Here is a 57,671-nt window from a genome sequence, read left to right on the forward strand (position 1 = left end):
GTAGATGATGCTGTTTCCAAGTTGATTTCTCTGCTCTTTTTATTTATCTTATTTTATATTGCCAAGAAGCTTCTTCATGTCTTTGTTAGAAGAATTATCTCCCCATCCTTAAAGTTTTCTAGTACTGACATCGCCAGACAGAAAACCATTAGTCGCTTGATAGAGAATGTTCTCAATTATGCCCTTTATTTTCTTTTGATCTATTGGATTTTATCCATTTTAGGTTTGCCAGTTTCTAGTCTGTTAGCTGGTGCAGGGATTGCCGGAGTAGCTATCGGAATGGGGGCGCAAGGCTTTCTATCGGATCTGGTCAATGGCTTCTTTATTCTTTTGGAGCGTCAGCTAGATGTAGGCGACAGTGTTCGCTTGACCAATGGTCCTATTAATATAGCGGGAACAGTCGTTAGTGTCGGGATTCGAACAACTCAAATTCGGGATGCAGATGGCTCGCTTCACTATATTCCTAATCGCAATATTATGGTCGTCAGCAATCTTTCGCGCGGAGATATGCGGGTTTTGATTGATATTCCGATTAATGCACAAACAGATTTAGATAATATTGCTCGTGTGATTGAGAAAGTCAACCAAGCATCCCTTAAAGATTATCCTGAAATTTTACAAGAGCCAGATATTTTGGGACCTCAGTTAGAGGAAAATAGCCAGTTTGTTTTTCGTGTTAGCATGATGGTTCAAAGTGGGACTCAAACTAAAATTTACCATTCCTTTTACAGACTTTATCATGAAGCTTTACTAAAGGAAGGCATTGATTTGCCAAATTAATATTCTAAAGCTAGTCCTTTAGTATAGAGGAGAAAATATGAAACATGATCCCCCACACGAAATGATTGATGCTGATGGGAATCTCTATCAAATTAAGAAGCCTTTACATAAACAGCCATTATTTTGGACCAGTGTCATCAGTACTGGCTTGGTCATTATTCTATCTTTGGTAACAGTTGCTTTACTGCTCATTAATTTCAGCCTTTCAGAGGATAGTTTGAAGATAAATGGCAGGATAGATAGTTCATATCGGGCTTACGATTATAAAAATGAGCATCCTAATCATTATTTTGGCGATGCTGTCTTTTTTCAAAATGGAACTAAAATCACTGTTCAGTCAGCAAAGATGGATACTAATAAAAAGATGAGTGACGATGCTGCTGGAGTTGCTGTTGTTGTGTCTATAAAGGTTAAGAATACTTCCAATCGGAGGATATTATTAAATCCCTATAATTTCGACTTATATGATGAAAAAGGAAATCTTTATATTTTAGATGGTTCTACCTTTGACCATGCTCAGGTAGGGATGGATTTAATTCCTGGGAAGACGATTAGCTTCGACTTGGTGTTTGATGGTGAGAAGGGGGATGAGCATTCCTATACCGTAACTTATGGTGAAGATAAGTGGATGAAGCCCAAATCAAAAAAATAGCGATCATTTTAATGAATGAACTAAAGATAAATAAAAAAAACCAAACTTTCCTATTGATAGGATGAGCTTGGGGATTTTTTATTAGAGTTTTTCTTTTGGCCAGCTGCTCATTTCTGCAACAGCAGTAAAAAGGACGTCTGTAGAGGAGTTCAAGGCTGTTTCGCAAGAATCTTGAATGACCCCAATCACGAAGCCAACACTAACGACTTGCATAGCTAAATCATTAGAAATGCCAAAGAGGCTACAAGCAACAGGAATTAGTAGAAGAGAGCCACCTGCAACTCCAGATGCACCGCAGGCAGAGACAGCCGCAACGATGCTCAAGACAAAAGCAGTCGCAAAGTCTACTTGAATTCCCAAAGTGTGAACAGCAGCAAGGGTCAAAGTATTGATAGTGATCGCAGCACCAGCCATATTGATGGTGGCTCCCAGAGGGATCGAGACAGAATAAGTTTCAGGGTTTAGATTTAAGTCTCGACAAAGTTTCATGTTAACAGGAATATTAGCTGCAGAACTACGTGTAAAGAATGCTGTGACCCCGCTGACTCTGAGGCAACGCCAAACAAGAGGATAGGGGTTTTTTCGAAGCATGGCAAAGACGATCAGAGGATTGATGATCAGGGCGACCATCAGCATAGTGGCAATTAGGACTAAGAGCAATAAACCATAACTTTGTAGAGCCTGAAATCCCTTGCCAGAAATGGTAGTGTAAACCAGCCCTAAAATCCCGAAAGGAGCGAGGTTGATGATCCATTCGACGATTTTAGAAGTAACTTCAGCTGAGGTTCGAAGCAGATCCTTGCTGTGATGACTCGCTTCGCGCATGGCAATCCCAAAAACTACAGCCCAAGAGAGAACGCCGATATAATTAGCTGAAATAAGAGCATTGAGAGGATTGTCAACCAGCTTTAGCAAGAGGTTGCTTAGAACTTGTCCGATGCCGTCAGGAGGTGAGAGGGACTGTTTAGCGTCTGCCAAATCAATTTCAAGCGGAAAGACAAAGCCAACAAGGACTGAAACAAGGGCAGCCGCAAATGTTCCCAACAGATAGAGCATAATCACTGTTTTCATATTGCTCTTCTCTCCCTTCTTCTGCTGAGAAAGAGCATTGGCTACAAGAGCAAAAACCAAGAGAGGGGCAATTGCTTTTAGACCGCCAACGAAAATTTCACCCAACAGACCAATTGCTGAAGCTTGGGGAAAGAGGACAGCTAATAAAGCCCCGCATAGGATACCCAGTGAAATTCGTTTAATAAGATTTGTTTTTTTCCAAGTAAGAATTATTCGATGAAGCATGGCTATTCCTTTCGTTACGATAGAAAGTCTGCTCCAACAGTTAAAGAAATTGCTGAAGCTTGGGTGTAAGAAAGCAGAGCTCTCTCGTTGATAGATATATTAGTTCAATGGCTTTTAAAGTGCTTAGAAAGCAGAAAAAATCATACTCATTAGATTCGTATTATCTGAATGTGCCACAGAGTATTTCTCCATTATACAATAGAAAGCTAGTGAAAGCAATGCTGGTCCTAGCTGGTCATTCCCTATATTCCCTAAAATCTGCAATTGGAAGTAGCTGATTTCATGAACGGTAAGAAGATTTTAGATAAGTTTTAAATCTTTTTCTTGACCCTGACCTTAGGGGAGGGAGTATACTAATAATAGATAAGAAAGGAGATTATTATGCAAATCAATATGATTCGTTCAGATAAAGTTTATCAAGAGATGCTCGAGCTTCCTTTAGAAAAGAGAGAAGGTTGCTTTCGAGCGAAAATATTAGCACCTTTTGCAAAGAAATACCAAACTCAACACATTCCTTTAAAAGCAAAGTATCCCGGAGGATTTGATGCTCTGTTTCTACTTGGCTTTATGAATCTGTTGCCCGGAACTCTATCAGAAAAGGATAGACCAGCTATCGACGCTCTGAGCTCTAATCAACTCTGGCAAAATTGTCAAGATACCATCAAGAGGAGTATTGGTCTTTTTGAGCAGGCTGGCTATGACTTAGAGGTTGAGGATTACCATTTTACTATTTTATTGGGCAATCCAGAAAAACCTATGCTACAGCTCAATAAGGGTTATAGCGGAGATGGCGGAATTCCAGGCTACCTCATGCTTAGTCTGCTACCAAATGACTATACTTTACCACGTGTGCAGGCTGCGTTGGCCCATGAGTGTAATCACAATGTCCGTTTCCAATTTGTCAAATGGAATCAGCAGACGACATTAGCAGACTGGGTAGTCAGTGAAGGATTGGCAGAGTCTTTTGCGGCTGAGCTCTATGGTAAGGATCTCATTGGGCCTTGGGTTACTTCAACCAGTCCAGAGCAGTTAGAAGAGATTAAGCCCATCATCTCCAGTCAGCTTCAGCTAACTGGGATGGCAGAAATGGCTCCTTATCTCTACGGTGATGAAATTGCTGAGATTCAAGGTCAAATACCGGTTGGAATGCCCTATGCTGCAGGCTATGCTTATGGTTATCATCTGATACAATCCTATCTGAAAAAGACAGGCAAGACTATTATTGAAGCAACAGTGACGCCTACAGAAGAGATTATAGAGGCGACTAAGGACTTTTGGAAATGACACTTTTGCTTGCAAATCTGCCAGAGTTTGATATAATGTAGGTAATTTTTGGAGGTGACTATATGCACTATAAAAGAGTTGAATTAAAAGTCAAAAATCAGGGTATCCATGAGCGCAAGATTTTTCAAGGTGTTAAGATTTTCAGTCGTAGCAAGCTGTCCAAAGATCAGAAAAGCATTCTAACACAGAAGCTTTACCTGACTCCGAAGCAAAACATTGTTTACTATCAACGTACAGATGTCAACTATGACCAGAACTGGCATCATCATAAGGACTATTACGAATTAGCTTATGGTCAGATGGGTAGAGAGACGGTTTTTGAGGTTTGCCAAGATTTTGACGAACTAAGTTCTTTCCTGGAGAACGAACTGCTGGAGAAGCTAAAAGAAAAGCAGTCTGCAGGCAAATTTTTTGAAAAATTAGATATATAAAAGTCCGACTGCTTTTATAAGCAGTCGGATTTCTTTGAATTTTAGTTTGATAATCTTTCATGAGGGAATATAGAACTATTGAACCAGCAGTATTTTTTTATTTTACCAATATACTGAAATTAGATCCATTTTTATCATGAGCAGCTTTTGTTAGAAGCTGTGGAAACAGTATAGTTGAAATCTATGAAGAATAAGTGTATAATCGAGAAAAATGATTGAGCACTCACTCAATTTTGTAGATGAGTAAAGGAGTTCATACAATGGTTGTTCAAGCAATACAATATAGTCGTTTCGGTGATGAAGAAGTGTTAGATTTAGTGAACATTAAATCTGATTCTTTGAAAGAGAATCAAGTTAGGGTAGAAGTTTATGCAGTTGGGTTAAATCCTATTGATTATAAGACTTATGAGGGGGCAAAGCCACTCCGATTTCTATCTTTTATGACAAAACTAAAGCAGCCAAGTCGTTGGTTTGAGTCAAAATCATCTCTTTTTCCAAGAGGTGTTGGTCGGGATTTTGCTGGAGTTATCACAGAAGTTGGTGAAGGAGTAAGTCGGTTTGCGGTAGGTGATAAGGTTTTTGGAACAATGATCAGTGACCCTGGATTAGGCACCAAGAGGGGAGCTTTGGCCACAGAAATTTGTGTCAATGAATCGGAAATTGTATTGAAACCAGATATGATTGATATGAATCATGCTGCTACTATGGGGGTAGCCTCTTTAACAGTGGGAGGTGCTTTTAGAAAAATTGAGTTAAGCTCTAAAGATGTTGTAGTTATTTCAGCTGCAGCAGGTGGTATTGGAAGTATTGCAGTACAGTACGCAGTTGCTAAGGGTGCAACAGTTATCGGAATTGCAAGTAAGAAAAATTCAGAATATCTGAAGTCCTTAGGTGCTATACCAGTAGCTTACGAAGAGAACATCCAGAATGCTCTTCTATCAGAAAGTCCAAGGCCGGTTACTAAATTCTTAGATTGCTATGGAAGTGATTACGTTAAGTTGGCTTTTAGTCTAGGTTTGAAGGGGAGTGAGATCGGAACTCTAGTACCTTCACCATATGTTATGATAAAAGGAGCTCAGTTCACGGGCCCGAGACATTCCACATATGATGATTTGAACACTCTGGCGGAAATGGTCTCAGATGGGAAGGTTCGGCTGAATATTGATCAGGTTTATGATTTTTCTCTAAAGTCTGTTAGAGAGGCATATCGTAGTCTGAAGTCGGGACACACTCGAGGTAAGAAAGTTGTAAAAGTAAGAGAGTAGCAGAGAGGTGCTAGCAATGGAAAGTTTAGAACAAAAGTATGCTCAGACATTAGAAAATAGCAACTTGAGTTTAAAACAACGTCAAGTGTTATTATCAAGTCTAAAGTTATTTTCAGAAATTGGCTTTGAGAATACAACAGCCAGCCTTATTGCTAAGGAGGCTGGAGTTTCAGAAGGGACCGTTTTTAGTTATTTTAAAACTAAGGAAGGTATTTTAGAAGCAATTTTATCGATTTTTCTAGACCAAGTTATTCCAGATGTGATTGCTGATTTTTCTGAGAAGAAATTTACAGCAAACCAAGAGAGTTTTCCAGTGTTTTTGAGAAGCATTGTTCGAGATAGACTGGTTTTCATTCAGGAGAATCAGATGCAAGTTAAAATTCTCTTGAGTCGTTCTTTTATTGATAAAACTATTTCTAGCCAGTTAGGGAATGTTATTGTTCACTCTATCATTAAGCCAATTAGTCCAGTTCTGAATCAGTTTAAAAAAAATGGTGTTATCCGAGATTGGTCAAATGAAAGAATAGTTCGTTATATTTTAGCTTTGAGTCTTTCTTATGCTCTTCCAATGATGCTAAATGATAAGGAAGATGTGAACATAGATGAAGCAGTAAACGAAATTGTTGACTGCCTGTCTTCTGCCTTAGTAGAAGTAAAGTAAATCTAGATTTTTAAGCTTACTATTTTAAATAGTAAGCTTTTTTGAAGCCAACATAAAAATCCCCAATCGTTGTGATTGAGGATTGAGCAAAGAATCTTAAACAATACCTTGGGTAATCATAGCGTTGGCTACATTTTCTTCGAAGGCAGCGATATTTTCTCCTGCAAGGTAGTCTTTGCTAAGTCTGTAAGTTTTAGCTGCGTTGAGGATCTTGGTCATGATGTCCTTGAGACGGCCAGAGTATACTGACATTTATTCATCTGATAAGAGGGATTTTATCATCCAGATATTCATAGCTGGGTGGCCGACGGCGTTAGAAAGTGGTTGTTGTAGTGCTGTAAAACCATAGTGTTGATAGATGGCCACAGCCGTAGCCAGCTCAGTAGAGGTTTCTAGATAAAGCTGTTCATAACCTGCTAGGCAAGCTTCCTGGAATATCCGCTTTATCAGTCGACTGGAATAACCTTTGCCACGACTATTTTTAGTGACATACAGTTTTTGTAATTCAGCAATCTTATCGGACACAGGTGCAAAGCCACCACAGCCAACCAGCTGCCCTTCATTTTCTAGAACAAAGTAAGCTGCCCTCTCTTGATGTTGATAATAGTCGGCCAAATGATCTAGATGAGAATCAAAGTAGACAGTTCCAGGTTTGTCAAGCCCAAATTCCTCTAAGCTAGCTCGAATGAGCTGCGCTACAGCTGGATTGTCTCTCATTTCCATTGGCCGTAAGTTCATGATTTGACCTCCGATAGGATGTATCGACTAATTAAACAATACCTTGCGCAATCATAGCATTGGCTACGTTTTCGAAGGCAGCGATATTTGCTCCCGCAAGGTAGTCAGTACCAAGACCGTATGTTTCAGCAGTTGTTTTAGCTGTGTTGAAGATGTTTGTCATTATGTCTTTGAGACGTCCATCAACTTCTTCACGGGTCCATGAGAGACGAAGACTGTTTTGGCTCATTTCAAGCGCAGATACAGCTACACCACCAGCGTTGGCAGCTTTGGCAGGTCCGTAAAGGATTCCGTTTTCTTTGTAGACTTTAATCGCGTCAAGGTCACTAGGCATGTTAGCGCCTTCTGATACACAGATAACTCCTTGAGCAACCAAACGTTTAGCTGCTTCACCGTTGATTTCGTTTTGAGTCGCACATGGAAGAGCGATGTCGTAGTTGCCAGCGTAAGTCCATACAGAACCTTCATGGTATGTAGCAGTTGCTTTCTCAGCTGCATACTCAGTCAAACGAGCACGGCGTTTTTCTTTAACATCTGTAAGAAGGTCGAAGTCGATACCATTTTCATCGATGACATAGCCGTTTGAGTCAGATACAGAGATAACAGTAGCACCAAGTTCAGTAGCTTTTTGAAGAGCGTATTGAGCTACGTTACCAGAACCTGAAATAACCACTTTCTTACCAGCAAAGCTGTTACCGTTAGCTTTGAGCATTTCTTCAGTATAGTAAACCAAACCATAACCAGTTGCTTCTGGACGGATTAAGCTACCTCCAAATCCAAGAGGTTTACCAGTTAAAACACCAGCGTCGAATTGGTTAAGGCGTTTGTATTGGCCATAGAGGTAGCCGATTTCACGTCCGCCGACACCGATATCACCAGCTGGAACGTCAAGAGATGGACCGATGTGTTTTTGTAATTCTGTCATAAAGCTTTGGCAGAAGCGCATCACTTCAGCATCAGTCTTACCTTTTGGATCAAAGTCAGATCCGCCTTTACCACCGCCGATTGGCAGGCCAGTCAAGACGTTTTTAAAGATTTGTTCAAATCCGAGGAATTTCAAAATCCCTTGGTTTACAGTTGGGTGGAAACGAAGTCCGCCTTTATATGGTCCAACAGCTGAGTTAAATTGAACACGGTAACCACGGTTAACTTGTACTTTGCCTTCACGGTCAACCCAAGGAACACGGAAAGAAATGACGCGCTCAGGCTCAGTGATACGTGCCAAGATGTTTTCTTCGATATACTCAGGATGTTTTTCAAATACAGGCTCTAAAGTGCTGAAGAATTCTTCAACAGCCTGGAGAAATTCAGCCTCATGCCCGTTACGAGCTTTCACAGTTGCAAACACGCTTTGGATATATTCTTTAGCAGATGTCATATCGTTCTCCTTTTTGTTGTTATATTTTATTACATGAGTCATTATAGCAGAATTTTTTTGGGGTGTAAAGAAAAAAGTTGAATTTTCTGAAAATTTGCAAAACTATCTTTCGGATAGATTCCCGAACGTTTATTGGAAAATTCCAGTTTAAAAAGCGAAAAAGTGGAGTTTGGTGATATAATGAGGAAAAAGAGATAGAGGCATTAGCCTTCATAGGGAAAAGGAGTATTTTACTATGGTTTCGACATCGACACAGATTGCTGGTTTTGCATTTGATAATTGCCTGATGAATGCAGCTGGGGTTGCCTGTATGACAAAAGAGGAACTGGCAGAAGTCAAAGATTCTGCTGCAGGAACCTTTGTGACCAAGACGGCAACGTTAGAATTTCGTCAGGGAAACCCAGAACCGCGCTATCAGGATGTTCCGCTGGGGTCTATCAACTCCATGGGCCTGCCAAATAATGGTTTAGACTACTATCTTGACTACCTGCTGGAACTTCAGGAAAGTGAAGCAAATCGCACTTTCTTCCTCTCTTTGGTCGGTATGTCGCCAGAAGAAACCCATACCATTCTTAAGAAAGTTCAGGCAAGTGATTTTAAAGGGATTACTGAGCTCAATCTCTCCTGCCCCAATGTCCCTGGCAAGCCACAGATTGCTTATGACTTTGAAACGACGGAAAAGATTTTGTCAGAAGTTTTTGCTTATTTCAAAAAGCCACTGGGCATTAAGCTGCCTCCTTATTTTGATATCGTGCATTTTGATCAGGCTGCTGCGATTTTTAACAAATATCCGCTCAAGTTTGTCAATTGTGTAAACTCTATCGGAAACGGTCTTTATATAGAAGATGAGTCAGTGGTTATTCGTCCGAAAAATGGCTTTGGAGGTATCGGTGGTCAGTACATCAAGCCGACTGCTCTGGCCAATGTCCATGCCTTTTACCAACGCCTGAAACCAGAAATCCAAATCATCGGAACTGGTGGTGTCTTGACAGGGCGGGATGCTTTTGAGCATATCCTCTGTGGAGCCAGTATGGTGCAGGTCGGAACAACCCTTCATAAAGAAGGAGTGGCAGCCTTCGAGCGCATCACCGCAGAACTCAAGACTATTATGGAAGAAAAAGGCTATGAAAGTCTGGAAGATTTTCGAGGAAAATTGAAGTATATTGAGGGGTAATCTTCTATACAAGCGTTGTTGTGATTTGAAATGAAGAATAAGGCTGGGTTGATAGTCATTAAGACCCAGTTTTTTCATATTATTTTGAAGAAAGTTCTAATCAAATTGCTATAATTTCGACTCCTTTTATGAGAAAATAGACGCAAAGAAATGAGGTGTTTTTATGGCTGAAATTTATCTAGCAGGCGGGTGCTTCTGGGGCTTGGAAGAGTACTTCTCCCGCATTGAGGGTGTGGAGGAAACGACAGTGGGATACGCCAATGGACAGGTGGAATCAACCAACTACCAGCTGATTCATCAAACGGACCATGCAGAGACGGTTCATCTAATCTATGATGAAAAGAGGATTAGTCTGCGGGAAATCCTGCTCTATTATTTCCGAGTTATTGATCCTCTGTCGGTCAATAAGCAGGGAAATGATGTAGGACGCCAGTATCGGACAGGTGTTTACTATACCAATCAAGCTGATAAGGCGGTCATTGAACAGGTCTTTGCTGAGCAGGAAAAACAGCTGGGACAAAAGATAGCTGTTGAGCTGGAACCTTTGCGCCACTATGTATTAGCTGAAGACTACCATCAGGATTATCTCAAGAAAAATCCCGGTGGCTACTGCCATATCAATGTCAATGATGCCTATCAGCCCTTGGTCGATCCTGGCCAATATGAGAAACCTACAGATGCGGAACTGAAAGAACAGTTGACGCAAGAGCAATACCAGGTGACCCAGCTCAGTGCGACAGAGCGTCCTTTCCACAATGCCTACAATGCCACTTTTGAAGAAGGAATTTATGTAGATGTGACGACTGGTGAGCCCCTCTTTTTTGCTGGTGACAAGTTTGAGTCTGGTTGCGGCTGGCCTAGCTTTAGCCGGCCGATTGCCAGAGATGTTCTAAAATACTATGAAGACAAGAGTCATGGTATGGAGCGTATCGAAGTGCGCAGCCGTTCTGGAAACGCCCATCTGGGCCATGTCTTCACAGACGGTCCAGAAGCAGCAGGCGGTCTTCGCTACTGCATCAACTCCGCAGCTCTGCGATTTATTCCAAAAGAAAAAATGGAAGCAGAAGGTTATGCTTATCTGCTTCAACACATGAAATAAAAGGCCGTTAGGCCTTTTTTCTGAGCGTTGACAAAAGTTTTTAGATAAGGGATAATGATCATAATAAAAATGAGGAGTGAAAGATGAAATTAAAAAGATTTTCGGCGATTTTACTTACTATTTTAATGATTGTCACTCTAACTGCTTGTAAATCTAATGGTAAAGGGCAGGCTAATTCGAATAAACCAACTGAAGAAAGTTCAAGCTCAAAATCAGAAGAAAAGACTAAGTCAACTAGTAAAGAAGAGAAAACTAGTAAAGAGACCCAGTCGTCAAGTAAGGAAAGTGGAGAGAAGGATAATTCTGGATTCTCAGAAAAAAGGGAAGTTTCGGACGAAGGAGGCCAGTCAACTCCAAAAGATAAAATCTATGCAAAAGGACATGGAAGTGTATCTTATAACTCTTCTGACGGGCAAATTAAAGCTCAAGTGCCTAGTTATGAAGGCTATACTGAGGAAACAGTCAAAGAAGCACTGGGGGAACCTGAGGCAGTGATAAGGGATCCAAAATACCTCACTGGAAACTTTAGAAACCAAGAAATTAAAAACTTAAAATCATTATATTTAGATCAGCATCTTACAAAAGAGCAACTGAGCGCCTTTGGTGCTGCAGTAGCAGATGTTGCAGTCGGAGTTGGACTGGCTGGGGGAGATGAATCTGCTAACAGCTACGTCTTATATAGTTACAAGAAGAATGAGGTCTTCCTCGTATTTTATAAAGGTCAATTATTATATATTACACCGGACCCTGATTATCTTAATTTCGAATAAACTATCAGAATCTCTTGAACTATTTTATAAGGCTTGTTATAATAGCTAAAATCTCCTGAGTGCAAGTATTTAGAAAGTGAGGATATATCGGATGAAAGCCTATATAAATGTCAATCTGGTGACCTGTGATAGCGAATTTCATGTTTATCGGGAAGGCCTGCTTGTGGTGGAGGACGACCGCGTTGCCTACTGCGGCCCCTATGACCAAGCATGGTTAGAGAAATGTAGTGAAACGGTAGACTATGAAGGAGTTTGGATCATGCCAGGCTTGGTCAACTGCCATACTCACTCGGCCATGACTTTACTACGTGGGATTCGTGATGACAGCAATCTGCATGAATGGTTGGAGGATTACATCTGGCCAGCAGAGAGCCTGTTTACAGCAGAAGTGACTACTAAAGCAGTTCAATTTGCTCTGGCGGAGATGTTGCTATCAGGGACAACCACATTTAATGATATGTATAATCCTCATGGGGTAGATATTAAGCAAGTTTATCAAGCCGTCCGTCAGTCGGGGATGCGCTGTTACTTCTCTCCAACCCTCTTTACTTCGCCAGCGGAAACAGCAGAAGAGACCCTGATTCGTACGCGGGCTATTATCGAGGAGATTCTCTCCTATGATGACAAAAATTTTCAGGTCATGGTGGCCCCTCATTCCCCCTATGCTTGTGATAAAGATCTGCTAAAAGGCAGTGTAGATTTAGCGCGTGAGTTGGATTTGAAGCTTCATATCCATGTAGCAGAGACCCAAAATGAAAACAAAATTATCCTAGAACGCTACGGTAAACGGCCTCTGGCTTTCTTGAAAGGTTTGGGCTACTTGGAACAACCAGCAATTTTTGCCCATGGGGTTGAGCTGAATTCGTCAGAGATTGCAGATTTAGCGAATTCACCAGTCAGCATCGCCCACAATCCTATCAGTAATCTTAAGTTGGCTTCTGGTGTGGCTCCGGTGACCAACTTACTAGCTGCTGGTGTGACCGTTGGCTTGGCAACAGACTCTGTCGCTTCTAACAATAATCTGGATATGTTTGAAGAAGGTCGGACTGCTGCTCTACTTCAAAAGATGCGGGTAGGTGATGCAAGTCAGTTTACGATTGATCAAGCCTTGAAAGCACTGACGATTGAGGGTGCTAAAGCGCTGGGCTTGGAGGACAAAATTGGTAGTCTAGAAGTGGGGAAACAAGCCGATTTCATTGCTATTCAACCAAAGGGGCGGATTCACCTTTATCCTTTGGAAAATATGCTGTCACACCTCGTGTATGCGGTTAAAGGTAGCGATGTCCAGGATGTCTACATTGCTGGCAAGCAGGTCGTTCGAGATGGCCAGGTTTTGACAGTGAATGTCAATATAGAAGATTGATTTTGAGAAGAAAATAGAGGCTGCATTTGCTTTCAGTCTCTTTTCTTTTAAGATACTTTCTAAAAACATTAAAAAATTTTTAGAAAACGCTTGCAATTTTAAAATCATATGCTATACTAGATACAAGGATTGTTACTGATCACGCAGGCAAAACCTAGATGAATACAAATAATGAGTTAGAACTCTGTTCTATCTTCTCATTTGGTATTCGTCTAGGTTTCTTCTTTTTTTCAGGAGTTTGAACAGGTCTAGCGTGATCAAAATAGAACAGGAGGATCCCAAATGGCTAAAGACTACACAGAATTAGCTAAGGACATTGTTGCCCACGTTGGGGGCAAAGACAATATCACCAAACTAGTACACTGCGTGACACGCTTGCGTTTTTCCTTAAAGGATGAATCAAAGGCGGACACAGACTATCTGATGAAGAGAGATGGGGTTGTAACGGTTGTCAAGGCCGGTGGTCAATATCAAGTCGTTATTGGCAATCATGTGCCTGATGTCTACGAAACGGTGCTCAGAGTTGCTGGTATTTCTGGAGAGGGCAGTGTCGATGCAGATGACGATGCTGTAGAAGGAAATCTGTTTGACCGCTTCATTGCGCTTGTATCAGGCCTCTTCCAGCCGATGCTCGGTACCTTGTCAGCAGCAGGTATGATCAAAGGTGTGGTGGCCATTATGGCAGCCTTAGGCGTTGCCAAAACAGATGGCGCTTATATTGTTCTCAATGCAGCAGGAGATGGTCTTTTCCAATTCCTTCCTTTGATTTTGGCTATTACAGCTGCTAAACGGTTCAAGATGAATCAGTTCACTGCTTTGGCTATCGGGTTTGCTCTGGTTTATCCAAATATCGCAGCTAGCTTTACGACGGAAAAACCGCTTTATACACTTTTTGCTGGTACACCGATTGAGTCTCCGATTTTTTCGACTTTCTTCGGTCTTCCAATTATCTTTCCAGCATCGAGGATCTTTCCAGCATCGAGCTATTTGTCAACGGTCCTTCCAGTGATTGCAGCTGTTTGGGCTGGAGCCAAGATTGAAAAAGGCTTTAAAAAAATCATTCCAGATGTTGTCAAAGTCTTTATCGTACCATTCTTTACTCTTTTGATTACAGTGCCACTGGCCTTTCTGGTTATCGGTCCGGTCATGAGTTGGGCATCTGATTTAGTAGGTGCTCTCTTTACAGGTATCTATGATTTTAGTCCGGTGCTATATGGTATCGTTCTAGGGGCTGCTTGGCAGGTTCTAGTCATGTTTGGTCTTCACTGGGGCTTGGTGCCACTAGCAATCCTGGAACTGCAAAAAGGTCCAGGTGTCATTCTTGTTGCCTCTATTGCTATCTGTTTTGCACAAGCAGGTGCTCTTATTAACATCATGATGCGAACCAAGGAAGAGAAGGTTCGTCAGCTTTCGATTCCAGCTTTCATCTCAGCTCTCTTTGGTGTAACGGAGCCAGCTATTTATGGGATCACACTCCCAATGCGCTTGCCATTCATCATGACCTGTATTTCTGGAGCGTTGACTGGTGCATATCTAGCTTTCTTTGATGTCAAAATGCAGGTTATGGGAGGTATGGGACTTTTTGCAATTCCATCCTTTATTGAAGCTGGCAACAGCATGACCTTGATTCACTTCCTCATCGCTATTGTAGCGAACTTTGTACTAGGTTTTGGATTGACTCAGCTGGTCAAGATTCCAAACCTTTTCGGCGGTCCGTCTGAAAAAGATGCTACTCCGTCTTTAAATGTTGAAAACGAAAGAGTCTCTGACGGAGCTACTGAGCAAGTCGTGACAAGCCCATTAGCTGGCGAAATAATCGCTCTTGAGGATACTCCAGACGCAGTCTTTGCTAGCGGAGCTATAGGTAAAGGAGTTGCCATTGAGCCAAGTGTCGGTGAAGTAGTGGCCCCTGCCGATGGTGTCATTCGCCTGCTCTTCCCTACCAACCATGCTATTGGTTTAGCTACAGATGATGGAGCAGAACTCTTAATTCACGTCGGTATGGATACAGTAGCCCTTGATGGAAAAGGTTTCACAGCTCATGTTGTCCAAGGCTCTAAGGTCAAAAAAGGCCAGCTTTTGCTCAGCTTTGATATCGATACTATCAAGGAGGCTGGTTACCCTGTGACAACTCCAATCATTGTCACCAATATGAGTCGCTTCAGAGATCTGAAGGTTTTGGCAGAAGGGGAAGTTGACCTAGGGGATACTCTATTTGAATTAAACTAAAAACCATATGAAAAGAGCAGGATGTGGATGTCACCTGCTCTTTTTAAGTTTCAAAAGGTCTTAAGGTTCAGATATTTTAATAATGACGATGTTTTTCTAGAGGATGACTGGAACATCTATTTTATGGTAAAATAGATATGGTAGGAGGCGACAAGGATGAAACGTTCGGATAGAAGAAAAGCTGAAGCCCAAAAGAAGTGGTTTGTTTTTGCTTTGTTTAGTCTGATTATTCTTTCAGCTAGTCTCATTTTATTTTTCCAAAAGGAAATAGATGCAAGAAAGCAGACGAGGCAGGCAAGTATAGAAAATAAAAGTTCAGCTAGGCCGAAGACAGTAGCAAACAAGCAGGTTCAAACGGCTCGTATCATGGCAAATGGTGATTTGCTTTACCATGATGCCCTATATATGAGCGCCCTACGAGAAGATGGTAGCTAGGATTTCTCAGAGAATTTTAAGTATGCTAAAGAATGGCTCCATCAAGCAGATCTTACGATTGGAGATTTTGAAGGGACCATTAGTCCAGACCTACCTTTAGCAGGCTATCCGCTGTTTAATGCACCTGAGTCAGTAGTAGGAGCTATTAAAGATGCGGGTTATCATGTGCTTGACTTGGCTCATAATCATATTTTAGATTCTCAATTATCTGGTCTATTTTCAACTGCTAAGGCTTTTGAAGACCAAGGAATTACACCGGTTGGTGTTTATACCCATGAACCACGTGGCCAAGCGCCTCTGACTATTAAAGAGGTAAATGGGATTAAAATAGCTATTTTAGCCTATTCCTACGGATTTAATGGAATGGAAGGAAATCTCAGTCAAGATGAATATGACCAACATTTATCTAATCTTGATGAGGAGAAAATGAAATCGGAAATCGAACGTGCTGAGAAAGAAGCCGACATTACGGTTGTTATGCCCCAAATGGGAGTAGAGTATCAGCTACAACCGACAGAAGAGCAGGTAAGCCTCTATCACAAAATGGTGGATTGGGGTGCCGACATCATCTTTGGTGGACACCCACATGTGACACAACCATCTGAAACTCTGGAAAAGGATGGCCAGAAAAAACTAATCATCTACTCTATGGGAAATTTCATATCTAATCAACGGATTGAGACCATGGAAGGAGTTGAAAATGCTCAGTGGACCGAGCGGGGGGTTCTCATGGATCTGACTCTTGAAAAGACGCTCAAAGGTACCCGAATCAAGAGCGCTCAGGCTCATCCGACCTGGGTCAGCCGTGTAGAAAAAGGAGGATTTTCTGCTGAAGGCTATCCGCTTTATAGCTACCAAACTCTGATTCTGGAAGACTTTATAGAAGGTGGAAAATATCGGGATAGGCTGGATGAAGCTACCAAGGAGCGGATTGATAAAGCCTACCAAGAAATGAAAGACCATGTTGGCTTGAATTGGGACTAACTATTTTCTTGTCAATCAACATTACCAGAGGAGCTAGGCTTTTCTGGTTTTTATTTGGTGATGAATATGACATTTGCTATAATGAACAAGAAAGGAGCTTAGAGATGGAAGGTATAGGGAGTGGATTGTTGATAGTAGGTTTCTTTGTTCCTGTGTTTTATATACTATTGATCCTTAGTCTGCCGGCTCTTTTGATAATTTTCTTTGGTCAGCCAGGCAAGTCTCTCTATTTGAAGTTCTTGGGACGTCTATGGCTCTTGTTTGGCTTGGGGCTTGCTTTATACTTTGTTTTTGGAATTATCTATGCTCTCATTACTGGTCATGCTTACTAGAGAATTAGGAGGAGTCATGTTCTTATATCAATTCATTTTCTTTTGGTTGCTTTTGGTGATTTGGTTGATTCTGGCTTTAGCAGCCATCGTTCTGCTGATTTTTGGCCTTTTTCTTCGACGCAATTTCTTTAAAGAGAAGCTAGGACATTTGCTTTTGCGAAGTTTGCTAGTGTTGGGACTTGTTAATATCATTCTGGCCTTGCTGACTTAAATGATTTGGATAAAAAGACAAGCAAGATAAAAAAGATAATTTTCAATATTTTTGACAAATAAAACAGCCTCGGATATCGTCGAAGCTGTTTTTTATGTGTTTCAATAAATGTCATTTCTTTCGATACTGTCTGGGAGTCATTTGATAGTATTTTTTGAACTGACGATTGAAGTTAGACAAGTTGTTGAAGCCAGATTGACTCGCAATTTCAAGGACTGAAAGATTTGAATGTTGCAGAAGCTCGGTCGCCTTTCTCAATCGAAACTGAATGAGGAACTCCATGCAGGAGATGCCAATTTGTTTTTTGAAAAAGTTCATAAAATGAGTAGCGCTGTAGCCGCAAATATTAGCCAGATGATCAATCGTTAACTCCTCCTGATAATGAAGGTTGATGTAATCAATAATTGTCCTGATCTTCTCTTCTTTGCGGTAGCCTTCCAAAGATTGCGTTTTGGAGACAACATAACCATTTTCAAAAAGCAGATAAAAGAGCTGGTTAAGCTGGGCCTTTATCTGAAATTCAAAGTAGTCCTTGCGATGATAGCCAGTCTCCATGGTCTCAATCAGACAGGAACGGATGGCTTGATAGCCCTTGTGATGGGGTTCAATCACGTGAACAAAGTCCAGCTCCCCCTTGTAGAGAGGTTGAAGGTAATCAATACTAGCCTGGTCCATGGCAGAGTAGCCCATTAAGTCCAGCTGGAAGTTCAAGGCATCCATGTAGTGTTTTTGATTTTCGATAGGATGAATGGAGTGTAGAGCATTGGGGCGGATCAGGATGATATCTCCCGCCTTGCTGTTGAAATATTCCTGGTCAATATGAAACTTAGCAGTCCCCTCATGGACATAGATCATTTCAACGTCAGTATGCCAATGAAAGAGGATGTCCGGTTGCCCATCTTCAGTAATAGTGCGGGTCAGTGAATAGGGGGTCCCTTGATTTTTATATACGGTATTTTTATGAAGTTGTCCAAGATCTAGCATTCCCTGCTCCTTGTAGTAGAATAGTATCAATATATAAGAGAATTGTGCAAAAAAATATTTTCATCTAAGATTATAATATAATCAAAGAAAAAACGAAAGTGAGAAATGCAATGGCTAAATTTCCTAAAAATTTCCTCTGGGGTGGTGCAACGGCGGCAAATCAATATGAGGGCGCCTATAATCTGGATGGAAAAGGACTGTCTGTTCAGGATGTGACTCCAAAAGGCGGAGTGCCGGCCTCGCCAGGTGATCGCAATCCTTTGATTACCGAGGGTCCGACACCAGATAATCTCAAGCTGGAAGGAATTGATTTCTACCATCGTTACAAGGAGGACATTGCCCTCTTTGCGGAGATGGGTTTCAAGGTCTACCGGACCTCCATTGCCTGGTCTCGGATTTTTCCAAATGGAGACGAGCTGGAGCCCAATGAAGCTGGTCTACAATTCTATGACAATCTTTTTGACGAACTGGCTAAATATGGAATAGAGCCGCTGATTACCCTGTCTCACTATGAAACGCCTCTACACTTGGCGCGTCAGTACAATGGCTGGGCCAACCGTGATTTGATCGGCTTCTATGAGCGCTATGTTCGTACGGTTTTTACCCGTTATAAGGACAAGGTCAAGTATTGGCTAACCTTTAATGAAATCAACTCTGTCCTCCATGCGCCCTTTATGAGCGGTGGCATTGCCACGCCAGCTGAAGAACTATCCAAGCAGGACCTCTATCAAGCGGTCCATCATGAGCTGGTGGCTTCTGCCTTGGCAACAAAGATCGGTCATGAGATCAATCCTGATTTTAAGATTGGCTGTATGGTTCTGGCTATGCCGGCCTATCCTATGACACCTAAGCCTGAAGATGTGCTGGCAGCACGGGAATTTGAAAATCAAAACTACCTCTTCTCTGATATCCATGCGCGTGGAAAATATCCAGCCTATATCAATCGTTTCTTCAAGGAAAATGGGATTGAGATTCAGTTTGCGCCAGGTGACAAAGAGCTTTTGGCTGAAAATACTGTAGACTTTATTTCCTTCTCTTACTATATGAGTGTGGTTGCAGCTCATGATCCGGAAAATTATTCTTCTGGCCGAGGCAATCTTCTAGGTGGCATCCTAAATCCTCATCTGGCTAGCTCAGAATGGGGCTGGCAGATTGACCCAGTCGGCCTGCGCTTAGTGCTAAATAGCTTTTATGATCGCTATCAGTTGCCTCTCTTTATCGTGGAAAATGGTCTCGGTGCCAAGGATGTCTTGGTGGATGGTCCAAATGGCCCAACGGTTGAAGATGACTACCGTATTGATTATCTTAAACAGCATTTGCAGCAGGTGGGAGAAGCGCTGGAAGATGGCGTAGAACTGCTAGGTTACACGACTTGGGGCTGTATTGACCTGGTCTCAGCCAGTACGGCAGAACTCAGCAAACTTTATGGCTTTATCTACGTTGACCGCAACGATGATGGTAGTGGAACTCTAGCCCGTTACAAGAAAAAATCTTTTGATTGGTACAGAGAAGTCATTGCGACGAATGGAGATAGTCTCTATCATTAAAGAGTAAAAAGTGGGTTTTCGAACCTGCTTTTTAATTGTTGGCGGTTGAATGTCTCTTTGATTTTTACTATATCAAGTAGTATAATGAGGGGGATTATTTCAATTGCTATTAAGGAGTTCTTATGTTTGATTCTTCTTTTAAAATCCTGTTCTTTATTTTAGGGATTTGTGTTGTGATTTATATTATTGGAATGGTGAGTCGCCACCGTTTCAAACAAAAATTGGCAGGCTACTGGGGAAGTTCTAATCGTTTGGCTAAAGCCGATAGCGAAGCGAGTCTATGTGAGTCTCTTCTGCTGGAAATGGAACTTCAGTCATACGATAGCTTAGTAGACGATCAAACCTGGTCGGATTTGGATTTGTATGATATTTTCTCTAAGATAGATGCTGGGGCCCAGTCTAGTCTTGGTTCTGAGTACTTGTATAGTAAACTGAGGTTGCAACGCTTTGAAGCAGATCCGATTTTTGAACAATTGCAGAGCTATTTGAAAAACCATCCCAAGGAGCGCTTGGATCTGCAAGTTTTATTTGCTCAGTTAGGTAAGAAGAATTACAATCATGCCAAGAAATTAGTTTTACAGCCCATCAAGCCCAATTACTGGTGGCCTCTTTATATCCTCTTAGGTTTGTTGCCAATTATCTCCTTGGGTCTTATATTTGTAGCTGATTCACTAGGCCTAGTTTTATTTTTGACCAGCCTAGTGGTCAATATAATCTTTTCAGCCATGACACGCTGGTCTTTGTCCATGAAGCTGGAAAATATGAGTTACTTAGTCAGGATTTTCTATATAGCTGATAAAATGAAGGGCTTGAATTTCCCAGGCCACGAACATTTAAAGCCATCTATCAAACCTTTCCGTGCTGCTAGGGTATTTGGTTCAGTTTTTCAAAATCAATCAGGTGGGTCAGAGTTAGAAATCATCTTGCTCTATCTGAATATGATTTTCTTAATTCCTCAGATGGCTCAATCCTATATTTCCAGACAAATTTTTCACCATCAGCAGGAGGCAAAGTCTGTTTTAGATATTCTGGGTCGCTTGGAAGCAGCTATAAGCCTATTGAGCTACAAAGAATCTCTTCCCTTTTACTGTCAGCCGAGTTTTTGTGAAGAGGCGGGAATAGAGGGCAAAAAACTCTATCATCCTCTACTTAGTCAGCCAGTCAGCAATGATGTCAGCTTTACCAAAAACATCATGATCAGTGGAGACAATGCTTCTGGGAAGTCCACCTATCTGAGGACAGTTGCCATCAATGCTATTCTGGCTCAAAGCCTGAACTTTGCCTGTGCAGATAGTCTCAACCTAGCCTATGGTTCGGTCTTGACAGCAATGGATGTGAGCGATAGTATCGAGACAGGCGACAGTTATTTTATTGCTGAGAGTCGCACCATTAAGCGGATGCTAGAGAGTTTGGAACAAGAAGGAATCCATTATTTCTTCATCGATGAGCTTTTTAAGGGAACCAACACTCTTGAGCGGATTGGTGCAGGTCTAGGTATTATAAAATGGCTGGCTGAGCGTCACTGTCTATACATGATTTCCAGTCATGATGTGGAGTTGGTGGCTACTTCTGGAGATTTAAATGATCAATTTCACTTCGACAGCCAATACCGTGACGGAGAGATTGTGTTTGATTATCAGATTAAAGAGGGGAGTGCCCTGACCAAAAATGCAGTGAATACCCTTGAAAGCCTTCATTATCCCAAGGAAATAACAAATGGGGCTAGAAGAATTATAGAAGACTATGAAACGAGCGGTCAGTGGCATTTGCCAGAAGAAGGGGAAATTGTATGAGCATCAGAATGATTGCGACAGATATGGATGGGACCTTGCTGGATGGTCTGGGACAGCTAGATCTTCCTCGTCTGACTACTATTTTAGATGAGCTAGATAAGAGAGACATTCGCTTTGTAGTAGCTACTGGTAATGAAATCGGTCGGATGCGAAATCTTTTTGGTCCAGAACTGGCGAATCGTATTACCTTTGTCGTAGCTAATGGCGCCCGAATTTTCGAAGGGGAAGACAAGATTGTGGAGCAGCATTGGGATAGCCATCTGGTCCAGGATGTTTTAGAATATTTTGCTAGCAGAGAACGAAATTACCATTTGGTTGCTAATCTGCAAAATGGTCCTCACACCTTAGAAGGAATGGACTTTCCTATTGTAGATAGAATTATGACGGAAGAAAGAGCCAGGGAATTCTACCGGCAGATTCATTTTCTCAGTGATTTTCAGGAGCTGGATAAAGAAGCTGTTATAAAAATGAGTATCGTAGTAGATGAAGAGCAGACTAGTTCTGTGACACAGAGAATCAATCAAGATTTTGCAGGGCGACTCAATGCAGTTACCAGTGGCTACGGGGCTATTGATCTATTGCCAAGAGGAATCCACAAAGGCTGGGGACTGCGTAGTTTGATGGAGCGTTGGAAGATTGACGCTGATCAAATCATGGCTTTTGGCGACAGCGAAAATGATATAGAAATGCTTGAATTGGCTGGTTATTCTTTTGCTATGAAAAACGGAGAAGAAAAAGTCAAAAGAATGGCCAAATATATTGCACCAAGTAATGATGAGGCAGGTGTTCTTCAAGTTTTAGAGCAGTATTTAAAAGAAAGATAGGGAATATGGCAGTACAATTATTAGAAGAATGGCTCTTGAAAGAGCAGGCAAAAATGCAGGATAAATACCGAGAATTGAATCAAGTATCCGTTAAGGAACCAGATATTATTTTTATCGGAGATTCCATCGTAGAATACTACCCTTTACAGGAACTATTACAGACGAATAAGGTCCTGATTAACCGTGGAATTCGTGGCTACAAGACGGATTTGCTCCTAGACAACCTTGATGCCCACCTCTTTGGTTCTGCTTTAGATAAGGTTTTTATTTTAATAGGAACCAATGATATTGGCAAGGAGATGCCTCAGCCAGAAACGCTGGCTAATTTGGAAGCCGTTATTCAGGAGATTTCTCGTGACTATCCTCTGGCGCAGATCCAATTGCTGTCGGTCCTGCCGGTCAATGAAGCTCCAGCCTACAAGAGCACGGTCTATGTCCGCAGCAATGAAAAGATTCAGGCCCTCAATCGGGCCTATCGCCAGCTGGCTAACGCCTACATGAATGTCCAATTTATCGATCTCTACGATGCTTTTCTGGACGAGGGAGGCCAGCTGCGCCCAGACTACACAACAGATGGTCTCCATCTGACCATTGCTGGCTATGCAGCCCTGTCCAAGGCTTTGCAGGAGACGTTATAGAGATAAAAATAGGGAGCGAAAAAAGCCCAACCAGACAAATCTTTAAAGGAAGATTTGTTTTTTTTAAAACTTTTTGTTTACAAATGTAAATGTTAGTGGTAAAATAGCATCATAAGATTTACAAATGTAGATTTTGAAAGGAGAAGCTATGCAAATTTCCAATGCGGAATGGCGCATCATGAAGATTATCTGGATGGAAGGCAAGCAGACCAGCACGGATTTGATCGCCGTCTTGTCCGAGCGCTTTGATTGGTCGAAGTCGACCATCAAGACTCTCTTGACGCGCTCGGTGGAAAAGGGGTGCTTGACTAGAGAAAAAATAGGCAAAGCCTTTGTTTACTCGGCTTTATTGACGCAGGACCAGAGTTTAGACTTGGTGGTTGAGGAGGTGAAAGACAAGGTTTGCTCAAAAAGAATTGTCCAGGTGCTTGAAAACTTGATTCAGGCGAGTGACTTTACGCTTGCAGATCTTAATCAGCTGCAGCAGGTCCTGGAAGAAAAGAAAGCAGAGGCTGTCGAAACAGTCCCTTGCAATTGTATGTAATAGAAAGAAGGAAATTCCATGTTTGGATTGTTGATTAGTATTGTTTGTTTACTTGTGGTTGCTTTTATTGCTTGGTGGTTCTTTGCAGAGCATGAAAAGGTAAGCGGCCACGCTCGTCAGAAATCAGGTTATCAAGAAATTGAAGTCGAAGTCATGGGGGGCTATTCGCCTGAAACCATTGTCCTGAAAAAGAATGTTCCAGCCCGGATCATCTTTAATCGCAAGGATCCATCTTCATGTCTGGCTCAAGTGATCTTTCCAGATTTTGGCGTTCATGAAGATTTGCCTTTAGGTGAAAAACATGTCATTGAAATTACGCCAGAAAAAGCGGGCGAATATGGGTATTCATGTGGAATGAACATGATGCATGGTCACATGATTGTGGAATAAAGGAGTAGGTATGGTAGAAAAACAAAAAGCAGTTGTGGAAAACGGAGTGCAAAAGATCCGTATTACAGCAGAAAAAGGCTATAGTCCAAAGGAATTTCAACTTCAAAAAGGGATCCCTGCTGAAATCACCTTCCATCGGGTCAATCCTTCCGGCTGTTACAAGGAAATTTTGTTTGAAGATCAGGGGATTTTAGAGCCTTTGGAAGTCGGTGTGGATAAGGTGATATCCTTTACCCCGACAGAAACAGGGGACTTCGAGTTTTCATGTGGAATGAAGATGCAAAAGGGTTCCTACACGGTTGTAGAAAAAAGCCGTCGTGTCTTAGGTTTACTGGGTCGCTTTTGGATTACTAGTATCTTTACCCTTCCCTTATTGATCTTGATGATCGGGATGATGGCAGGATTTGTATCCCATACAGTCAGTCGCTGGGGGACTTTTCTAGCGACAACGCCGATCATGTTGGTAGCAGGAGTTCCTTTTATCAAGAGTGCCTGGGCCTCATTTAAGAAGCACCATTCCAATATGGATACCTTGGTAGCTCTTGGAACCCTGGTAGCCTATGTCTATAGTGTATTTGCCCTTTTTACTGGTCAGCCAGTATACTTTGAGGCTGCGGGTTTTATCATCTTCTTTATCCTCTTAGGGCAAATCTTTGAAGAACGGATGCGTAACAATGCCTCCGAGGCTGTGGAAAAGTTGTTGGATTTGCAGGCAAAAACGGCTCAAGTTCTCCGTGATGGGAACTATGTTGAGGTGGCGGCGGAAGATATCCAAATTGATGACTTGATTCGGGTCCGTCCTGGGGAAAAGATTGCGGTTGATGGGACGATTGTAGAAGGAAGTACGACCATTGATGAGTCGATGGTGACAGGTGAAAGCTTGCCTGTGGAAAAATCAGTTGGTGATGCAGTTATCGGCTCCACTATCAACAGCAATGGGACCATTCTCTTTAAGGCTGAAAAAGTCGGTAGTGAGACCCTCTTATCTCAAATTGTGGACTTTGTCAAAATGGCCCAATCCAGTCGTGCTCCTATTCAAGATTTGACGGATAAGATTTCAGGTATCTTTGTTCCAGTGGTGACGATTTTGGCCATTGCGACTTTCTGGGTTTGGTCCGTGCTTCTGGGCGCGTCGCTTCAAGAGGCCATGCTCTATGCAGTCTCTGTCCTCATTATTGCCTGTCCTTGTGCCCTTGGTTTAGCAACCCCAACAGCCCTGATGGTCGGAACCGGCCGTAGTGCCAAGATGGGGGTTCTGATTAAAAATGGAACAGTTCTTCAAGAAGTGCAAAAGATTCAAACCGTTGTGTTTGATAAGACAGGGACTATTACCATTGGCCAACCACTTGTAACCGATGTTGTAGGAGATGAAGCGCGTGTCTTGACACTGGCTGCTAGTCTTGAAACTTTTTCAGAACATCCACTAGCCCAAGCGGTGTTATCCCAAGCAGAAGAAAAAGGTTTGGTGTTATTCCCTGTGGAAAACTTCCAAGCGATTGAAGGAAAAGGGGTCCAAGGTCAGATCGACCAGCAGTTGGTGACCTTGGGAAATGGCAAACTTCATGACGGGACAGCGATGGATCCGGAGCTTGAAAAACGGATGGTAGAGTTGCAAGAGCAGGCCAAAACAGTGATCAGTTTGTCTGTGGATGGGCAAGTGATTGGCTTGATTGCCATTCAAGATGCTCCGAAGGCCAGCTCAAAAGAAGCGATCAAAAAGCTCAAAGAACGGGGCTTGAAAACGGTCATGTTAACGGGGGATAATGAACGGGTGGCTCAAGCTATTGCTAAGCAAGTGGGAATTGACACCGTCATTGCTGATGTCCTTCCTCAAGAAAAAGCTAGCGCCATCCAAAAACTGCAAGAAGCTAGCAAGGTCGCCTTTGTTGGAGATGGGATCAATGATGCTCCAGCTCTCTCGATCGCGGATGTGGGGATCGCTATGGGATCTGGAACGGATATTGCGATCGAGTCCGGTGGCATCGTGCTCACGCAAAATGATTTACTTGGCGTTGTGCGCGCCTTTGACATGAGTCAAAAGACCTTCCGCAGGATCTTACTCAATCTCTTCTGGGCCTCTATCTACAATATCCTTGGGATTCCAATTGCTGCTGGAGTCTTTGTAGGACTGGGATTGACCCTCAATCCAGAACTAGCAGGTCTTGCTATGGCCCTTAGTTCTTTGTCTGTTTTGACTAGCTCGCTGCTTCTCAATGTTGAGAAAATTGATTAAATGAAACAAAAAGAGAGTGGGACAGAAATCGGTAATTCGTTAGAATTCGATTTCGTCGTCTCACCTCCGCACATTTGAGTAGGGCTGTAAAAGCTAATGAAATCAATGTAGTAGAGCCCACTCAACCACTGCGTCTTGCTCGACAATCCAAAGACAATTAAGAGGCTAGGACTTTTGTCCCAGCCTCTTTTTGTTCGATTTCCTACAGCTACAAGTCTTAGAGGTGCATGCAAATTATAATAAAATATCCTATTCTACTATAGTTTGTGAAATTTTCTCAAAAAAGAGCATCTGTTATGTAATAGGGATTGAGCATCTCTGAGCATATTCTTATACAAGTGAGAAAAAACATGGTAAATTGATATAGTAAAGTTGCTTGAAGCGTTTTCATTCACAAGTGAAAATGTTTTCAATAACTGAAAATTTAATTTATTGAAGGAGAGTTATTCTTATGACTCAAGGGAAAATTACTGCATCTGCAGCAATGCTCAACGTATTGAAAACATGGGGCGTAGATACCATCTACGGTATCCCATCAGGAACACTCAGCTCACTCATGGATGCTTTGGCTGAAGACAAAGATATCCGCTTCTTGCAAGTTCGCCACGAAGAAACAGGTGCTCTTGCTGCGGTCATGCAAGCTAAATTCGGCGGCTCAATCGGGGTTGCAGTTGGTTCAGGTGGTCCAGGTGCGACTCACTTGATTAATGGTGTTTATGATGCAGCTATGGATAACACTCCATTCCTTGCTATCCTTGGATCACGTCCAGTTAACGAACTCAACATGGATGCCTTCCAAGAATTGAACCAAAACCCAATGTACAACGGTATCGCTGTTTACAACAAACGTGTCGCTTACGCTGAGCAATTGCCAAAAGTAATCGACGAAGCTTGCCGTGCTGCAGTTTCTAAAAAAGGTCCAGCTGTTGTTGAAATTCCAGTAAACTTTGGTTTCCAAGAAATCGACGAAAACTCATACTACGGTTCAGGTTCATACGAACGCTCATTCATCGCTCCTGCCTTGAACGAAGTTGAAATCAACAAAGCAGTTGAAATCTTGAACAATGCTGAACGTCCAGTTATCTATGCTGGTTACGGTGGTGTCAAAGCTGGTGAAGTGATTACTGAATTGTCACGTAAAATCAAAGCACCAATCATCACAACTGGTAAAAACTTTGAAGCTTTTGAATGGAACTACGAAGGTTTGACAGGTTCTGCTTACCGTGTTGGTTGGAAACCAGCCAACGAAGTGGTCTTTGAAGCAGACACAGTTCTTTTCCTTGGTTCAAACTTCCCATTTGCTGAAGTTTACGAAGCCTTCAAGAACACTGAAAAATTCATTCAAGTCGATATCGATCCATACAAACTTGGTAAACGTCATGCCCTTGACGCTTCAATCCTTGGTGATGCAGGTCAAGCAGCGAAAGCAATCCTTGACAAAGTAAACCCAGTAGAATCTACTCCATGGTGGCGTGCAAACGTGAAGAACAACCAAAACTGGCGTGATTACATGAACAAACTCGAAGGTAAAACTGAGGGTGAATTGCAATTGTACCAAGTTTACAATGCAATCAACAAACATGCTGATCAAGACGCTATCTACTCAATCGACGTAGGTGACACTACTCAAACATCTACTCGTCACCTTCACATGACACCTAAGAACATGTGGCGTACATCTCCACTCTTTGCGACAATGGGTATTGCCCTTCCTGGTGGTATAGCTGCTAAGAAAGACAATCCAGATCGCCAAGTATGGAACATCATGGGTGACGGTGCATTCAACATGTGCTACCCAGACGTGATCACAAATGTTCAATACGACCTTCCAGTTATCAACCTTGTCTTCTCAAATGGTAAATATGCCTTCATCAAGGACAAATACGAAGACACAAACAAACACTTGTTTGGTTGTGACTTCCCTAATGCTGACTATGCGAAAATCGCTGAAGCTCAAGGAGCTGTTGGATTTACAGTTGATCGTATCGAAGACATCGACGCAGTTGTTGCAGAAGCTGTAAAACTCAACAAAGAAGGTAAAACTGTTGTCATCGATGCTCGTATCTCTCAACATCGTCCACTTCCAGTAGAAGTACTTGAACTCGATCCAAAACTTCACTCAGAAGAAGCAATCAAAGCCTTCAAGGAAAAATACGAAGCAGAAGAACTCGTACCATTCCGCCTCTTCTTGGAAGAAGAAGGATTGCAATCACGGGCAATTAAATAATTCCTCTCGTCGAAAATCAAATGTAAACTGTGTTATCTTCACCTTGCCGTACTTCAGTACTGCCTGCGGTTCGATGCCTTGTTTATTCTTTGATTTTCATAGAGCGGAACTTGAAAAGATCGGAGCAATCCGGTATTTTTATGGAGGAGAGTAAATGAATTTAAATCAATTAGATATCATCGTGTCAAATGTTCCTCAAGTCTGTGCTGACTTGGAGCGTATTTTGGATAAAAAGGCAGACTATGTTGACGACAGTTTTGCTCAGTTCACGGTTGGCAGTCACTGTCTCATGTTGTCCCAAAATCATTTGGTTCCTTTGGAAAATTTTCAGTCAGGGATCATTCTCCACATCGAGGTTGAGGATGTAGACCAGAACTGCAAACGGTTGAAAGAGTTTGGTGCCGACATTTTACACGGTCCAGCTGTAACTGATTGGGGGACAGAATCCTTGCTTGTAAAAGGCCCTGCTGGTCTAGTGATTGATTTTTATCGTATGAAATAGGACGCGTAGTCATTTGAAGTTAACCTTAGAGGAAGGAATAGAGAGATTGTGTCTCTACGAACAGAAAAGTGATAGTACGGCATGTATAGTGGTAGATAAGGGAATTTGAAATTAGTTTGTACTCGATTGAAAATTATTAAAATGTAGAACTTTTCTAATATTCTGATTTTTCTTGAGTTATTATTTTAATAGTTGTATAATGTATTTAAAATAAAGCAAAGATAAAGAGGTGGTAATATGAAAGTTATCACGATATGTCTTAAGGTATGATACTGAAGATGGTAGTGTATATTTTAATACCAAAAATAATCATTCATTTTTGATTACGAATGAATTGAAGAAGAATATACAAGAAAATAAAACAACGGAAAGTGAATATATTGCCTATTTGGAAGAGAATAAATATTTACTTGAAGAAAATGAGGTAAACAAATATTTAAAACAGATAGAAGATAGGAATAATGAGATTGTAATATTTGTTAAGTTTATATAATAGAAATGGAGAGGAGTGCTAGCCTCTCTCTTTTTCTAGGAGGGCATTATGAATAAAATATTTCACTATCTGGACAAGAAAACGAAGTTTTATACTATCATTGGTGCACTGGCAAATGGAGGTTTGGCTCTTGCTCAACCCTTAGTCGTATCACAAGCCTTGTCCTTAAATCAAGGAGAATTGACTTATTCTAAAATTATACAGTTTGCTGTTTTTGGCTTTACAGTATACTTTGTCCTGTATAGCTTAATGCTCTTTTGTAATCATACACATAATGTTTTTCGTCGTGAAATTCAAATGAATATGAGGGCAGATTTATTTGACAAGCTGATGACAAATAAAGATTTTAGCGAAGATGAAAAAATCACCATGCTCACACAAGATATGGAGTATTTGGGGGATAATTACTTAGAAAAATACGTCAATATCATTTGCTGGAGCTTTGTTGCATTACTAACAGCGATTTATATTATTTCGCAAAATTTGTTGCTAGGTAGCATTTTTGTCTTTTTCACTATTTTACGTCCTATTCCTCAGTTCTTGATGAATAAAAGACTCAAACATACTGGTGATGACATGGCGCAAGGCAGAGTAGAAGTTCATAATCAAGTATCTGATAGTATCCGAGGAGCACATACTCTACTCATGAACCAAGCAATTTCTGAAAATCAGAACAGATTTTGGAAGATTAATCAAAATTATCAACGAGCAATTCAAAAATTTTGCTTTACCCATAATATTATTTTCTTTTGCAACGGTTTCATGGTCTTTTTAAGCCAAGTTTTACCACTTGTTTTAGGTTTTTACTTTGCTATGGCTGGGCAGAAAGTGTCAGTGGCAAGTCTTGTTGCCATGTACATCGCAGCAGGTCAGCTAGTGAGTCCTATTCAGACTATTATGTATGATGCTGTAGATATACAAGGGGCAAAAACGACAGCAGATAAGATTTTTGGAATATTAGAAATTGGAGATGTAAAACAGATAGATAAAAAAGATGCGCAAGAATTGCATGCCCTGCACATTAAAAATTTAAGTAAATCCTATGGTGACAGACAGCTTTTTACTCATCTAAACTTGGATGTTCAAGCAGGTCAGAAAGTTTTAATCAAAGGACCGAGTGGTTGTGGTAAGTCAACCTTGTTCCGACTTATTACTGGAGAAGAAATAGCAGATGAGGGAGAAATTATCGGCGTGACATCTGTTAATGAATGTACATCAAGTTTTGTATCCAGTATAGGAATTATTAGCCAACACCCATTTCTCTTTAACGATACAGTGCGTTACAATTTGACCTTAGGACAAGAATTTTCTGAGGAAGAGTTGTTTGCTGTTTTGAAACAAGTCAAACTAGATTTTGAATTGACAGATGGGCTGGATTTTATTATCAAGAATAACGGGGAGAATATTTCTGGGGGACAAAGGGTGCGGATTGAATTGGCACGCTTTCTTCTTCGTAGAAAAAATCTATTATTAGCTGATGAAGTGACAGCAACTCTAGATAAAGAAAACGCCCTCATGGTACATGAACTACTATTTTCTCTTCCTGTTATGATGTTAGAAATTGCCCATCATATTGATAATGAAAGTAGATATCAACAAGTTGTAGATTTAGGAAAATATTGATTCTGGTCCAAAAGTCAGTTTTTTCATAAAATGAAGTAACTATTTCAGCAATAAAAGACCCAGTATCAAGATTTTTCAGAACATAAAAATATGCGTTATTCTGCTTATAAATACTTTTCCCAACTTCACTCTTATTTCTTATCACAAGATTGTGATAGTTTACATCTTCATAACAAAAACTTCAAAGTCTTGATTGTTTTGAAAGAAGATTATAAAATAAGATTCAGCAAAAATGAAAGAGGTTTCGAAAATGTCTAAAAAACAAATGAAAATTTTAGGTTGGGTAGCGACCTTCATGTCTGTTATGATGTATGTGTCTTACTTCCCACAAATCATGAACAACTTGGCTGGTCAAAAAGGAAACTTCATCCAGCCCTTGGTTGCAGCGATTAACTGCAGTCTCTGGGTCTACTATGGACTTTTCAAAAAGGAAAGAGATATCCCTCTTGCAGCAGCCAATGCACCCGGGATTGTTTTTGGTCTAGTAACTGCTATCACAGCTTTGATTTAAAAGGAACGGAGGAGACTGGTTTTCAGTCTTCTTTTTTTTTGTTTCAGGGGAGGCTATTTGCTTTTTCGAGAGGATAATTTTTTTAGAAACGATCTGATTAACTTAAATAGTAGAATAGTATCAGTATGTCACAGTATTTTATAAGAAAAGGTTTACAGAATGAGCTATAATATAAGTAAATAAACAAGCAATTAGAAAGCGAGTAGAAATATGACTGAAAAACTGACTTTTCCTGATGGTTTTTTGTGGGGTGGAGCGACAGCTGCCAACCAGTGTGAGGGAGCTTATGATGCGGATGGTCGCGGGCTGGCCAATGTAGATGTGGTGCCGATTGGTGAGGACCGTATGGCTATCATAACGGGTAAGAAAAAGATGTTTGACTTTGAGGATGGCTATTTCTACCCAGCCAAGGAAGCCATTGACATGTACCATCGTTTTAAGGAGGACATTGCTCTCTTTGGTGAGATGGGCTTTAAGACCTATCGGCTGTCCATTGCTTGGAGCCGGATTTTCCCTAAGGGGGATGAGCAGGAGCCCAATGAAGCTGGCCTGAAATTTTACGAAGACCTATTTAAGGAATGTCACAAGTACGGAATTGAGCCCCTGGTGACCATTACTCACTTTGACTGTCCCATGCACTTAATTGAGCAATATGGTGGTTGGCGGAATCGTCTCATGCTAGAATTTTACGAGCGTCTCTGCCGCACTCTCTTTACCCGCTACAAGGGCTTGGTCAAGTACTGGCTGACCTTCAATGAAATTAACATGATCCTCCATGCACCATTTATGGGAGCGGGGCTCTGCTTTGAAGAAGGCGAAAATGAGGAGCAGGTCAAATACCAAGCAGCCCATCATGAGCTGGTCGCGTCAGCCATTGCCACCAAGCTGGCTCATGAGATTGACCCAGAAAATAAGGTCGGCTGTATGCTAGCGGCGGGTCAAAATTATCCTAATACCTGTCATCCACGCGATGTATGGGCTGGTATGGAGGAAGACAGGAAAAACTATTTCTTCATTGATGTTCAGGCGCGTGGCGAATATCCCAACTATGCCAAGAAAGCTTGGGAGCGCGAGGGCATCACTGTCGAAATGACAGAAGAAGATCTGCAGCTGCTCAAGGAGCATACGGTGGACTTCATTTCCTTCTCATACTACTCTAGCCGAGTGGCTTCGGGCGATCCTAAGGTCAATGAGCTGACGGAGGGCAATATCTTTGCTTCTCTCAAGAACCCTTATTTGGAAGCTTCTGAGTGGGGCTGGCAGATTGATCCGTTGGGCTTGCGTATTACGCTTAATACCATCTGGGATCGTTATCAAAAGCCTATGTTTATCGTGGAAAATGGTCTTGGTGCAGTGGATAATCCAGATGAAGATGGCTATGTAGCTGATGATTACCGGATTGACTACTTGGCGGCCCATGTCAAGGCTATGCGGGAAGCCATCAATGAAGATGGGGTAGTTCTGTGGGGTTACACGACCTGGGGCTGTATCGACCTAGTATCAGCCGGAACTGGCGAGATGAAGAAGCGCTACGGCTTTATCTATGTGGACCGGGACAATGAAGGCAAGGGAACGCTCAAACGTTCTAAGAAGAAATCCTTTGACTGGTACAAGGAAGTCATCGCGACTAACGGAGCATCTGTAAAATAGGGAAAAGGCTGAGATATGAGTGTCTCAGCCTTGTTTTTGATTTGTCCCCATTCCGATCTTAGACTGAATCGGATGAGAACTGGGAGAATCCAAGCATTATGACCCTAAAAAGAAATAGTGTAAATAAATTTTCTTTTATAAATCCTCAATAGCGAATCTTATACTCCTAAAGATAACTCTACAAAATACTCTAATCATTCTTTGCTTCCTTTCTACATGCGATCCAGAAATATTGCTTTCTTTCATTGTAAGGAACAGGTTTCAAATATTCTTCAAGAAATTCTAAAATATTTCTAAAGATTTGTCAGAAGATGGCGTTTCATTGACTTACGGCTTTTTACTTGCTACACTAATAGTAAAAATGGAACAGAGGAGAAGGACTGTGGCTAGAATTCTGGTGATTGAAGATAATAATGATATTCATGCGATTCTGACAAGTCTGTTTGAGAAAGAACATGAAGTTTACTCAGCCTATTCGGGAACAGAAGGGCTGGCTGTTTTTGAGCGAGAAAAGCCTGACCTGGTCTTGCTGGATATCATGTTGCCTGGTAAGAATGGTGACCAAGTATTGAAGGAAATTCGCAGGACTAACAGCCAAGTGCCTATTCTGATGTTGACGGCTTTGGGAGAGAAGTCTTTGGTCAGCGAGTACCTTTTAAATGGAGCCAATGACTATATTGTCAAGCCCTTTAATCTGGATGAGGTCTTTGCCCGTGTGACAGTCCAGTTGCGTAGTCAGCATACCTCATCGGCTGAGGAAGAAAGTCTTTGTTTTAAGAATATTCAATTGTTGCCAGCAACTTTCCAGGCTGTTTGTGGAGAGCGAGAAGTTCGTTTGAGTAAAAAAGAATTTCAAATTTTTCAACTCTTGCTCCGCCATCCTAAAAAGATCTTTACTAAAGAAGCTTTGTTTGAATCTGTCTGGGAAGAAACCTATCTTCCTGGGGATAATACCCTCAATACTCATCTTAGCAACCTACGTAAAAAGCTGGCTCAGCTGGATCCATCCGAAGAGTATGTTGAAACAGTTTGGGGCCTAGGTGTAAGACTCAAGGAGGACTGAAATGGGAGTTCTTGCATTTTTATTGGCCATTATCTGCCTACTTTTAGTCCTTGTCTTGATACGTTATCATATAGCAGTTAAGGATGTAGCCCAGCAAATCCGGCAAAAGCGTCAACAGGCTAGTTCTAGTAGGCTAGCTCCATCGGTCCATCTAGCAAGTATTTTAGAGCTAACTGAAGAGGTTGAGGAGATCTTTCAGGAGCTGGATAAGACGACCTTTGTGGTACAGCAAGAAAAGAAGACTCTGGACATGGCTATCAGTAATATTGCTCACGATATCCGGACGCCTTTGACCATTGCTAGTGGCTATACCCAGCAACTATTAAAAGAAGATAACCAAGAGAGTCAGCAACTAGTCAAGATTGCGGATAGTCTAGGAATGGTGTCCAAACGATTGGAAGCCTTGATGGAGTATCGTCGGCTGATGGAGGGAGCCATTCGCCCGAGCTTTGTTAAGACGGATCTTTCTCAGCTGGTGACCCAGCAACTTTTTGCCTATTATGATGCTTTTCAAAAGGCTCAGATTGACTTGGATCTTGATTTGACTGAAGGTTTGACCTTGACAACGGATCCTGATATTTTGGAGCGTATTGTCCAAAATATGATAAGCAATGTCCTTAAACATGGTCAAAAGGCTGCCAGTATTTCTCTGAAAAAAGACGGCGAACACTGTATCTTTACCGTCAAAAACATCGTCCAACAACCAATCTTGCACCTGGATAAATTAACCAACCGTTTCTATTCGGAAAATCTCTCTAGTAGTGAAGAGTCATCTGGTCTAGGGCTTTATATCACCCAGCAGTTAGTCGAAATCCTAGGCGGGGACTTGACCATGAAAGCCGAGGATGACTGGTTTGAATTGAGGGTTAGTTTGTAATAGTTGTGAAAATAGAAAAATGAGAGTGGGACAGAAATCGGTAATTCGTTAGAATTCGATTTCGTCGTCCCACCTCCGCACAGTTGAGTAGGGCTGTAAAAGCTGATGGAATCAGCGTAGTAGAGCCCACTCAACCACTGCGTCTTGCTCGACAATCCAAAGACAATTGAGAGGCTAGGACTTTTGTCCCAGCCTCGTTTTTACTTTTATAAGTCTCTCTTCTTCAGTGTAACCAGTCCTGCGATGGTAAAGACCGTGATCAGACTGAGAGCAAAGATAGCTGTTTTGGTGATGACACCTGGTATTGAAGCGTCTTCGTAGAAGAACTCCATCTTGATAGCCTTGAACCATTCATTATTGGCATCGAACATTTGACTAGGGAGACCGAGTAAGATATAGGTCATGATATAGGTGATAAAGACGACACTATAGTTTCGAGTCAAGTAGAGGACAAAGCTGGTAATGCAGTACCAAGCATAGGTACAGATGACCTGCATGACAAAGAGTATTGCGAATTGTCCCCAGAAATTAGCTGGCAGGGTTCCCATATTACCGCCGGTTCGGACAAATTCGATGACAATACCAAAAGTATAGAGCAGTATGAATTGTAGAGGAAGCAAGCTTCCGATAACCAGTGCTTTAGAGAAGTAATACTGGGTCCGAGTCTTGCCTGTAGTCAGGTTATTGTGATAAAGTTTGTCATTGAGATCAACACCGAGAAGCAAGCTAGTCATGACATTGCAGGCAATAAAGAGCATGCCGATGTTGTAGGTGACGGCATATATGGCAAAAAAGATACCGTTGTCGGAACTGACGGCTTGGGAAGTGAAAATGGCGAGGAGAATTCCAAAGATGCAGAAAGCCTGCACTCCCCAGAATCCTACGGAGCGGAAGATACGGTAGTAATCCGCCTTGATACTATTAAACATGAGTGTTTCCTCCTTCTTGGTTGATTAAGTCTGTAAAGTATTTTTCTAAGTCTTTGTGGGCGTAGTAGATTTCCCCGATTGGGATGTCGGCTAGGACTAGTTCCTTGGCAATCTTGCGAATTTCATGTACTTGGCCGGAAATATGCAGCTCATCTTCCTTGTTGGTTGGCTTGATTTGGTAGCCGAGCTTGTCTTGCACTAAATGAGCAGCTTGCTTGATATTATCCGTTTTGAGGATGATATAGTCGCCGCTTTCTCGGTCAAATTCTTCCTTAGGCAGCTCTTTGATGAAACGCCCTTGATTGATAAATCCAAAGCGAGTGGCTACTAGATAGAGCTCGGACAGGATATGGCTGGAAATGATGATAGTGATGCCCAGTTCTTGATTGAGGCGCTTGACCATTTCTCTAAATTCCTGAATCCCAACTGGGTCTAAACCATTGATGGGCTCGTCCAAAATGAGCAAGTCGGGACGCCCCAAAATGGCAATGGCAATGCCCAACCGCTGTCTCATCCCCAGAGAGAAATTGCGGAATTTTTTCTTTCCAGTATCGGTCAGGCCGACATATTGAAGGGTTTCTTTGATGACTTTGTCAGCATTTGGAATGCCCCGGTCGGTACAGTAGTAGCGCAGATTTTCATAGGCCGACATGTGGGCATGAGCTACAGGGGCCTCGATGACAGATCCAGTATGGCTGAGGGCTTTTGTCCATTCTTGTTGGCTCTGAGAGCCCAGGACAGATACGGTTCCTCCGCTAGGATAGATGACTTGAGTGATAATTTTGATCAGCGTGGTCTTACCAGCACCGTTTTTACCAATGAGACCGTAGATCTCTCCTTTTTTGATGGAAAGACTGACATCTTTCAGAGCATATTGATCCCCGTATTTTTTAGTCAGTCCTTTCACTTCTAAAACATTTTGCATGGTGTTTCTCCTTTAATTCCTTTGTTTATAGTTTTAGTATACAAACTAATTATCAAATATTTCTCAAGTCTTTTTAAAGTATTTCTAAAGAAATACGAAATGAAAAAATTAAAAGGAACCAGTTAAGAACCAGCTCCTTTTTTTACTATAAATCTTTTTTGTGGAAAGTATAGAGACTTGCTACGGTGAAGACGGTTCCTAAGACCAAGGCGATGAGAATAACTCTCAAGGTTACACCGTTGCTTTGAAGCGTCCCAAAATCAAAGCTCAGGGTGAAATGCTGCAGCCATAAAGATTTGGGGTATAATTGCGCAAGAGCTCCAGTTAAAGATGCGCAGAAAAGATAACCTCCCAGAGCAGCAATCATAGATTTACTCAGATAAAGAATAAAGGAAATAATGGCTGTCCAAGCCATGACAGTCAGGCACTGCATAAAGAATAGAAGAATAAACTGAAGCAGGAAGGTGGCGGATAAATCACCAATACCGTTTAGGATAGCCGCTAGGATAAAGTTGATGCTATAAAAGAGAGCCAACTGCAGGAAGGTTACGCAGACCATGACTAGGGCTTTAGAGATGAAGAAACTGGTACGGGAAACGCCACTGGTTAAAGTATTCTTGTAAAGCTGCTTGTTCAGATCTGTCCCGATGACGACCATAGAGAGGATAATGATGATAAAAGTATTATTACCGATTGCGCTGGAGCCAGCTTGTATCAGCTGGACGGCATTTAATTTGCTAAAGACTGTGCTCAAGGTCGTTAGTAGAAAGATGAATTCGGTAATCCAAACAGCCTTGGAACGAAAGAAACGGTAAAAATCTGCTTGAAAAGTATGTAACATGTTTTTTCTCCTTACTGGACTAAATCTGTAAAGTATTTCTCTAAATCTTTGTGAGCTGCATAGATACCACTGACATGAATATTGGATAGGACCAACTCCCTGTTGATGTCATTTAGTTCCTGTTCTTGGGCGACAATGTGCAACTCGTCAGATTTATCAGCGTCCTTAAGCTGATAGTGGAGCTTGTCTTGGATGAGGTTTGCGGCCTGGTCTCTATCGCTGGTCTTGAGGACGATATAATCTTCGCTGGCTCGGTCAAAGTCATCCTTGGTGAATTCTGCGATAAGGCGTCCTTGGTCAATCACGCCAAACTTGGTGGCTACCAGATAAAGCTCAGACAAGATGTGGCTGGAAATGATAAAAGTAATCCCCAACTCTTGGTTGAGCCGCTGAATCATCAGGCGAAATTCCTTGATGCCAAGCGGATCTAAGCCGTTGATGGGCTCATCTAAAATCATGAGTTCAGGCTTGCTTATAAGGGCAGTAGCGATCCCCAGACGCTGCTTCATTCCTAGCGAAAAGTTGCGGAATTTCTTTTTACCAGTATTGCTCAATCCGACATAGGCTAGGGTTTCCTTGATGAGCTGGTCGGGCTGGGCAATCTGGTGGACCTTGCAGTAGTAGTTGAGGTTTTGATAAGCAGTCATCTGATTGTAAGCGACTGGTGTTTCGATGACGGTTCCTATCTTGCGAAGGGCTTCGTTCCATTCCTTAGAGTTCTGCGAACTAAAGACAGACACGGTTCCGCTGTTGGCATGAATGAGCCGGCTAATGGTCTTGAGAAGAGTGGTTTTGCCAGCTCCGTTCTTGCCAATCAGTCCATAAATATCGCCTTTCTGGATCGAAAGACTGACATGGTCAAGGGCGTATTGCTGGCCATATTGTTTGGTAACTTGCTTTACTTCTAAAACAGTTTGCATAGTATATTCTCGCTTTCTTAGGTTTAACTATAGTATACAAGCCAAAATTCAAATATTTCTCAAATCTTTTTAAAGTATTTCTAAAGAAATACGAAATGCAAAAACAAACAAAAAGAGCTAGTCAGGGACTAACTCTGTATATTTATAAGTCTCGATGTTGGAAGGCCTGATAGCCACCCCAAAGTGATCCAGCGAGGATCAAGAATGTGAAGAAATCAGAATTTAGTTGAGGGAAAATAGCGTGGAGGCTAGCCTGAAGCATTATCAGGACGAAAAAAATTAGATAGCTGGCTAGAGTGGAGTGGGTCAGGTAGAGTAAGCAGGCAAAGGCAGAACTACAGGCCATGATAAAGACAAAGGCACGAAAGAAGGATAGTGAAAAATTCTCAAAGAAATCCTTTGGCATGATCCCAGGCCCATGAAAGATACTTCCCAAGATAAAAGCTGTGACAAATACGGTAGCTAATTGAATAAGACTAGTAGTTGTAAGGGTAGCAGTTTTAAATAGATAAAAATCTTTTCGCGAAAGGCCACTAGCCAATGTATTCTTGTAGAGTTTTTTGGTCAGGTCTCGCCCCAATAAAGAGGTAGTGAGGACAAGAACTGCAATCATGACAAAAGGGAGGAAATCGTGAGCGACTTGATTGAGGGCTTGAAATCCTGTCCATCCTTGACGGACTATTTCATCTTGTCCAGAAGGTGTAGAGACATACAAACTAAAGTTAGCTTCTCCAAAAGAGCTAACGAAGATGAGGAGGAAGAGCAGACCCTCTATTATCCAAAAAAGTTTGGAACGGGTGAGCTGGAAGAGTTCCGCCTGAATGGTGTGTAACATGGAATTTCCCCCTGTTGTTTAAAATACTACTAGTATCTTATAAATTTTTTGTTTTAAAAATCTTCAGTCCCCCAATGAGAAAGAGGAGGGTAACAGCTGATGTCGTAAGGATAGCCTTGATAACAGTTCCTCCATCAGCTGCCATAGCAGTGTTGAAACGTAGAGTGAGATAGGGGAGCCATTCATTATCAGGATAAAAGATAAGAGGAATAGATAGTAGGGCTCCGCCGATAAAATAGGTTAAAAAGCTAGATACGATAGAGTGACTGGCATAGAGGACCAAAGAGATGATACTAATCCAAGCGATGGTGCTGAGAAATTGAACGAAGAGAGCAGCGCCCAGCTGAGGCAAAAAAGAGCTAGGTGCACTTCCAATTCCGTTGGACAGACTGGCAGTCGCAAAGGAGATAGCTTGAATAAAGAGAAGGTGTAGAAGTGCGATACTAACGCAGACAAAGAATTTAGAAAAATAATAGCTGAGTTTAGAGATGCCATAGCTGAGACAGTTTTTGTAGAGCTTTCGTGATAGATCCACTCCAAGGACCATACTGATGATAATGATGGTGAAAAAGAGCAGACTGTCTGTATTGCCTGCAAAGTAGTTCAGGGCTTGAATCCCAGTTAATTTTCCCAAGGCTTGAGTAGCGGTTTCGTGGTTGGAAATATTTGCTCCAAAACGGATATTTGATTGAAATAGGGTTCCCAGAGAAATGACACAAAATAGTGCAAATTCTGTAATCCAAAAACCTTTTGAATGTATGAGTCGATAAAAATCGGCACGAATGAAGTCTTTCATAATGAGCCTCCCTTTGTTATTCAACTAAATCCGTAAAGAAATTTTCCAGATTTTGACGTGCATAGTAGATTTCTTGCACAGGTAGACTTGCACCTACAAGTTTTTCTACAATCTTGCTGATTTGGTGCGAATGAGTGAAAATATGAATTTCGTCAGAAGCATTGACCACCTTAATACGATAATTGAGCTGGTCATGAATAAGCCGACTGGCTTCTTCTAATTTGGAAGTCTTAAGAACAATATAGTCTTCGCTTTGCTCTTCAAACTCAGACTTAGAAATTTCTCGAATCAGTCGGCCTTGTTCGATGATGCCAAACTTTGTTCCCACTAAATAGAGTTCAGATAAGATGTGGCTGGAGATGATAAAGGTCATCCTCAATTCTTCGTTGAGCCGTTGGACCATTTGACGGAATTCTTTAATACCGACTGGGTCTAAACCATTGATTGGTTCGTCTAGAATCATCAAATCTGGCTTAGATAGCAAGGCGATAGCAATACCCAAACGTTGCTTCATACCGAGTGAAAAATCTCTGAATTTCTTCTTGCCAGTATCTGTTAAGTTTACGTATTCCAAGGTTTCTTGGATAACCTTGTCAGCATGAGGAATATGGCGAAGTTTACAGTAGTAGTTGAGATTTTCATAGGCTGTCAAGTGGTTGTGAGCAACCGGAGTTTCGATGACAGACCCGACCCGCTTGAGGCCTTGCGTCCATTCTTTTTGATTTTGAGAACCAAAAAGAGAAACACTGCCACTATCTGCCTCTAGTAACTGAGCGATAATCTTGATGAGGGTCGTTTTTCCGGCTCCATTTTTCCCGATAAGACCGTAAATGTCACCTTTTTTGATGGTCAGACTCACGTCGGTCAGGGCATATTGTTGGCCGAATTTCTTGCTAACTTGCTGGATAACCAAAATATTTTCCATGATGAGTTCTCCTTGTATAGATAGGGAGAGGAAGCTCTCTTTTCACTATCCAGTATAGTACCAATCTTTCAAATAATTCTCAAGCATTTCTAAAATATTTCTAAAGTTTTTTAGCAAAAAAATTCCTGCAAATAGCAGAAATTTTTCAGGTATATCTAGCTTATGTAAGTCCTTTATCAATCATCGAAAGCTTTGAGATACAAGGTTTTAATGCTTGCTTTTATAGTGATGACTTGCTGTCCAATTCCAGCTTATACAGTTCTCTAACTGCATTGCAGGCGTAGATTTTCGATGCTTGATCTAGGTCAGACAGAGTCAGAATCTTCTCAGTAACCTGTCCCTTATCCAGTAATTGCTGGCGGTAGATACCCTTGAGCAGGCCAAGTTCAGCTGGAGGCGTGTAAAGCTTGCCATCTAGCTCCAGCAGCAGATTGCCGATAGAGGTTTCCAGTAGCTGGCCTTGGGCATTGTAGTAAATCTGCTCTTGCTGCTCCAAGGTCAGATGTGGCCGATGGCTGGTTTTGAAATAGGTGAAAGGCTGGGCTAGATTGGCTGTCTGCTCGACTAGTTTTGCCTTTCTGAAAGTCTCCGTCAGAGGTAGTAGAGGAGTCGTTTCTAGCTCAATGCCGCCGCCTTTTTTAAGAGCTATATGCAGCCTGTAATCCTGCACTTTATCCAGCTGAGCGCAGGTCTCTTCTAACTCTTGCTTCAGTTTGTTTTGGTCAAAAGGAAAGGCAAAGTAGCTAGCTGCTTCTGTCAGTCTTTGCAGGTGTTGGTCTTGCAAGGTCAGCTTTCCGTCCGTTACTTTTCCAGTAGAAATCAGGTCGAATCGCGGATTTTTTCGATAGAGGACGGCCGATTTTTGCTGGGTTTCGATGTATTCAGATTTCCACGTGCTGTCCCAAGTGATGCCACCGCCAACGCCGTAGATGGCGTTTCTTCCCTCTAGCTGAATGGTGCGGATGGCAACGTTAAAAATCCGTCTCTGGTCTGGTAGGCAGATGCCGACTGTACCGCAGTAAACCCCGCGAGCAGCTTTTTCTGTCGCCTTGATGATAGCCATGGTCGAAATCTTAGGAGCGCCTGTAATGGATCCGCAAGGAAAGAGCGCCTTGAAAAGCTCTGCCAGCCCAATTCCCTCATGTAGCTGACTTTTGATGGTAGAGGTCATCTGCCAGACCGTAGAGTATTGCTCGACGCTGCAGAGATGCTCAACCCGCTCGCTACCTGTCTGAGAAATGCGGTTCATGTCATTGCGCAGCAAATCGACAATCATCATATTTTCTGCTCGGTTTTTGGCATCTTGAGCTAACCATGCAGCCTGCTCTCTATCCTGCTCTAAGGTCAGTCCCCGATTGGTGGTCCCTTTCATAGGGCGAGTGGTCAGTTGACCTCGGTACTCCTCGAAAAAGAGCTCGGGACTGATGGACAAGATGGCGGTCTCATCATGCTCTACATAGGCATTGTAGGCCGCATTTTGCTCAACGACCAGTCTGTTATAAATAGCCAAGCTGTCCTCATGATTGAGCTCTGCGCACAGCTGGACCGTGTAGTTGACCTGATAGGTGTCGCCCTGGCGGATATGATGATGAATAGTCTCGATAGCCTTCTGGTAGTCTTGCTCAGAAGTCAGCCCCTGCCAAGTAGCTGGCATCTCCACTTCCTCATAGGTCAAGGGAATGGAAGCCTGCTCGGCCTTATCGTGGATAGTAAAGTAGAGGAGGTATTCCTTCTGGAGTGGAGCGGAATGAACTTGGAACTTTTCCTCAAAGGCTGGAGCTGCTTCATAGCTGACATAGCCGACAGCATAGTATCCTTTCTCCTGCCAGATCTCAATCTCTGTCAAAAGTTCCTCCACTTGGTCAAGACGGCGAGTCTTTAGCTCCTTGATGGGATTCGTAAAAATCAGGCGTTGGCCCAACTGCTTAAAATCAATAATAGTTTTCTTGTGCATAAAGTTATTTTATCACAAGATAATTTGAATGAAAACGGTTTTATCTGGTAGATCATCAATTCTTTCAAGAAAGTTGACAGATTAGAAAGTGGTTAGGTATACTATTTTAAAAAAGAAAGAAAAAGATTTATATGAAGTCGAATAAATTGTTATTGGTAAATGGAATTACCAGTATCTTAGGAGGTTTCTTAATCCTTTACGCTTCTTCTGAGAGATGGGACTGGAAAATAGTTGATTTAGTTCCCAAACTGGTCGAAAACTATGGCTGGGGTGGCTTGGTAGTATTAATCAGCCTGCTGTTTTTGGCGCTTTCTATTGTCGGAATGGCTCATTATAGCGAAGACTCAAGAGTCAATAAGACCAGCCATAAGCTTCTCTTTTGTGCCTCTATTGTTGGATTTATCCCTTTTTTGGGTAACTTCGCTGGCCTTTTATCTATAGGAGGAGCTCTATACCTTTTAGATTTGCCGAGGTTTAAGAGTGATGACAAGGCTGAGTAAGCTGTGTCGCGTCCACTTTTTCTCATTCAAATAGCTTAGAAAATGATGGTAAAAGGTAAAATAAGAAAAACCAGCGAGAAAATCGCTGGTTTTTCTATTTTGAATTATAGTTTTTACTTATATCAAACAATAATTTCAATCAATGTCAGTTGAAAAATAAGGTTTTATAGTGACATAAAAAATCAAGGTATAGTTTTAGACTATATCAAAATTAGGGAAATTCCAATTATACAGGGGGTGGATTTTCTGATAAGATAAAATCAAGAAAAATTTTGGAGGACGCATATGTCAACAACTATCATTGGTTTCCCACGTTTGGGTGAATTCCGCGAATTGAAATTTACAACTGAAAAATACTTTAGAAAAGAAATCTCAGCAGACGAACTCTTGGCTGCAGCTAAAGAGCTCCGTGCTAAGCATTGGAATATTGTTAAGGAAAAAGGAATTTCAGAGATTCCGTCAAATGACTTTTCTCACTATGACAATGTGCTAGATGCAGCTTTTCTCTTTAATGTAGTACCGTCATCTGTGCAAGGTTTGGAATTGACTGACTTGGAGCGTTATTTTGCCTTGGCTCGTGGCTACCAGGGCGAAAAAGGGGATGTCCGTGCTCTTCCGATGAAGAAATGGTTCAACACCAACTACCACTATATCGTTCCTAAATTTGAAAAAGAAACTCAAGTAAAACTTGCAGGCCACAAGATTTTTGATGAATTTGCAGAAGCTAAAGAGTTGGGCTTAGTAACCCGTCCAGTAGTGGTAGGGCCATTCACCCTCCTGCAAGTATCTGACTTTGAAGATGGTGTGGCACCGGCTGACTTTGTAGATGCCTTGGTGGCAGCCTATCAAGAAGTCTTTGCAAAATTAGCAGAGCTGGGCGCAAAGCGTATCCAGCTGGATGAGCCAAGTTTGGTCAAAGATTTGTCTGCAGAAGAAAAAGCTCTCTTCTTGGATCTTTATAAGAAGCTTTTGGCAGACAAGAAAGGCTTGGAAGTCTTGATTCAAACCTACTTTGGTGACGTTCGTGATATCTATTCTGATCTTGTAGAGTTGCCAGTGGATGCGATTGGTTTGGACTTTGTTGAAGGTAAAAAAACTCTTGAACTTGTTAAAGGTGGCTTCCCAGCTGACAAGACTCTGTATGCAGGTATTGTCAATGGTAAGAACATTTGGCGCAACAACTACGAAAAGAGCTTGGCTGTTCTTGAGCAAATCCCAGCTGAAAACATTGTCTTGACAAGCTCATGCTCACTTCTTCATGTGCCATTTACAACAGCTAACGAAGAATTTGAGCCAGCTATCTTGAATCACTTTGCCTTTGCAGTTGAAAAATTGGAAGAACTTCGTGACTTGGATGCTATCCGCAATGGTCAAGGTGCAGAGGCTCTTGCTGCTAATAAAGAACTCTTTGCGACGGAGCGTGTGGGTGAAAATACAGAACTTCGTGCGCGCATCGCTGGTTTGACAGATGCAGACTACACTCGTTTGCCAGCCTTCGCAGAACGCGAAGCCATCCAAGAAGAAGCCTTTAAACTTCCAGCTCTTCCAACAACAACAATCGGTTCATTCCCTCAAACAAAAGAAGTTCGTGCCAAACGCTTGGCCTTCCGTAAGGGTGAATTATCACAAGAAGAATACGATGCCTTCCTTGCTGAAACCATCGACGAATGGATCAAATGGCAAGAAGAAGTTGGATTTGACGTGCTGGTACACGGTGAGTTCGAGCGTAACGACATGGTTGAGTACTTCGGTCAAAACTTGTCAGGTTACCTCTTCTCTAAGAATGGTTGGGTACAATCATACGGTATGCGTGGGGTGAAACCACCAATCATCTGGGGTGATGTGACTCGTCTCAACCCAATCACTGTTAAATGGTCTAGCTACGCACAAAGCCGTACTGATAAACCTGTTAAAGGTATGTTGACTGGACCTGTTACCATCCTCAACTGGTCCTTCCCACGTGAAGACATCTCTATCAAGGATTCTACTCTTCAAATTGCTCTTGCTATCAAGGATGAAGTTCTTGACCTTGAAGCTGCAGGCGTGAAAATCATCCAAATCGACGAGGCTGCTCTTCGTGAGAAATTGCCACTCCGTCGTAGCGACTGGTATGAAGACTACCTTGACTGGGCAATCCCTGCCTTCCGCTTGGTACACTCTACAGTAGCGCCAGACACTCAAATCCACACTCACATGTGTTACTCAGAATTTACAGATATCATCCCAGCTATCGACAACATGGATGCGGACGTTATTTCCTTTGAAGCAAGCCGTTCAAATCTTGAAATCTTGGATGAACTCAAAGCGAAGAACTTCCAAACAGAAGTAGGACCTGGTGTTTACGATATCCACTCACCACGTGTGCCGAACGAAGGGGAAATTGACCACACCATCGAAGCGATCCTTGCTAAAGTACCAAGCAAGAAAGTTTGGATCAACCCTGACTGTGGTTTGAAAACACGTGGTATTCCAGAAACCAAAGCTAGCTTGGTTCGTTTAGTAGAAGCAGCCAAAGCGGCTAGACAACACTTGAAATAATCCTCCTCTGACATATTCGTTTATTTTTATGGAGGGCAAACCGAAAATTTAAACCGGAGCTGACAATCCTGCAGAAATTGTTCCTGTAGGATTGTTCTCAGCTTAGCGGTATATCACTGAAAGGAACTTTTTATTTTATGGTTCGTCACCACACACCTAGTCTCTCATTTGAAGTATTTCCTCCCAATCCAGCAGTAGGCAATGAAAAAATAATCCAAGCTCTTCGGGAAATGCAGGATATTGCACCTCACTATATTAGTGTGACTGCTAGCAATAATAAATTTAATATAGAGGAGACAACGGTACGTTTGGCTGACTTCATCTATAATGATTTGAAGATTCCTACCATCGCTCACCTTCCAGCAGTCTATCTAACCAAGGAAATGGTCTCAGATACACTCCAGGCTTTGGACAAGGTTGGGGTGCATAAGATTTTAGCTCTAAGAGGGGATATTTTCCCTGATGTAGCACCCAAGGATGATTTTAAGTACGCGACTGACTTAATTGAGTACATCAAAGAAGAAGCACCGCACTTTGATATTGTTGGTGCCTGCTACCCGGAGGGACACCCTGACTCGCCAAACCAAATCTCGGATATTCAAAATCTCAAGAAGAAAGTGGATGCAGGCTGTTCTAGCCTTGTAACTCAGCTTTTCTTTGATAATGAGCGTTTCTATGATTTCCAAGACAAGTGTACCTTGGCAGGGATTGATATTCCCATTCATGCAGGGATTATGCCAATTCTTAACCGTAATCAAGCGCTTCGTCTCTTGAAAACGTGTGAGAATATCCATCTTCCACGTAAATTTAAGGCCATCTTAGACAAGTATGAGCATGACCCTGAGTCACTCAGAGCAGCAGGACTTGCCTATGCAGTGGATCAGATCGTGGACTTGGTAACTCAGGATGTTGCTGGTGTTCATCTATATACAATGAACAATGCAACAACTGCCCATCATATTTACCAGGCAACGCATACATTTTTCTCTTAATATTAACCCCCTATCCCTTATTCTTCTCAGACTGATAGATATTCAGCATGTCTTGAGTTAGGTCTGGAAGAGAGGGGATTTTTTAGTCTCTGTAAATTTTTATTTATGCATGTTCTTGGTTGTTTTTGATCTCGGAGTATGAAATTGCTTACATTTCTTATAAATCAGCTGAAACAGATTATTTTATATAAAGTTAATTAAATTGTTTCATATTCCAAAAAGTATGGTAGAATGGTAACATAGGAGTTTTAAATCTTATTGATTAACTTCTTTTATATCACACCTATACTTCTACTAGATACAACCTCCTGACCCAATAGAGTATGGAAGTGAAAGAGGGAAAATTAAACAGCTAAATGTTTTATTTTTTGCACTTTTCAGGGGAGATCTTGGGAGAGACCAGGTGTAGATTCATGTTTAGGGACTTAGCTATGGCTAATCAACCCAAATAGAAAGGCGAGGAAACATGACAATAGATTATAATTCTAAGGCTTATTTAGAAAAAGTTGATGCTTGGTGGCGTGCTGCTAACTATATTTCAGCGGCTCAAATGTACCTAAAAGACAATCCACTTTTGAAACGCGATGTAGTAGCTAATGATCTAAAGGCTCACCCAATCGGACACTGGGGAACTGTTCCAGGACAAAACTTCATCTACGCTCACTTGAACCGGACGATTAATAAATATGACCTAGATATGTTCTACATTGAAGGACCTGGTCACGGTGGTCAGGTAATGGTTTCAAACTCATACCTCGACGGCTCATATACAGAGTTAAATCCAAATATTCCTCAAAACGAAGAAGGCTTCAAACATTTGTGCAAGATCTTCTCATTCCCAGGGGGGATCGCTTCTCACGCGGCTCCTGAAACACCAGGTTCTATCCATGAAGGTGGAGAACTCGGTTATGCCCTATCTCATGCAGCAGGAGCTATCTTGGATAATCCAGATGTGATTGCAGCAACTGTTATCGGTGATGGTGAAGGGGAAACTGGTCCATTGATGGCAGGTTGGTTGTCAAATACTTTTATCAACCCTGTTAATGACGGTGCTATTCTTCCAATTTTCTATCTTAACGGTGGTAAAATTCACAACCCAACTATCTTTGAACGCAAAACAGACGAAGAATTGACCTTGTTCTTTGAAGGTTTAGGTTGGAAACCTATTTTTGCTGACGTAACAGCTATTTCAGAAAATCATGAAGCTGCTCATGCTCTTTTTGCGGCTAAATTGGACGAAGCAATCGAAGAAATTAAGAAAGTCCAAGCTGAAGCTCGTAAAGGATCAGCTGAAGAAGCAACTCAAGCTATCTTCCCAGTTTTGGTTGCTCGCATTCCAAAAGGATGGACTGGTCCTAAGTCATGGGAAGGTACTCCAATCGAAGGTGGTTTCCGTGCTCACCAAGTGCCAATTCCAGTAGATGCTCACCATATGGAGCATGTTGATGCCCTTCTTGATTGGTTGAAATCTTACCGTCCAGAAGAATTGTTTGATGAGTCTGGAAAAGTCTTGCCTGAAATCGCTGCGATTGCACCGAAAGGTGACCGCCGTATGGCTATGAACCCAATTACTAATGCTGGTGTTATCAAACCAATGGACACTGCTGATTGGAAGAAACACGCCCTTAAGTTTGAAACTCCAGGTGAGATCGTGGCACAAGACATGATTGAGTTTGGTAAATACGCTGCTGATTTGGTAGATGCTAACCCAGATAACTTCCGTATCTTTGGTCCGGACGAAACAAAATCAAACCGTCTGCAAGAAGTTTTCACTCGTACTAGCCGTCAATGGTTGGGCCGTATGAGACCTGAATACGATGAAGCTTTGAGCCCAGCAGGTCGTGTTATTGACTCACAATTGTCAGAGCACCAGGCTGAAGGTATGTTAGAAGGTTACGTCTTGACTGGACGTCATGGCTTCTTCGCTTCTTACGAATCATTCCTTCGTGTAGTAGATTCAATGGTGACACAACACTTCAAATGGTTGCGTAAATGTAAGACTCATACTACATGGCGTAAGAACTACCCAGCCTTGAACTTGATTGCAACTTCAACTGTATTCCAACAAGACCATAATGGATATACTCACCAAGATCCAGGTATCTTGACTCACTTGGCAGAGAAAACTCCAGAGTACATCCGCGAATACTTGCCTGCAGATACAAACAGCTTATTGGCTGTTATGGATAAAGCCTTCAAGGCAGAAGACAAGGTTAACTTGATTGTTACTTCAAAACACCCACGTCCGCAATTCTACTCAGCTGAAGAAGCAGAAGAATTGGTACGTGAAGGTTACAAGGTTATTGACTGGGCTTCAACTGTGTCTAACAATGAAGAGCCTGATGTTGTCTTTGCAGCAGCAGGAACTGAGCCAAACTTAGAAGCTCTTGCTGCGGTATCTATTCTCCACAAGGCCTTCCCAGAGCTTAAGATTCGCTTTGTTAACGTGGTTGATATCTTGAAATTACGCCATCCATCTGTAGATGCGCGTGGACTTTCAGACGAAGAATTCGACCAAGTCTTCACAACAGATAAGCCAGTTATCTTTGCATTCCATGGCTATGAAGGAATGATTCGTGACATCTTCTTTAACCGTCACAACCATAACCTTCGTGTTCACGGTTACCGTGAAAATGGAGATATCACTACTCCGTTTGATATGCGTGTTATGTCAGAATTGGATCGCTTCCACTTGGCTCAAGATGCAGCAAAAGCAGCACTTGGTGCAGCAGCAGCTGAATTCTCTGCTAAAATGGACGAGACAGTGGCTTACCACAATGCTTACATCCGTGAAAACGGTGATGATATCCCAGAAGTTCAAAACTGGAAATGGGAAAACATTAATAAATAATCTTTGAAAGGCTAGGAATTTTTCCGGCCTTTTTTGTGTATTTGAGAAGCTAATTATTTAAATAAATCATAGAATAGTATCAGAATCTCTAATTATTTCACAAGAAAAGGCTTTCAAATAAGTATACAATAGAAGAAAACTAAATAACTTCACTAAAACAAGTTAATTTAGAGTGAGAAATATACAAATTTTATGTCAAAAACGAGAAGGAAGGGGCTTTATGACGAGAAAAATCATCTTTTTGGATGTGGATGGGACCCTTATCGACTATGATAATCATATACCGAAGTCTGCTGTGGTCGCCATTCGATGGGCGCGGGAAAAGGGGCACCTAGTCTATGTCTGCACAGGTCGCAGCAAGGCTGAGATGTCTCCGGAAATCTGGGATATTGGCTTTGATGGCATGATTGGTGGCAACGGTTCTTATGTGGAGCATGAGGGGCAGGTTGTTCTGCACCAGCTGATTCCGCGAGATGTCGCTAAGAGGCTAGTGGACTGGCTTCAGGAGCGGGGGCTAGAGTTTTACCTAGAGAGTAACAACGGCCTTTTTGCAAGCAGGGGCTTCCGCGAGGCAGCACGACCAGTGCTTCGGACCTACATCCTTGGAAAAGGAGCCAATCCAGAAGAAGTCGTAAATATGGAGGCAGAAGAAGCCCTTCATGGTTTGGTTTATGGTGGAGAGCTCTATCGGGACGACTTGAACAAAGTCAGCTTTATCCTCAAGAGCTACCAAGACCATCTGGACTCTAAGGTGGCTTTTCCTGAGCTCAAGGCGGGTACTTGGGGTGGCAAGGGTGAGCATGCCCTCTTTGGTGACTTGGGAGTCAAGGACATTACCAAGGCGCATGCTATTGACGTTCTGCTGAAGCATCTGAATGCTGACAGGGAGGATACTCTGGCTTTCGGTGATGCCAAGGTTGATATTCCTATGCTGGACTATTGTCAGATCGGAGTTGCTATGGGAAATGGTGGAGAGGAAATCAAGGCCATGGCCGATATGGTGACAGATCCGGTCAGCCAAGACGGTCTCTATAAGGCCTTTGAAAAGTTAGAACTCATCTAAAGGAGATGTGAATGATGGCAAAAACACTTTATCTGATGCGGCATGGGCAGACGCTTTTCAACCTACGCCATAAGGTCCAAGGCTGGTGTGATGCTCCTCTGACCGATTTTGGTATTTATCAGGCCAAGGTGGCAGGGCAATATTTTAAGGATGCCGGTATTACATTTGATGATGTATATAGCTCTACTCAAGAGCGGGCCTGTGATACTTTAGAATTAGTAACAGATGGTAAACTTCCCTATAAGCGTATCAAGGGACTCAAGGAGTGGAACTTCGGGACCTTTGAAGGGGAAAGCGAAGACCTCAATCCACCCCTGCCTTATAAAGATTTCTTTGTGACCTATGGTGGTGAATCACAGGATCAGGTGAGGGAGCGTATGACAGCGACCGTTCTCAAGCTCATGCAGGAGACGGATGGTCAGTCTGTGCTTATGGTTTCTCATGGTGCAGCTATGGCTAATTTTGCTAGGGCTTGGCAGAAAAATTGGCGTCTGGATAGTCTAGGTCACATGACTAACTGCGGGATTTTAAGGTTTACTTTTGAAGATGACCAATTTTACCTAGAAGAGGCCATTGGTCACGATTTTAGCGATTGGGAGGGGAAATGAAAGATTTATATTTGATGCGGCACGGTCAGACCTTTTTCAATCAAGAGGGCTTGGTACAGGGAGCTTGCGATTCTCCTCTGACAGAACTGGGACAGGATCAGGCCCGGCAGACAGGAGCTTATTTGAAAGAGCGGGGCATTCGTTTTGGTCAGCTCTACTCGTCCACCCAGGAGCGGGCTTCTGATACCTTGGAACTTGTCTCTGGCCGGACCGACTATACTCGTCTCAAAGGCATTAAAGAATGGAATTTTGGTCTCTTTGAAGCCCAGCCTGAACGCCTGCAGCCGAAATTTCGACCAGGAGCGACCTCTTTTGAAGACCTCTTCGTCCCTTATGGCGGAGAAGGTGTGGACCAAGTCGGTGAGCGCATGCTGGTCACTCTGACTGAGGTCATGGAGCAAGCAGGAGCAGAGCCAGTCTTGGCTGTTAGTCACGGTGGTGCCATGTGGGCCTTCTATCTCAAGATTGTAGCTCAAGCTCTGGACCCAAAGGTTCGCTTTGGCAACTGTGCCATCTGCCATTACCATTATGAGCAGGGACATTTTAGACTGGCAGAAGTCATTGACCCGTTGACGGGTAGTGCGTATGAGTGTGAAACTTCTCTTTGACAATAAAAAGAGAGGATAAGAAAGGGAAAAGATCAGACTCAAGTTCCTTTTCTAGATATGAAATACAGTCCTTAGAAATATTTTTCAGAGGACTTTTTATTTATCATTCGTCAAAAATACAATATGAAAACAAGCGCTAGACTATTTTCATACTATTAACAATCTAACTAGCCAAATATTTTTTGGAAAGGAACTTGTAGTTGATCTAGATTCTATCTAATGGATTTGTAAAGTCAAATGAGAGGAAAATAGCGAGAAATTCCTTATTTATGAGGGTGTTAGGAGGATTTCTGAACTAATTTCTATTATTTTTCTAAGAGCAATTGTCAGAAATATTAATATTATATTACACTTATATATTTCTACTAATTTTCATTGACTTTAAAACATAGAAAGACTACAATGAAGCCGAGGCAAGCGCTTACAATTTATATAGGAGGTCCAATTATGAGAAACGACAGACAGCAACGCTTCTCTTTTCGCAAATATTCAGTTGGCTTAGTATCCGTGGTAGTCGGATGCCTTTTTTATAGTCCAACTGTCTTGGCCCAAGAATCAGGAGTAAATCCACAACTGGAGCCACCAGCAATCGTCGAACAGAGTTCCGAACTTGTGAAGAAAGAAGATTCAAAGTTGGAACAGCCAGAGTTAGCACCTTCAGAGGCAGATACAAGGAGCCAGGAGTTGCCTAACTCTGAAACGAAGAGTGAGACAAGGAAGACAGATGATGAAGGAGAAAAGACTCAGGTTGTTGATTCTGTCGCAAATGAAAATGGACAAGAAAATAAAACATCGGAGGAAAAGTCAGGAAAGGAAATATCGCCTAATCAAAATAAGATAGATTCAGAGACTCCAAAGAAGGAAGTGCCACTGGACCCTAAAAAGAACGATTCAGAAGCAAGAAAAAATGATGCAAATGTTGAGTCAGATATTGCGAATAAAGTAGATGAGGAAGCTCGTGTTCAAGCCGTAGTCCGTCTGGCAGGAGAAAAAAAGGAGACACCAGTAGGAACTACACAAATTGAAGCTCGTATGCATGAAAATCAACCAATCAAAGCTGCGGTCTTAAAAGAATTGGATGAAAAAGGAATCCAATATAAGAAATTAGCAGATTTTGATCTGATTTTTAATGGTTTTGTTTTAGAAACAAGCTATAAGGAAGCTTTGAAGATTCGTCAGGTAGCCAGAGTTGAAAAAGTTGACATCACACCTCTTTCAACTGCCAACACTCCTCAAGATCTTCCTAAGAAACAAAATACCTTGTTGCCAACCAAGGTTAGTGATGAAAATGAACTAATCAATCTCCAACCATTATGGGATAAGGGGATAAAAGGACAAGGACGTATCGTCGCAGTTCTTGACACTGGTCTTGATTACGAGCATAACTTCTTTAGTTTAACAGATAAAAGCAAGGCCAAATACCAAAATAAAGAGCAGATGGATGCTGCTATGAAAAAAGCAGGAATCACCTATGGTAAATGGTATAACGACAAGGTGGTTTATGCTTATAACTATTCTGATATGAATGATGAGATCAAAGAGGACGATCCTCGCTCACACGGAACTCACGTAGCAGGTTCAGCAGTTGGAAATGCGACCAAACCAGCCCCGACTGGAGAACTACTTAAAGGGGTGGCTCCAGAAGCGCAACTGATGTTTATGCGGGTCTTTTCAGATAAGAAAGGAATGACTGAGCAGGGCTTTATCGTTGCAAAAGCTGTGGAAGATGCCGTTAAGCTTGGAGCAGATACAATCAATATGAGTTTCGGTGGCATTAGTGGTTCAGAAGCTGATACCAATCCTCTTACTCGACAAGCCTTTGAATTTGCTAGAAAGTCAGGTGTTGTCATAAATGCTGCAGCAGGAAATTATGCTGTGAATGGATATTGGCAAGCCAAACCAAAAGCAGATGCTCCTGATACAGGAACAATCGACGAACCAGCCATTGAAAATGGCGTTTTAGCAATCGGAGCCTTTAATAATAAAATCGACCATGTGACAAAGATTCGCTTGGAAATCCCTGCCTTAAAAGATAAGAAAGAATTCCAGAATGGTCTTGTTGATTTACCGGTCTATCGGCTCATTTTCCCTGTTGAAGGTCCGCAGTCTTATGTCCATGTTGAAAAAGGTGGTGAAGAAGCTTACCGGACAGCTTCTGTCAAAGGAAAAATTGCTTTAGTTGAGAGTGGTGGCGATGTTACGGATGAAGATAAGGTAAACTCCCTTCGTCAAGCTGGTGCCAAAGGGGTTTTGGTTTATCAAAATGAGGAACAAGGAGACCAGCTACAAAATCTTCCAATGGGCTATTGGGGTTCCTTCTATCCTGTCAGTGTGCTAGGACATAGTTTAGGTAAAGAATTAGCTGCGCATGCAGGTGAGTATAAGCTGACTTTCCATCAAGAGGTCAAAAAGGTTCCTTATAGTGAAGCCGATAAGATGCTCTACTTCACAGGTTGGGGACTGTCAACAGAAGGAAAACTGAAGCCGGATGTAACCTTGCCAGGTGGCATGATTTATTCTGCTATTCCGAACGGTTCTTACGACATGGATGGCGGGACTAGTATGGCAACTCCTCATGCTGCTGGGGCAACAGCCTTGATTAAGCAGGCATTAGAAGAAAGATTCCCGCAATATAGCCCAGAGCAAATTCATACCTTGCTTCGTCAACTGGTTATGAGTACAGCTAAACCTCACAAGGACAAGGAAAGCAATACCTATTCTTCAGTCCGCCAACAAGGTTCTGGTCTAATGGATGCTGCGGGAGCTGCTTTTGGAAATCTGTATGTAACTGGGAAAGGAACAGATAGTAGTCTGACACTTGGAAATGTTAAAGAAAGCTTTACCTTCGAGGTGACTGTTCATAACTTGTCTAATCAGGCCCAAGAACTCAGCTACCATACTGTTGTCAATACAGATCAAGTTGAAAATGGTCGGATTACACTTCAAATGCGTCAGCTACTGGACCAAAAGGGTGATAAGACTGTCCTTGTACCTCCAATGGGTAGTGTGACAATTCCGATTAAGATTAATACGAGCGCCTACACCAAAGAATTATCCCAACAAATGAAGAATGGTTATTTCTTAGAAGGGTTCGTCTTCTTCAAGGATGCTAAGACGCAAAAAGATTTAGTCAGTCTTCCATATATTGGCTTTAAAGGACATTACCAAGACCTACCAGGTATCGAAAAGCCAGTCTATGAGTTTACAGGTAAGGAAAAACCTTTCTATTACTATCAAGATGAGAAAGCGGAAAATCCAGTCAAGGATCCGGGAAATCATTTTACTGCTTTAGTTAGCTCTATTCGTAGAGATGGCAAGAAAGAGCAGGTTGTTCTTGGTGAAACAGACGGTAAATACGATGGTAACGCCTTGGTATTCTCTCCAAATGGAGATGGGCATTTTGATACGGTTAAACTAAATGCTGTTGTTTTAAGAAATGTTGATAATATCCATTTAGCAGTCTACAAGTCAGACGATACGAAACGTGAACATCCGATTTTTGAACAAGGAAACGAAAGTGAGAAAAAAACTGATTACGGCTGGAGGATTAACGATAGAAGTAGAATCCTTTATGCTAGTCGTTGGACAGGAAAAGACCAAAATAATCAGGTCGTTCCTGATGGGGAATACCAATACGTCCTTACCTACCGTCCAAGTACTCCTGGAGCAAAACCTCAAGAAATCGTTTTGAAGGTCAAGGTCGACAATCAGGTCCCTCAATTAGCGTCAACCAAAGATCTCTATGATCCAAAAACGCGTATCTTTAGACCGGGAACCATTATCGAGGAAGGAAGTGGTCTGGCAGGTAAATACCTATCCTACGAAAAAGATGGGCAAACCATTGAAATCAGCCCGAATCAAGATGGTTCATATTTGATTCCAGAAGGAGTTGATCCAGCAACTGTTCGTTTTTATATTTGGGATAAGGCTTATAATACCAATACTTTAACCCTTGATGGTCAGAACGCTTATAAGTCGGCTGAGAAGGAATCAGGAAAATCAAGAGGAAAAAGAAGTTCTGAGGACGGTCAAGCAGAAGCAACAGATGGAAGGCTGGAAGTTCGTGTTGTTGATGAAGAGGGAAATCCAACCTCTCAATATCCTGAGATGATGCGCTACCAAGTATTCGACAGTAAGGGCAATCGAATTGATAAAGAGTTTAATACTTATTATGAAAGTGAGTTGCCAAGATTGCCATTTGGTAGCTATACCGTCAAAGTAGTTGCACAAGATGAAAACTATTCATGGGTATCTCCAACAACTGTAACGGTTGAGTTGACGAAAGAACATCCTGAAGGCCTAGTCAACTTTGTTTACCATTACAAATCTAAGAATCGATTTAACGTAGTCTTTGATAAGGATTTACCATCTGGAACTAGAGTATTTGCTATTCGTAAGGATAACGGAGAACAGCATGAATTAGAACAAACCCTCTATGAACCAAAGACTTTTGAAAAGATTTTATTAAATGGAGATTATCAGATTCATATTGAACTGCCAAAAGGTTATCGTGCAGTAGAAAATGATGTTTTCTATTCAGTAGGAGAAAAAATCAATCGCTTCTTAACAACATTTGTAGAAGTTGCAGAAGACAATCCGGTTAATCCGAATCCAACACCGAATCCAATCCCAAATCCAGTACCAGATCCAAAACCAGATCCACTCATTCCGGATAAGACATCCGATCCTGGTAAAGGAAAAGAAGTGGATAAAGAAGATCAGCTAATTGCGAAAAAAGCAGACTTGCGTCCAATGTATGTCAAACCAAGTGAAAAGAAGGAAGAGGACATACGAGAAGTCTCTGACTTAGATGCAAAAGAAAGCCTGCCAAAGACTGGACAAGCTGGGGATGGCATGAGTCTGTTAGGCTTGTTCTTGTCACTTTGCACCTTTGGACTCATTCGTAAAAGAGGAAAAGAAAGTCAGGATTAATCACTTAAAGATAGGTTAATAATTAGACAACAGCTGGAAGCAGTCAGGTTTCTTGCTTCCAGCTTAAAAATAAAGGAGTTTTGTATGGAGTTTCACCGAAAACAACGTTTTTCAATTCGAAAGTATGCTATAGGGGTAGCATCTGTATTGATTGGACTGGCTCTTGTTGGACCAATGGTTGCGGCAGATACAGTAACCTCTGAAGAACAAGCCATTACAGCGTCTGCAGTGGATACTGCACAGACGACGGAAGAAAATCATCCTGTCAAAGAGGAAGAAGTAAGAAAACCGGAAGAACCGTCTCTTCCTTCTACTCTTGACTCGGGTCAGACAGAAGGTGTTCAGCCATCTGATAAGGGTAATGAGCCTGTAAAAGAAAGTGGCAATGAGCCCGACAAGGTAAGTGCTGGAAAAGAAGCAGGAAGCAATGTCACTCCTGAACCTGAGAAGAGAAGTGAAAATGATTATAAGCA

The 57,671-nt window shown here is 41.9% G+C and carries 49 protein-coding genes and 1 pseudogene (2 of these 50 running past the window's edge); 37 read left to right on the forward strand and 13 right to left on the reverse strand.

The window, feature by feature from the left end:
- A protein-coding gene (locus HMPREF2780_RS03665) for a mechanosensitive ion channel family protein (protein WP_008808284.1) crosses the window boundary here: on the forward strand, window positions 1-780 show its 3' portion. 60 nt of this gene lie to the left of the window's left edge; only the last 780 of its 840 coding nucleotides appear in the window; its start codon lies off the left edge, out of view; the stop codon is at window positions 778-780.
- 37 nt (window positions 781-817) lie between these two features.
- On the forward strand, window positions 818-1,432 hold the full coding sequence (locus HMPREF2780_RS03670; protein WP_105026179.1) for a DUF4352 domain-containing protein: 615 nt from the start codon (window positions 818-820) through the stop codon (window positions 1,430-1,432).
- A gap of 81 nt (window positions 1,433-1,513) precedes the next feature.
- Here the strand turns inward: HMPREF2780_RS03670 and sstT are convergent, their stop codons facing one another.
- Entirely contained in the window at window positions 1,514-2,728 is a 1,215-nt protein-coding gene (sstT, locus tag HMPREF2780_RS03675; protein WP_105026180.1) for a serine/threonine transporter SstT, read from the reverse strand.
- Between the two features lie 381 nt (window positions 2,729-3,109).
- Between sstT and HMPREF2780_RS03680 the strand changes: the two genes are divergently transcribed.
- The 4 genes from HMPREF2780_RS03680 (at window position 3,110) to HMPREF2780_RS03695 (ending at window position 6,369) form a co-directional block, all read left to right on the forward strand.
- A complete protein-coding gene (locus HMPREF2780_RS03680) occupies window positions 3,110-4,012 on the forward strand; it encodes a DUF2268 domain-containing putative Zn-dependent protease (RefSeq protein ID WP_105026181.1) in 903 nt (300 codons plus the stop codon).
- Between the two features lie 62 nt (window positions 4,013-4,074).
- A complete protein-coding gene (locus HMPREF2780_RS03685) occupies window positions 4,075-4,443 on the forward strand; it encodes an EXLDI protein (protein WP_105026182.1) in 369 nt (122 codons plus the stop codon).
- A gap of 260 nt (window positions 4,444-4,703) precedes the next feature.
- The gene (locus HMPREF2780_RS03690; RefSeq protein WP_105026183.1) at window positions 4,704-5,708 is read left to right on the forward strand and encodes an NADP-dependent oxidoreductase; all 1,005 of its coding nucleotides are present in this window, start codon (window positions 4,704-4,706) and stop codon (window positions 5,706-5,708) included.
- Between the two features lie 16 nt (window positions 5,709-5,724).
- Entirely contained in the window at window positions 5,725-6,369 is a 645-nt protein-coding gene (locus HMPREF2780_RS03695; RefSeq protein WP_105026184.1) for a TetR/AcrR family transcriptional regulator, read from the forward strand.
- Window positions 6,370-6,465: 96 nt separating this feature from the next.
- On the opposite strand, the gene HMPREF2780_RS03700 is transcribed toward HMPREF2780_RS03695, so the two are convergent.
- From HMPREF2780_RS03700 to gdhA, 3 genes are read right to left on the reverse strand one after another with little or no spacing between them, the layout of a single operon-like run.
- The gene (locus HMPREF2780_RS03700) at window positions 6,466-6,621 is read right to left on the reverse strand and encodes an NADP oxidoreductase (protein ID WP_053794202.1); all 156 of its coding nucleotides are present in this window, start codon (window positions 6,619-6,621) and stop codon (window positions 6,466-6,468) included.
- A complete protein-coding gene (locus HMPREF2780_RS03705) occupies window positions 6,622-7,107 on the reverse strand; it encodes a GNAT family N-acetyltransferase (protein ID WP_048777399.1) in 486 nt (161 codons plus the stop codon).
- Window positions 7,108-7,138: 31 nt separating this feature from the next.
- On the reverse strand, window positions 7,139-8,485 hold the full coding sequence (gdhA, locus tag HMPREF2780_RS03710) for an NADP-specific glutamate dehydrogenase (protein WP_048777398.1): 1,347 nt from the start codon (window positions 8,483-8,485) through the stop codon (window positions 7,139-7,141).
- A 235-nt stretch (window positions 8,486-8,720) separates the two neighbouring features.
- Here gdhA and HMPREF2780_RS03715 point away from each other — a divergent pair, with 235 nt between their 5' ends.
- The 8 genes and pseudogenes from HMPREF2780_RS03715 to HMPREF2780_RS03750 all read left to right on the forward strand — a co-directional run bounded on the left by HMPREF2780_RS03715 (window position 8,721) and on the right by HMPREF2780_RS03750 (window position 17,082).
- On the forward strand, window positions 8,721-9,659 hold the full coding sequence (locus HMPREF2780_RS03715) for a dihydroorotate oxidase (protein WP_048777397.1): 939 nt from the start codon (window positions 8,721-8,723) through the stop codon (window positions 9,657-9,659).
- Window positions 9,660-9,822: 163 nt separating this feature from the next.
- The gene (gene msrB, locus HMPREF2780_RS03720; RefSeq protein WP_105026185.1) at window positions 9,823-10,758 is read left to right on the forward strand and encodes a peptide-methionine (R)-S-oxide reductase MsrB; all 936 of its coding nucleotides are present in this window, start codon (window positions 9,823-9,825) and stop codon (window positions 10,756-10,758) included.
- An 83-nt stretch (window positions 10,759-10,841) separates the two neighbouring features.
- The gene (locus HMPREF2780_RS03725; RefSeq protein WP_105026186.1) at window positions 10,842-11,528 is read left to right on the forward strand and encodes a DUF4947 domain-containing protein; all 687 of its coding nucleotides are present in this window, start codon (window positions 10,842-10,844) and stop codon (window positions 11,526-11,528) included.
- 91 nt (window positions 11,529-11,619) lie between these two features.
- Window positions 11,620-12,891, forward strand: coding sequence for a TRZ/ATZ family protein (locus HMPREF2780_RS03730; protein ID WP_105026187.1), 1,272 nt, complete (start codon window positions 11,620-11,622; stop codon window positions 12,889-12,891).
- 282 nt (window positions 12,892-13,173) lie between these two features.
- Window positions 13,174-15,120, forward strand: a complete 1,947-nt coding sequence (locus HMPREF2780_RS03735; RefSeq protein WP_105026188.1) for a beta-glucoside-specific PTS transporter subunit IIABC — start codon at window positions 13,174-13,176, stop codon at window positions 15,118-15,120.
- A gap of 156 nt (window positions 15,121-15,276) precedes the next feature.
- Window positions 15,277-16,539 (forward strand): annotated as a pseudogene (locus tag HMPREF2780_RS03740) (CapA family protein).
- Window positions 16,540-16,643: 104 nt separating this feature from the next.
- Window positions 16,644-16,871, forward strand: coding sequence for a hypothetical protein (locus HMPREF2780_RS03745; RefSeq protein ID WP_082307232.1), 228 nt, complete (start codon window positions 16,644-16,646; stop codon window positions 16,869-16,871).
- Window positions 16,872-16,887: 16 nt separating this feature from the next.
- On the forward strand, window positions 16,888-17,082 hold the full coding sequence (locus HMPREF2780_RS03750) for a hypothetical protein (protein ID WP_048777391.1): 195 nt from the start codon (window positions 16,888-16,890) through the stop codon (window positions 17,080-17,082).
- Between the two features lie 111 nt (window positions 17,083-17,193).
- Here the strand turns inward: HMPREF2780_RS03750 and HMPREF2780_RS03755 are convergent, their stop codons facing one another.
- Window positions 17,194-18,066, reverse strand: coding sequence for an AraC family transcriptional regulator (locus HMPREF2780_RS03755; protein WP_061586270.1), 873 nt, complete (start codon window positions 18,064-18,066; stop codon window positions 17,194-17,196).
- A 110-nt stretch (window positions 18,067-18,176) separates the two neighbouring features.
- On the opposite strand from HMPREF2780_RS03755, the gene HMPREF2780_RS03760 reads away from it, so the two are divergent.
- From HMPREF2780_RS03760 to HMPREF2780_RS03830, 14 genes are all read left to right on the forward strand, one after another.
- Window positions 18,177-19,613 (forward strand): glycoside hydrolase family 1 protein, encoded by a 1,437-nt coding sequence (locus HMPREF2780_RS03760; protein WP_105026189.1) that lies wholly within the window; start codon window positions 18,177-18,179, stop codon window positions 19,611-19,613.
- 122 nt (window positions 19,614-19,735) lie between these two features.
- On the forward strand, window positions 19,736-21,406 hold the full coding sequence (locus HMPREF2780_RS03765; protein ID WP_082307230.1) for a MutS-related protein: 1,671 nt from the start codon (window positions 19,736-19,738) through the stop codon (window positions 21,404-21,406).
- Window positions 21,403-22,230, forward strand: a complete 828-nt coding sequence (locus HMPREF2780_RS03770) for a Cof-type HAD-IIB family hydrolase (protein ID WP_105026190.1) — start codon at window positions 21,403-21,405, stop codon at window positions 22,228-22,230. The genes HMPREF2780_RS03765 and HMPREF2780_RS03770 overlap by 4 nt, the downstream gene beginning before the upstream one ends.
- A gap of 5 nt (window positions 22,231-22,235) precedes the next feature.
- Window positions 22,236-22,868, forward strand: coding sequence for an SGNH/GDSL hydrolase family protein (locus HMPREF2780_RS03775; RefSeq protein WP_105026191.1), 633 nt, complete (start codon window positions 22,236-22,238; stop codon window positions 22,866-22,868).
- A gap of 148 nt (window positions 22,869-23,016) precedes the next feature.
- Window positions 23,017-23,412, forward strand: coding sequence for a CopY/TcrY family copper transport repressor (locus HMPREF2780_RS03780; protein WP_046164964.1), 396 nt, complete (start codon window positions 23,017-23,019; stop codon window positions 23,410-23,412).
- Window positions 23,413-23,430: 18 nt separating this feature from the next.
- Window positions 23,431-23,802 (forward strand): cupredoxin domain-containing protein, encoded by a 372-nt coding sequence (locus HMPREF2780_RS03785; protein WP_002901455.1) that lies wholly within the window; start codon window positions 23,431-23,433, stop codon window positions 23,800-23,802.
- A 10-nt stretch (window positions 23,803-23,812) separates the two neighbouring features.
- Window positions 23,813-26,035 (forward strand): heavy metal translocating P-type ATPase, encoded by a 2,223-nt coding sequence (locus HMPREF2780_RS03790; RefSeq protein ID WP_053794196.1) that lies wholly within the window; start codon window positions 23,813-23,815, stop codon window positions 26,033-26,035.
- A 451-nt stretch (window positions 26,036-26,486) separates the two neighbouring features.
- Window positions 26,487-28,262, forward strand: a complete 1,776-nt coding sequence (gene spxB / locus HMPREF2780_RS03800; protein WP_061601591.1) for a pyruvate oxidase — start codon at window positions 26,487-26,489, stop codon at window positions 28,260-28,262.
- A gap of 154 nt (window positions 28,263-28,416) precedes the next feature.
- Entirely contained in the window at window positions 28,417-28,764 is a 348-nt protein-coding gene (locus HMPREF2780_RS03805) for a VOC family protein (RefSeq protein ID WP_105026192.1), read from the forward strand.
- 541 nt (window positions 28,765-29,305) lie between these two features.
- The gene (locus tag HMPREF2780_RS03810; RefSeq protein ID WP_105026193.1) at window positions 29,306-30,880 is read left to right on the forward strand and encodes an ATP-binding cassette domain-containing protein; all 1,575 of its coding nucleotides are present in this window, start codon (window positions 29,306-29,308) and stop codon (window positions 30,878-30,880) included.
- Window positions 30,881-31,130: 250 nt separating this feature from the next.
- A complete protein-coding gene (locus HMPREF2780_RS03815; protein ID WP_105026194.1) occupies window positions 31,131-31,391 on the forward strand; it encodes a SemiSWEET family transporter in 261 nt (86 codons plus the stop codon).
- 210 nt (window positions 31,392-31,601) lie between these two features.
- Window positions 31,602-33,041: a 6-phospho-beta-glucosidase gene (locus HMPREF2780_RS03820; RefSeq protein WP_105026195.1), complete on the forward strand. Its 1,440-nt coding sequence runs from the start codon at window positions 31,602-31,604 to the stop codon at window positions 33,039-33,041.
- Window positions 33,042-33,423: 382 nt separating this feature from the next.
- Window positions 33,424-34,104 (forward strand): response regulator transcription factor, encoded by a 681-nt coding sequence (locus HMPREF2780_RS03825; RefSeq protein ID WP_045505467.1) that lies wholly within the window; start codon window positions 33,424-33,426, stop codon window positions 34,102-34,104.
- Between the two features lies 1 nt (window position 34,105).
- On the forward strand, window positions 34,106-34,981 hold the full coding sequence (locus HMPREF2780_RS03830; protein ID WP_105026196.1) for a sensor histidine kinase: 876 nt from the start codon (window positions 34,106-34,108) through the stop codon (window positions 34,979-34,981).
- 206 nt (window positions 34,982-35,187) lie between these two features.
- On the opposite strand, the gene HMPREF2780_RS03840 is transcribed toward HMPREF2780_RS03830, so the two are convergent.
- The 8 genes from HMPREF2780_RS03840 to pabB form a co-directional block, all read right to left on the reverse strand.
- A complete protein-coding gene (locus tag HMPREF2780_RS03840) occupies window positions 35,188-35,910 on the reverse strand; it encodes a lantibiotic ABC transporter permease (protein WP_082307222.1) in 723 nt (240 codons plus the stop codon).
- Window positions 35,903-36,835 carry an ABC transporter ATP-binding protein gene (locus HMPREF2780_RS03845; RefSeq protein WP_105026197.1) on the reverse strand — a complete coding sequence of 311 codons (933 nt, stop codon included), beginning with the start codon at window positions 36,833-36,835 and terminating at the stop codon, window positions 35,903-35,905. Before HMPREF2780_RS03845 ends, HMPREF2780_RS03840 begins: the two co-directional genes overlap by 8 nt.
- Window positions 36,836-36,980: 145 nt before the next feature.
- Window positions 36,981-37,676 carry an ABC transporter permease gene (locus HMPREF2780_RS03850; RefSeq protein WP_096754799.1) on the reverse strand — a complete coding sequence of 232 codons (696 nt, stop codon included), beginning with the start codon at window positions 37,674-37,676 and terminating at the stop codon, window positions 36,981-36,983.
- An 11-nt stretch (window positions 37,677-37,687) separates the two neighbouring features.
- A complete protein-coding gene (locus HMPREF2780_RS03855) occupies window positions 37,688-38,596 on the reverse strand; it encodes an ATP-binding cassette domain-containing protein (RefSeq protein WP_105026198.1) in 909 nt (302 codons plus the stop codon).
- Window positions 38,597-38,738: 142 nt separating this feature from the next.
- A complete protein-coding gene (locus HMPREF2780_RS03860; protein ID WP_096754797.1) occupies window positions 38,739-39,431 on the reverse strand; it encodes an ABC transporter permease in 693 nt (230 codons plus the stop codon).
- A gap of 37 nt (window positions 39,432-39,468) precedes the next feature.
- The gene (locus HMPREF2780_RS03865) at window positions 39,469-40,227 is read right to left on the reverse strand and encodes an ABC transporter permease (RefSeq protein WP_096754796.1); all 759 of its coding nucleotides are present in this window, start codon (window positions 40,225-40,227) and stop codon (window positions 39,469-39,471) included.
- 16 nt (window positions 40,228-40,243) lie between these two features.
- On the reverse strand, window positions 40,244-41,152 hold the full coding sequence (locus tag HMPREF2780_RS03870; RefSeq protein WP_061583262.1) for an ABC transporter ATP-binding protein: 909 nt from the start codon (window positions 41,150-41,152) through the stop codon (window positions 40,244-40,246).
- Between the two features lie 220 nt (window positions 41,153-41,372).
- Window positions 41,373-43,106, reverse strand: coding sequence for an aminodeoxychorismate synthase component I (gene pabB, locus HMPREF2780_RS03875; protein ID WP_096754794.1), 1,734 nt, complete (start codon window positions 43,104-43,106; stop codon window positions 41,373-41,375).
- A 131-nt stretch (window positions 43,107-43,237) separates the two neighbouring features.
- On the opposite strand from pabB, the gene HMPREF2780_RS03880 reads away from it, so the two are divergent.
- The 9 genes from HMPREF2780_RS03880 to HMPREF2780_RS03920 all read left to right on the forward strand — a co-directional run.
- Window positions 43,238-43,606 (forward strand): insulin activator factor, encoded by a 369-nt coding sequence (locus HMPREF2780_RS03880; RefSeq protein ID WP_096754793.1) that lies wholly within the window; start codon window positions 43,238-43,240, stop codon window positions 43,604-43,606.
- A 285-nt stretch (window positions 43,607-43,891) separates the two neighbouring features.
- Entirely contained in the window at window positions 43,892-46,144 is a 2,253-nt protein-coding gene (gene metE, locus HMPREF2780_RS03885; RefSeq protein ID WP_096754792.1) for a 5-methyltetrahydropteroyltriglutamate--homocysteine S-methyltransferase, read from the forward strand.
- A 137-nt stretch (window positions 46,145-46,281) separates the two neighbouring features.
- Complete coding sequence (gene metF / locus HMPREF2780_RS03890) at window positions 46,282-47,136, forward strand: methylenetetrahydrofolate reductase [NAD(P)H] (RefSeq protein WP_048777364.1); 855 nt, start codon at window positions 46,282-46,284, stop codon at window positions 47,134-47,136.
- A 466-nt stretch (window positions 47,137-47,602) separates the two neighbouring features.
- Window positions 47,603-49,987, forward strand: a complete 2,385-nt coding sequence (locus HMPREF2780_RS03895) for a phosphoketolase family protein (protein ID WP_045505493.1) — start codon at window positions 47,603-47,605, stop codon at window positions 49,985-49,987.
- Between the two features lie 220 nt (window positions 49,988-50,207).
- Entirely contained in the window at window positions 50,208-51,050 is an 843-nt protein-coding gene (locus HMPREF2780_RS03900) for an HAD family hydrolase (RefSeq protein WP_233994376.1), read from the forward strand.
- Window positions 51,051-51,061: 11 nt separating this feature from the next.
- Window positions 51,062-51,658, forward strand: coding sequence for a histidine phosphatase family protein (locus tag HMPREF2780_RS03905; protein ID WP_096754790.1), 597 nt, complete (start codon window positions 51,062-51,064; stop codon window positions 51,656-51,658).
- The gene (locus HMPREF2780_RS03910; RefSeq protein WP_096754789.1) at window positions 51,655-52,266 is read left to right on the forward strand and encodes a histidine phosphatase family protein; all 612 of its coding nucleotides are present in this window, start codon (window positions 51,655-51,657) and stop codon (window positions 52,264-52,266) included. Before HMPREF2780_RS03905 ends, HMPREF2780_RS03910 begins: the two co-directional genes overlap by 4 nt.
- A 447-nt stretch (window positions 52,267-52,713) precedes the next feature.
- Window positions 52,714-57,198 carry an SGO_0316/SGO_0317 family LPXTG-anchored serine peptidase gene (locus tag HMPREF2780_RS03915; RefSeq protein WP_105026199.1) on the forward strand — a complete coding sequence of 1,495 codons (4,485 nt, stop codon included), beginning with the start codon at window positions 52,714-52,716 and terminating at the stop codon, window positions 57,196-57,198.
- Between the two features lie 84 nt (window positions 57,199-57,282).
- A protein-coding gene (locus tag HMPREF2780_RS03920; protein WP_105026200.1) for an SGO_0316/SGO_0317 family LPXTG-anchored serine peptidase crosses the window boundary here: on the forward strand, window positions 57,283-57,671 show its beginning. 4,096 nt of this gene lie beyond the right edge of the window; 389 of the gene's 4,485 nt are visible here — the first part of the coding sequence; it begins with the start codon at window positions 57,283-57,285; its stop codon lies off the right edge, out of view.

This window comes from Streptococcus sp. HMSC062B01 (assembly GCF_001811085.1).
Lineage (GTDB): Bacteria > Bacillota > Bacilli > Lactobacillales > Streptococcaceae > Streptococcus > Streptococcus gordonii.

Bases quoted from the DNA above. Each gene is read 5' to 3' on its own strand.
- HMPREF2780_RS03670 (WP_105026179.1), top strand. From the start codon at position 818: ATGAAACATGATCCCCCACACGAAATGATTGATGCTGATGGGAATCTC.
- sstT (WP_105026180.1), bottom strand. From the start codon at position 2,728: ATGCTTCATCGAATAATTCTTACTTGGAAAAAAACAAATCTTATTAAA.
- HMPREF2780_RS03680 (WP_105026181.1), top strand. From the start codon at position 3,110: ATGCAAATCAATATGATTCGTTCAGATAAAGTTTATCAAGAGATGCTC.
- HMPREF2780_RS03685 (WP_105026182.1), top strand. From the start codon at position 4,075: ATGCACTATAAAAGAGTTGAATTAAAAGTCAAAAATCAGGGTATCCAT.
- HMPREF2780_RS03690 (WP_105026183.1), top strand. From the start codon at position 4,704: ATGGTTGTTCAAGCAATACAATATAGTCGTTTCGGTGATGAAGAAGTG.
- HMPREF2780_RS03695 (WP_105026184.1), top strand. From the start codon at position 5,725: ATGGAAAGTTTAGAACAAAAGTATGCTCAGACATTAGAAAATAGCAAC.
- HMPREF2780_RS03700 (WP_053794202.1), bottom strand. From the start codon at position 6,621: ATGTCAGTATACTCTGGCCGTCTCAAGGACATCATGACCAAGATCCTC.
- HMPREF2780_RS03705 (WP_048777399.1), bottom strand. From the start codon at position 7,107: ATGAACTTACGGCCAATGGAAATGAGAGACAATCCAGCTGTAGCGCAG.
- gdhA (WP_048777398.1), bottom strand. From the start codon at position 8,485: ATGACATCTGCTAAAGAATATATCCAAAGCGTGTTTGCAACTGTGAAA.
- HMPREF2780_RS03715 (WP_048777397.1), top strand. From the start codon at position 8,721: ATGGTTTCGACATCGACACAGATTGCTGGTTTTGCATTTGATAATTGC.
- msrB (WP_105026185.1), top strand. From the start codon at position 9,823: ATGGCTGAAATTTATCTAGCAGGCGGGTGCTTCTGGGGCTTGGAAGAG.
- HMPREF2780_RS03725 (WP_105026186.1), top strand. From the start codon at position 10,842: ATGAAATTAAAAAGATTTTCGGCGATTTTACTTACTATTTTAATGATT.
- HMPREF2780_RS03730 (WP_105026187.1), top strand. From the start codon at position 11,620: ATGAAAGCCTATATAAATGTCAATCTGGTGACCTGTGATAGCGAATTT.
- HMPREF2780_RS03735 (WP_105026188.1), top strand. From the start codon at position 13,174: ATGGCTAAAGACTACACAGAATTAGCTAAGGACATTGTTGCCCACGTT.
- HMPREF2780_RS03745 (WP_082307232.1), top strand. From the start codon at position 16,644: ATGGAAGGTATAGGGAGTGGATTGTTGATAGTAGGTTTCTTTGTTCCT.
- HMPREF2780_RS03750 (WP_048777391.1), top strand. From the start codon at position 16,888: ATGTTCTTATATCAATTCATTTTCTTTTGGTTGCTTTTGGTGATTTGG.
- HMPREF2780_RS03755 (WP_061586270.1), bottom strand. From the start codon at position 18,066: ATGCTAGATCTTGGACAACTTCATAAAAATACCGTATATAAAAATCAA.
- HMPREF2780_RS03760 (WP_105026189.1), top strand. From the start codon at position 18,177: ATGGCTAAATTTCCTAAAAATTTCCTCTGGGGTGGTGCAACGGCGGCA.
- HMPREF2780_RS03765 (WP_082307230.1), top strand. From the start codon at position 19,736: ATGTTTGATTCTTCTTTTAAAATCCTGTTCTTTATTTTAGGGATTTGT.
- HMPREF2780_RS03770 (WP_105026190.1), top strand. From the start codon at position 21,403: ATGAGCATCAGAATGATTGCGACAGATATGGATGGGACCTTGCTGGAT.
- HMPREF2780_RS03775 (WP_105026191.1), top strand. From the start codon at position 22,236: ATGGCAGTACAATTATTAGAAGAATGGCTCTTGAAAGAGCAGGCAAAA.
- HMPREF2780_RS03780 (WP_046164964.1), top strand. From the start codon at position 23,017: ATGCAAATTTCCAATGCGGAATGGCGCATCATGAAGATTATCTGGATG.
- HMPREF2780_RS03785 (WP_002901455.1), top strand. From the start codon at position 23,431: ATGTTTGGATTGTTGATTAGTATTGTTTGTTTACTTGTGGTTGCTTTT.
- HMPREF2780_RS03790 (WP_053794196.1), top strand. From the start codon at position 23,813: ATGGTAGAAAAACAAAAAGCAGTTGTGGAAAACGGAGTGCAAAAGATC.
- spxB (WP_061601591.1), top strand. From the start codon at position 26,487: ATGACTCAAGGGAAAATTACTGCATCTGCAGCAATGCTCAACGTATTG.
- HMPREF2780_RS03805 (WP_105026192.1), top strand. From the start codon at position 28,417: ATGAATTTAAATCAATTAGATATCATCGTGTCAAATGTTCCTCAAGTC.
- HMPREF2780_RS03810 (WP_105026193.1), top strand. From the start codon at position 29,306: ATGAATAAAATATTTCACTATCTGGACAAGAAAACGAAGTTTTATACT.
- HMPREF2780_RS03815 (WP_105026194.1), top strand. From the start codon at position 31,131: ATGTCTAAAAAACAAATGAAAATTTTAGGTTGGGTAGCGACCTTCATG.
- HMPREF2780_RS03820 (WP_105026195.1), top strand. From the start codon at position 31,602: ATGACTGAAAAACTGACTTTTCCTGATGGTTTTTTGTGGGGTGGAGCG.
- HMPREF2780_RS03830 (WP_105026196.1), top strand. From the start codon at position 34,106: ATGGGAGTTCTTGCATTTTTATTGGCCATTATCTGCCTACTTTTAGTC.
- HMPREF2780_RS03840 (WP_082307222.1), bottom strand. From the start codon at position 35,910: ATGTTTAATAGTATCAAGGCGGATTACTACCGTATCTTCCGCTCCGTA.
- HMPREF2780_RS03845 (WP_105026197.1), bottom strand. From the start codon at position 36,835: ATGCAAAATGTTTTAGAAGTGAAAGGACTGACTAAAAAATACGGGGAT.
- HMPREF2780_RS03850 (WP_096754799.1), bottom strand. From the start codon at position 37,676: ATGTTACATACTTTTCAAGCAGATTTTTACCGTTTCTTTCGTTCCAAG.
- HMPREF2780_RS03855 (WP_105026198.1), bottom strand. From the start codon at position 38,596: ATGCAAACTGTTTTAGAAGTAAAGCAAGTTACCAAACAATATGGCCAG.
- HMPREF2780_RS03860 (WP_096754797.1), bottom strand. From the start codon at position 39,431: ATGTTACACACCATTCAGGCGGAACTCTTCCAGCTCACCCGTTCCAAA.
- HMPREF2780_RS03865 (WP_096754796.1), bottom strand. From the start codon at position 40,227: ATGAAAGACTTCATTCGTGCCGATTTTTATCGACTCATACATTCAAAA.
- HMPREF2780_RS03870 (WP_061583262.1), bottom strand. From the start codon at position 41,152: ATGGAAAATATTTTGGTTATCCAGCAAGTTAGCAAGAAATTCGGCCAA.
- pabB (WP_096754794.1), bottom strand. From the start codon at position 43,106: ATGCACAAGAAAACTATTATTGATTTTAAGCAGTTGGGCCAACGCCTG.
- HMPREF2780_RS03880 (WP_096754793.1), top strand. From the start codon at position 43,238: ATGAAGTCGAATAAATTGTTATTGGTAAATGGAATTACCAGTATCTTA.
- metE (WP_096754792.1), top strand. From the start codon at position 43,892: ATGTCAACAACTATCATTGGTTTCCCACGTTTGGGTGAATTCCGCGAA.
- metF (WP_048777364.1), top strand. From the start codon at position 46,282: ATGGTTCGTCACCACACACCTAGTCTCTCATTTGAAGTATTTCCTCCC.
- HMPREF2780_RS03895 (WP_045505493.1), top strand. From the start codon at position 47,603: ATGACAATAGATTATAATTCTAAGGCTTATTTAGAAAAAGTTGATGCT.
- HMPREF2780_RS03900 (WP_233994376.1), top strand. From the start codon at position 50,208: ATGACGAGAAAAATCATCTTTTTGGATGTGGATGGGACCCTTATCGAC.
- HMPREF2780_RS03905 (WP_096754790.1), top strand. From the start codon at position 51,062: ATGATGGCAAAAACACTTTATCTGATGCGGCATGGGCAGACGCTTTTC.
- HMPREF2780_RS03910 (WP_096754789.1), top strand. From the start codon at position 51,655: ATGAAAGATTTATATTTGATGCGGCACGGTCAGACCTTTTTCAATCAA.
- HMPREF2780_RS03915 (WP_105026199.1), top strand. From the start codon at position 52,714: ATGAGAAACGACAGACAGCAACGCTTCTCTTTTCGCAAATATTCAGTT.